We start from the raw sequence: 47,038 nt of genomic DNA on the forward strand, positions 1-47,038 counted from the left end.
TTGCGAGGAGCTCAATGCTACTGAAACCTTCTTTCCTCGATCTGGACTTCGTCTGATCTTTAAATTGGGGTCATCTTAAAATCGTCGGGATCAGGTGGTCTGAGCCTATGTGCATCCGCAGGAATACAAGACAGAGACAATGCGGCTCTGACGCTCGACAAAGTCACGGCGCGTATGCCGGACCCATCGCCAAAGCAGCAGCCCAAGACCCGTCGAAATCGTCAAACGTTCCGATGCAGCCGAAGGTTTTGTTGTTCTGCCCAAACGATGGGGCGTTGAGCGCACATTCGCATGGCTTGGCATCAACGAAGACTCACAAAGGATTGTGAGCGACATGCCAAAACCGCTCTCACCTCTATCTATACCGCTATGATAAAACTTAGGTCTCGCACGCTCGCCCGCTCCGCTATGTCGAGTTTTGAAACGGACCTAATTACTTTAACGTTACTTATGTACTAATTTATTGCTATAAATTTAATTTAGTAGCTAAAACTTTATCTGACTAGATCAATAATGCGACTGTTGTTATAAAGCAACATGTGATTAATATAGCCTTGACAGGGAAATCGCGCTTGCTATAAGCTCCTTCGTCAATGAATATGAGACAGTTGTATTTAATAAGCAACGAAAAATAAAGACGTATGGATAATAATCTAACGCATTGATAAAAAATGTCTTTGGGGATTATTGCGTTAAAATGGTCTTAGAATAAGATGACCAGCACCATTACTTCGAGGGGAAGATCTTGAGTTCGACAATAATTACGCTGGAGGATCCGCTAATGCAAGAATCTGATACTCAGCCTTCAAGCAAATTGTCAATGGCAGCGACACCTACAGCTAGCACGCTGGTTCAGCGACTGGCAGATTTTGATACGCTGATTGATGCACTGGAGTATGCAGCAGGCGGGGCGACAGGATATAATTTTTATGATGCAAAGGGAGAGTTGCGATCAGTACTTTCCTATAGTGCACTTAAACAAAATGCGCATATAGCTGCTCGCCGTTTATCTGGTTTAGGTTTGGCGCGTGGTGATCGTGTGGCGCTAATTGCTGACACAACGCCTGAGTTTATTGAGTTGTTTTTTGCATGCCGATATGCAGGGTTTGTTCCTTTTGCGATGCCAATACCCGTTAATCTTGGCAGTCATGCAATATATGTTCGACAGCTGCGTGGCATGCTTGAAAGTAGCCAAGCAAGTGTTGCAATAGCTAATCTTGATTTTGTTGGGTTTCTTGAAGAAGCTGTTGAAGGTTTAAGCACTGATCATTTGCAATGGGTCGGAACGCCAAATCAGCTTGATATGTTGCCAGAAGTAGAAGTGGTTTTGCAACCCAACTCTCCGGAAGAAGTTGCTTATTTACAGTTTACTTCAGGGAGTACACGGATGCCTCGCGGAGTAGTTATTACAGAGCGAGCCTTGATGTGTAATCTCCGTGGAATAGTGCGTAATGGACTAGAAGTGCATGCTAGTGATCGTTGTGCTTCGTGGCTTCCGTTTTATCATGATATGGGTTTGGTGGGTCTTGTATTGTCACCAATGGCCGCCCAGCTCTCGGTGGATTATTTGGCAACACGGGATTTTGCAATTAGGCCACTGCAATGGTTGAAATTAATTAGCCGTAATCGCTGTACGGTTGCTTTTAGTCAACCGTTTGGTCTTAAGCTTTGTGCGTTAAGAGTTCGAGAGTCGGATTTAAAGGAACTTGATTTAAGCTGTTGGCGTGCAGCAGGTATCGGAGCCGAAATGATCCGACCAGATATTTTAAGAAACTTCGCAGATAAATTTTCTGCGGCAGGCTTTGATGAGCGTGCTTTTTTACCTTGCTATGGCTTGGCAGAATCTACTCTTGCTGTTTCTTTCTCGAAGATTAATCAAGGCGTGATGAGTTTACAGGTTGATACTAAAACGTTGGTTGAAAAGAAAATGGCAGTGAGAGTGCAAGCGGAAGGCAGGAAATTTAATGAGTTTGTCAATTGTGGCCGTCCACTTCCCGAGCATACTGTTAAAATTGTTGGTGATAATGGAGAAGAGCTGTCCCAGATGATGGTTGGTAGTGTTTTGGTTCAAGGAAAGAGCATTATGACCGGATACTATAATAATCACGAAGAAACCAATAAGGCATTAAAGCCGGGAGGCTGGCTTGATACAGGTGATATTGGATTCATTCTGGAAGGTGATTTGTATATTACTGGACGCCGTACTGATGTCATTATTGTTAACGGTCGAAATATTCGTGCGCAAGATATAGAGGAGCTTGCCGAGCAGCAACCAGAAGTTAGATCCCGTGAAGCATCAGCTTTTGGAATTAATGGGGCAGATGATACGACAATCGTCGTGTTAGTTGTTGAGTGTCGTTTATCCTCGGTGGAGGAAAGGCAGTCCCTTACAAGTCGGCTACAGCAAATGGTCTATATGGCTTTTGGTGTTAACTGTTTAGTTGAATTAGTACCACCTCACACGTTACCGAGAACATCATCTGGTAAACTGTCACGTTTTGCAGCACGACAAGGTTTTCTTCAACGCGCAAATATAGCTGATCAGATATCTATAGTTCAGTCTGGAGACAGATAATATTAAATGTCACAAGTGGTGGCAGTAACGGGTGCCACTGGGTTTATCGGTCAGGCATTGCTTGATAGTCTGCTGGGAAATGGATGGAACGTTCGCGCATTGACTCGACGGGTCTCATCTGCTGAACGAGAAAACTTAGAGTGGATATATGGGGATTTAGATAATCACGGGTCGCTACAAAGACTTGTTAAGGGAGTATCTGCTGTAATACATTGCGCAGGCGCGGTAAGAGGCAATTCCCTAGGAAGCTTTTTACATAATAACGTAGTGGGTACAGATAATCTATTGCACGCAATTATTGAGCAGAAATCTGGGCCTCGTTTCCTTTTTATATCTTCTCTGGCAGCAAGAGAACCTAAACTTTCATGGTATGCGATCAGTAAATTCAAAGCTGAACAACTGATTAATGATTGTTCGGACAATATGCCATGTACTATCTTTCGTCCCGCGGCTGTGTATGGTCCCGGCGATAAAGAGCTTCAACCACTTTTTAAAGCAGCTTGTTATGGCGTACTACCCTCTGTCGGTCATTTGGCTAATCGCTTCGGATTGCTTCATGTTAATGATTTAGTAGCAGCGATTCATTGTTGGTTGCGTAGCGATAAACCCATTACAGGGACTTTTGAGATTGATGATGGCACGCCGGGTGGTTATACTTATCGACTAGTAGCAGCTATTGCGCAAGACATTTTAGGAAAACCTGTTAGATGCATTAGATTACCTGGCCCAATGCTTCAATTAATCGCCTGCGTTAATTTGTGGGTATCCCGATTAATAGGCTATTCACCCATGTTGACTCCTGGAAAAGTATGCGAATTACAACACCCAGATTGGGTGTGTGATATAGCGCCTTTGAAGCGAGATTTAGCGTGCTGGTACCCTAAACTTCATCTCTGTGATACATTGCCACAATTGATCAAACTCTGAATTTTTTAATTAACGAATGGCAGAAATTAACCAAGAAGACATTTTGCATTTATTAAGCCAACGCCTAGCAAGTTTCGCAAATCCGGAACTGGAAATTACACCAGAAACAAATCTCATTACTCAACTAGCGATTGATTCCATAAAATTATTGAATCTCATTATGGAATTAGAAGATCACTTTGATATTTCAATACCATTGAATGCTCTCACAGACGTGCTCACTGTCCGTGATCTTGCTAATTTGATTTACAGAATCATGTCCGATTCAAAATGAATTTACTAGAAAAACTTGATGCAGCCGCTGCAGCTAGAAAGGCACAATTACCAACTGGATTAAGCGCTTTTGGTATACCTATAGAAGAAATTTATTCTCCAACAGAAGCAAGAATTGGTGAACGTCGGATTTTGCTTCTTGGTACCAATAACTACCTTGGACTTAGCTTCTCGCCAGAATGTAGGAAAGCAGCACATGAAGCGATAGATAAGGAAGGCACAGGTACTACAGGTTCCCGAATGGCAAATGGAAATTATTCGGGGCATCGTGCGCTCGAGATGGAATTTGCTGATTTTTACCATTGCCGATCATGTATCGTTTTTACAACAGGCTATCAAGCTAATCTCGGAACGATCTCCGGATTAATAGGCGCGGGTGATGTAGCACTTATTGACGGCGACTCTCATGCAAGTATATATGATGGATGTATTCTAAGTGGAGCGGATATCATCCGCTTCCGGCACAATGATATGGCGGACTTAGAAAAACGTCTTCGACGGCTGGGTGATCGTAGTAAGAATACCCTCATTATTGCTGAGGGTATCTATAGTATGTTGGGTGACCAAGCACCTTTAGCTGAAATTGTAAGCTTAAAAAATGCTTATAACAGTATTTTACTGCTTGATGAAGCACATTCGCTTGGTGTTTTGGGTGAAACTGGGCAAGGCCTGGCTGAAAAGACTGGACTCATCAACCAAGTTGATTTTATTACTGGAACTTTTAGTAAAAGTTTATGTGGGATAGGCGGTTATTGTGTGAGTAATCATCTGCAACTTGACCAGTTACGTTATGTGAGTCACCCTTATATTTTTACAGCTTCACCTTCGCCATCTACCATTGCAGCAACGCGCGTGGCTTTAAGATTACTCCGAGATGGCAGTAAATTACGTGAGCAGCTATGGAGAAATGCACGGCAACTCTATTCGCATCTTAAGATGATCGGATTTCAAGTTGGTCCAGAACCTGGACCTGTCGTAGCAACTATATTAGATAATCCCCAGCAAGCATTAGCTTTGTGGAACGGCTTGCTTGAGAATGGCATTTACGTCAACTTAATTCTTCCCCCGGCAGCACCTGAAGGTAAATCATTGGTACGATGCAGCGTAAATGCAGCACATACTTCTGAGCAAATCGAACATGTCTGCCAAGCTTTTTCTAAGCTACATTCATCAATTATTCAGTGAAAGATTTTTTATAGATCTAATTAGAATGCTGGCAGAACAATATGCTATTTTCCGATTAGCTATAAAATGAATTCTTCTTACATTATGCATCACTGGATTACCCCAAGCTGGCCATCGCCACCAAATGTAAAAGCAATTTTCACTACCCGAAAGGGCGGGGTGAGTAAAAACAGAGGCGGTGCTTACGCAGAACTAAACTTAGGTGATCATGTACACGATGATTCATTATTGGTACAACAGAATCGCGCATTGCTACGTACATATTTGCCGAGTAATCCATACTGGTTGAAACAAGTTCATGGAGCGAGACCAGTCTGGGTGGAAGAGAATGAAGTAAAGCCTGAAGGTGACGCAGCATTGAGTCGTTGTGGCGGGAGAGTGTGTGCAATATTGGTGGCAGACTGTTTACCGATATTTCTATGCGATACAGCAGGCAGTGTTGTGGGTGTTGTCCATGCTGGCTGGCGAGGATTAGCCAGAGGAGTAATTGAGAACTCTATTACGGAGATGGCTTGTAAGAGCTCTGAAATTATTGCCTGGCTTGGTCCTGCAATTGGTCCCAAGCATTTTGAGATCGGGGAAGAAGTGCGGGAAGTGTTCTTGGAGCAAGATAGCAAATCTGGCGCTGCCTTTACTCCTGGCCATAGTGATAAGAAATGGTTTGCTGATCTATTTATATTGGCACGGCAACGACTGACAGATGTTGGAGTCACTAAAGTTTATGGTGGTTATGAGTGTACATTTAGTGACCCATCAAGATTCTATTCTTATCGCCGAGATGGTAAAACAGGCAGAATGGCCGCACTGATTTGGTTAGCAGATACGACTTAAATGAGAAGAAGTCGTTGGGGCGCAAATGTGGAAGAAAGTAGCACAAATACCGTGTATAAATTTATCATGGAGAATAAATATATTTTGGGGTGCTAGCAACAAACCACTAAATCATTCTGGTGCTTTCCTTTAAGGAGGAAAGCATTTTGTTTCTTAGGTTGGCAAGTGCTATAACACATGATACAAGGCGTTTATCTTCCATGATTTTCTGCAAAAAATAAATTTTATGTCAACTCTCACCTGGATCATTCTGGCTGGCCTGCTTGGTGGCTTACTGAGTATACTGTTTGCGGCCATATTGACTTTTAATACTCGTAGCTCATGGGTATCTATGTTGGTTTCATACGCAATCGGTGCACTGCTAGGGGCGGCATTCTTAAACACCCTGCCTGAGGCTCTCGAGCTTTCTGAGAATCCAAAACAAATAACGATCATAGTTCTGCTAGGTATTCTCATTTTTTTTATCCTAGAGAAACTCGTGCTGTGGCGGCACTGCCATATGGATGAATGTGAGGTACATGATCCTGAGCATGGTCGTTCTATTTACAAGATCCAGAGCGATCATGGCCGTAGCGGTATGATGATTATCTTAGGAGACACATTTCATAATTTTGTCGATGGCATACTCATTGCAGCAGCTTTTATGGTTGATATCCAGCTCGGCATTGTTACCGCTATTGCAATTATTGCTCATGAAGTTCCCCAAGAGGCTGGTGATTTTATTATTCTGCTCAATTCTGGTTACAGCCGCACTCATGCGCTTTTACTTAATTTGCTATCAAGTGTTGCAACTTTAGTAGGAGGGGTACTTGCTTATTTTATGCTGCATCAACTTAATCATCTCGTCTTGCCAATGCTTGCAATTGCAACAGCGTGTATGATTTATGTGGCAATGGCAGATCTCATTCCAGGTTTGCATAAACGACCTGAGTTGACTGCCACAGTTCAGCAAGTGGTGCTAATTAGTTTTGGAATTGGTTCTATTTGGCTGGTTGAGACTATGCTCAAGCATAGCCACTAAAGAGTCGTCATAAGTAGGGCAGGCACAGTTCGAGGGTTTGATTTATACTGCGCAGTTGTATTCACTGTCTTTTAGTGAGCTTTGAGATAGCGCTGCCATGGTATCCTTGTGCGGTGCGATAGTATAAGTGACGCAAGGGTGTACCATTTCGTGTCACTATTCTATATTGTACAGTACTAGGTTGGTCAAGCATGTGATCAATTTCGTCTCCTTCTCGATCACGCTCAAGCGTATGGCGTTCCATTCCTACTAAGATAATAGGACGGTTACTAGGTGGATGCGATGGAAACCAGAAATCATACATGGCACTATTGTCTCCAAACATATTTCGCGAGCGGATATCCATTTTATTACTATCTTTATTGTAAAAAGATAATGCACTTGCAATTGACCATTTACTCATGCCTACTACAATCGGCACTTGTCCAGTCTGGGATCGCATCTCTTCAGCTATCTTTTCGACTTCAAGAGTGGCTTCCTTCCAGAAATAATGTTCAGTAAGAAATTGATAGGGTATTCCTGGAATACCTAGTACGACATAATGTAGTACAAATGTATAGGCAAGTAACGAGACGATAATGGTTGGTTGCCATATTGCACGCAGACGACTGGAGATAGTATATAGGGTCCTACTCTGCCCCATCATCCATGCGATAGTGGGTAAAATGGCAAGCCAGACAGGGCTGGTCCAATGAAATCGTGGTGTATCAAACGTACTGATGCCCAAGAAAATTACCAGTGGAATTCCAGTAAATATAAGCACAAATAAATTGCGCCTACGCTCACATTTATCATAGTTATTATTCTTAGAGCAAATATATCGAAGCGCATGCAAAGCAGCATATAAGCCCACTGGGGTTAAAATGATTGCGATATAAAGGAGCAGGTAATGGACGGAGAAAGTATGCCCTCCACCACCAAGTCTTTCAGTTTGAAATAAAAATGAAACCCAGTTATTTTCATAATTCCAGATGATAACGGGTGAGAATAGCAATAGTGCGAGGATTGCCGAGAGATAGGGTTGAGGCCGACGCATCCAACGACGCGCAGCAGGATCCAAAATAACAAAGGCTAAAGCGGCAATACCCAATAAACCGAGTGTATATTTGGACAATAGGCCCAAACCAAAAGCAACTCCCATCCCTAGCCAAGCTATGTTTCGACCAGCTACAAGAGCACGCTCCATATAATATAAAGTGGCAGCCCAAGTGGCAATCAATGGTGCATCGGGTGTCATCACTAGACCAGAAGCAAAGCCAAATGGCAGGATAGATAGCAGCATGATTGCACGCATACCTGTTGATTTGTCATATAGGTTGCGCGCAAATGCATAGAGGTAGCCCATAGCTATCAAGCCACAGATAAAGGCGCCGATTCTGACACCTAACTCATTTTGGCCTGCAATTGTGGTACCTAGCCAGATTAACCAAGCCACCATTGGAGGATGATCGAAGAAACTCAAATCCATGTGCTGAGTATATTGCCAATAATAAGCCTCATCAGGAATGAGTTGAGCCAGACCAAGATAAACAAGGCGCAGTAGAATAACAAAAAGCACAATTCCAACTGCAGCCACTCGCCAGCGTATATCTAATGATGGGCGATTTCTATTTTCTGGGAAAACATAAAAGGCTGAGCCAAGATAATTAACAGCTGCTGTTGCTGCAATTGCTGGGAATATCGCTAACTCGGCTGGCAAATGCCAAGTATAGACAAGGAGCGCAAGTACGCCACCACGTAAGAGTAGTGCAAATAATCCGACAGTTAAGAAGCGACCAAATTGATACCAATCTAGGTTGCCCTCATGATACGATCGAAACGACCATTTAGAGTTAAGTGTATAATTTATAGTAACCGCTGCTAAAAAACTCGTAATATGAGCCAATGCGAGTCCAGAGTTCCAACTTATCATCCATTGGAATGTCAAAGCATCGACAAAAATACCCATAAACCCAACAATTGCAAAACGGCTAGCTGTGCCGATAGATACTGTGCCTCCGGCTAGTGTGATCAACCGCTGTAGATAAATCAGATGATGTGAAAGGGATAATTTCGAGGTGCCTTGTGCTCGGTCATGAAATGTGATGGGTATCTCTATGACGCTAAGATTTCCTTGACCTGACATTAACAACTCAAGAAGTATTTTGTATCCGCGAGCCTTTTCTGGGATATTGGTTATAAGCTTGCGATGAAATGCGAAAAAACCAGAAGTAGCATCGCTTACATCGCAAATAGGGCGTGCAAGTAGGCCACCCGCCCGTGACAGCCATTGCCGATATAGAGGCCAACCTTGAGTACTTCCGCCGGGAATGTATCGGCTACCTACTGCAACGTCATAATTACCATCCAGTACTGGCGAAACGACAGCGGGTAACTGCTCAGGTAAATGGCTCAAATCTGCGTCCATTACAACGATGATATCGCTTTTGGCGATAGCTGTACCTGCCAGAATTGATGCCGTTAGATCTGGTTTTTCCTGTCTCTCAACAAGATGAATATTTTTCTTGTGTGCTTCCCATCTACGTATTTTTTCTGGTGTTCCATCCGTTGACCCGTCATCAACAAAAATAACTTCAAAACTTTCTGGTACCAAATCAAGAGCAAGCAAACGTGTTAACAGTAAGTCCACATTTTCTGATTCGTTGAGAGTGGGAATGACGATGGAAAACTGCATTATTTAATTTTGTAAAAGAGCGTGGATTTAGAGGTGTGGGGCATGAGTACTACCGTTTCTGGTATTCATGCACAGCACGGTTATGGTCTTTCAGATTGGTTGAAAAATGCGATTCACCATTACCCTTCGCAACAAAATAGAGCGCATCGGTCTCTGCTGGATTAAAAGCTGCTTGAATTGAAGCTAGTCCTGGCATAGCAATAGGCGAGGGAGGAAGTCCGGAACGGGTATAAGTATTGTATTCTTGATCGCTAAGCAAGTCTTGCTTACGTAAATTGCCATCAAATTTATGGCCTATTCCATATATAACAGCTGGATCAACTTGTAGTTTCATACCCAAGTGCAGCCGATTGACTAATACGCCTGCAATAATACCGCGGTCACTTTCCTTGCCAGTCTCTTTTTCAATGATCGAAGCTAGAATCAATCCTTCATATTCTGATTCTAAGGGAAGAGATTCTTTTCGAGAAGACCAGGCTGCTTTTAGATGATTTTGCATTGTTCGGTGAGCGCGTTTTAGAATGCTAGTATCGCTACTATCTGTTAGAAAAAAATAGGTATCCGGGAAAAATAAGCCTTCTGCTTTTAATTCACTGGCACCAATCAGCTGTAGAATTTCTTGCTCGCTAAGATTAAGTGTATCGTGTCGAATTGCTGGATGTTCGTCTAACGCTTTCCTGAGCTGAGAAAATGTCCACCCTTCAATGAACCGAATTTCATTTTGTTTCGCATCACCTTTAACAAGATATTCCAGTAACTGCCGGGGGGAAGTATCTTCAACAAGTACATATTCACCTGCCTTTATAGATGATTCATAGCCGAGCACTTTCGATAATAAGATGAAAGACCAAGCATTGGGGATCAAATGATCAGAAGTTAGTCGGTTGGAAATACTTTTTAGGTTGTTTCCTGATGTAATCGACAATTCGTAAGGGGTAAATGGTAACTTAGTTGCAGTATTAACAAGATAATAAAACCAACCGACAAAGAGGGCAATTCCAATGAGAGTAAATAAAAAAAGTAATCCTGGTTTTTGGAAGAGGCGCTTTAATGCCCACATACGCCAAATCTATAGCTAAATCTTACGAAATGCCAACGTGCCGTTAGTTCCCCCAAACCCGAAGGAGTTTGATATTGCTAAATTGATTTTCATATCTCTGGCAGTATTGGGAACATAATCCAAATCACACTCTGGATCAGGTTCAAAAAGATTAATAGTAGGTGGTACGATTTGATGGTACAGAGTCAGTACAGAAAATATGGCCTCTATTCCACCAGCAGCCCCCAATAAGTGACCAGTCATTGATTTGGTAGAATTGATAACAAGTTTTCTTGCATGATCGCCAAAACACCGTTTGATTGCAATCGTTTCGGCTATATCGCCTAAAGGAGTCGAGGTGCCATGAGCATTGATATAATTAACTTCATTGGTGTTAACACCTGCGGTCTTAAGGGCGTTTGACATACATCGGGCTGCTCCTTCGCCATCTTCGCACGGGGCAGTCATGTGATGTGCATCCGCGCTCATACCGAATCCAACGAGTTCTGCATATATTTTTGCACCACGTTGCTTTGCATGTTCCAGCTCTTCTAAAACTAAAATACCGGCACCTTCACTTAAAATAAAGCCATCTCTATCTCTATCCCAGGGACGGCTGGCTGAAGCGGGGTCATCATTCCGAACTGATAGAGCTCTGGCTGAAGAAAATCCCCCAATCGCAAGCGGACTTACACATGATTCTGCACCACCGCAAACCATAATATCTGCATCCCCATATTCAATCATGCGTGCGGAGCTGCCAATAGTATGGGTAGAAGTAGTGCATGCAGTCACAATAGCTAAATTGGGACCTTTATATCCGAACATGATAGATAGATTACCGGATATCATGTTGATGATAGTGCTGGGTATGAAAAACGGAGAAATTTTACGTGGCCCGCCAGCATGATAAGCAGTATCAGTATCTTCAATCATTGGCAGGCCACCGATACCAGAGCCAATATTAACGCCTATACGTTCTGGATCAAGCCCTGCCAGATCTTCAACACCCGCATCTTCTATTGCTTGGATTGCTGCTGCCATGCCGTAATGAATAAAAATATCCATTCGGCGCGCATCCTTTGCTGATAGATACTGCGTAATTTCGAAATTCTTAACTTCGCCAGCAATTTGTGAAGAAAAAGATGAAGCATCAAAGCGAGTGATCTTGGTAATACCAGATTTTCCAGCAACAATGTTCTGCCAGGCATCAGAAACATTATTTCCTACAGGTGAAACAATACCTAGTCCTGTAACGACTATCCTACGTTTGGACAAAAATAACTCCGGTAGATAAAGATAGAAGAAAAATTAATGAGAGGTATGCTGATTAACGTAGTCAATCGCTTCTTGAACAGTATTGATTTTTTCAGCTTGTTCGTCAGGAATCTCGCACTCAAATTCCTCTTCCAATGCCATAACAAGCTCTACGGTATCAAGCGAATCAGCACCTAAGTCATTTACAAAAGAGGATTCATTTTTGACGTCTGCTTCATTTACACCTAATTGTTCGGCTACAATTTTTTTAATGCGTTGTTCTATATCTGTATTTTCCATCTATACACCCTTCCTGTCTACGTGAGAAAATCTAAACAATTTTAACAAATTTCTTATACTAACAAAACTAACACCTTTACTACATTCAGACTATTTCTAACAAAGCTTTTTATTAATAGAATCATTTGACATAAAGATTAATGCCGTAATTTGGAAGGTTTTCTCCAAATTACTAAATTCAATTAATCCATATACATTCCACCATTCACGTGTAAAGTCGTGCCTGTAATGTAACTTGCTGCTGGAGAAGCTAGAAAGACTGCTGCTGACGCTATATCTGCTGGGCGCCCCAATCTTCCTAATGGAATATGCTGGATTAGATTTTGCTGCTGCTCAGCAGTAAGAGATCGCGTCATATCAGTATCGATAAACCCAGGGGCAATGCAATTAATGGTAATATTTCGGCTTCCTACCTCACGCGCTAGTGATTTACTGAAACCGATCATACCAGCTTTGGCTGCAGCATAATTTGTTTGTCCGGGGTTGCCGGTTATCCCGACAACAGATGAAATATTAATAATCCGTCCTGAGCGAGCTTTCATCATGGAGCGCAGTACAGCACGACTTAAGAGGAATACCGATTTTAGGTTGGTTTCGATGATTTCATCCCATTCTTCATCTTTCATTCTGGCCAGTAAATTGTCGCGAGTGATTCCAGCATTATTGACCAATATACTAATCTCACCAAATATTTCACGGATAGTTTCAATGGCGCTATTAATTTGTGCAATGCTGTTGACATTCATTGCTAGGCCCATTCCTTTTATTTGGGCTTCTTTTAGATACTGATTGATAATTTCTGCGCCATCCTGAGTTGTCGACGTACCTATTACAATAGCGCCACGCTTGCCTAACTCAGAGGCTATAGCTTGTCCAATTCCTCGGCTGGCACCTGTAACTAAAGCTACTTGGGTGTCTAACATTATTTCTCCGTTTGATAATATATTGGCTGCAATTTATTTCAATATATCGATTGTCTGTTTGAGGGTATTACTATCCGTCAGTGATAAGCTTTTTAATTTTCCATCGATACGCTTTGTCAAACTGGTTAATACCTTGCCTGGTCCACATTCGACGACATGATCTACACCCGCTGATACAAAAGCGCGAATGGTTTCTGTCCATCGTACTGGACTATATAGCTGCTTTGCCAATATTTCTCTGATAGACGCGGCATCATAATGCTGTTGTACATCTACATTATGCAAAATGGGGATCGTGGGTGATTCAAACGATATTTTCTCAAGTAATTGACGCATTTTTTCTGCGGCTGGTTTCATGAGTGAGCAATGTGATGGAATACTCATTGGCAACAACACTGTTAGCTTCGCGCCTTTTGCTTTGGATAGCTCCATTGCATGCTGTACCGCATTTTTATGGCCGGCGATGACTACTTGACCGGGTGAGTTGAAATTAGCGGGTTCTAATAACATTCCTTCGTAATTACTCATAACCTCAGTACAAACTGCTCGTACTTCATCATCATCTAGTCCTACTATTGCCGCCATGCCACCCACACCTTCCGGGACACACTCTTGCATAATTTTTGCGCGATAACTTACCAGCCTTAGTGCATCAGAGAAAGTTAAAACTCCCGATACAACGAGTGTCGTATACTCTGCCAAGCTGTGTCCTGCTAAGTAATCTGGTTTTTTTCCTCCCAAGCTTTCCCATGCGCGATAAACTGAGACCCCAGCCGTCAACATAATGGGCTGTGTATTGATTGTTGAGTTAATATCTTCAGCTGAACCTTGATTAACCAATATCCATAAATCCTGCTTAAGAATATCAGCAGCCTCAGAGAATGTTTCGTGCATCAATGGGAGATCTGCGTAACCTTTCATCATGCCGATTGATTGCGATCCCTGTCCAGGAAAAACAAATGCAGTTTTCATGTATCACCAGCGCAGTAGTACTGACCCCCAAGTAAAACCGCCGCCAACACCTTCTAATAAGACATACTGGCCAGTTTTAATACGTCCGTCACGTGCGGCAATGTCCAAAGCTAGCGGTACAGAAGCGGCGGAAGTGTTACCATGCTGATCGACAGTCGTGACCACTTTTTTCATTGGAATTCCAAGTTTCTTGGCAGTAGATTTTATGATACGGATGTTTGCTTGATGGGGAATCAACCAATCAATATCGGATGCTTGTAAATTATTAGCTGTGATGGCCTCAGACACTGCCTCTTCTAAAACTTTAACTGCAAATTTGAATACAGTGTTTCCTTCCATGGTAATAAAAGGTGAGCCTTGTATTTTACCGCCACAGATATTACCCGGTGCTGCAAGTACTTTGTTGTAGCTTCCGTTGGCATGCAAATGACTTGAAAGTATTCCAGGTTGATTGCTTTGCGTCAATACTACAGCCCCAGCGCCATCGCCAAATAAAACACAAGTGCTACGGTCAGTCCAATCAAGAATGCGTGAATATACTTCGGTTCCTACAACCAGTGCATTTCGACACTTGCCAGAACTGACAAACATATCAGCCGTAGCCAGAGCATAAATAAAACCGCTACATACCGCTTGCACATCAAATGCTGGACCATCACTAATGCCAAGTTTATCCTGCAGAATACAAGCCGTGCTCGGAAAAATCATGTCCGGGGTTGTCGTAGCCAGAATGATCAGATCAATCTCTTGAGCTTGAATACCGGCCGCATCTATAGCTCTGCGACTTGCTTCCAGCGCAAGATCACTTGCCATCTGATTCTCAGCCGCAATATGGCGTTGGATAATGCCAGTGCGAGCGCGTATCCATTCATCACTGGTATCCACCATACGCTCGAGATCATGATTAGTCAGAATTTTTTCAGGCAAATAACTGCCTGTTCCAATGATTCTTGAGTACATTTTTATTGTTTCATTCCACAGTAGCTGAATTGAATTTATTTTTTTTGATATTGTGCTGTAATTCTGCTATGTGTTCACTGATATGACGCAACATCCCCCCGCGTACTTCCTCAGTGGCCCGTTTGATGGCGGCACAAAATGCATGCTTATCAGCAGATCCATGGCTTTTTATAACAATGCCACGTAACCCAAGCAGGCTGGCACCATTGTACTGGCGATGATCAACTCGCCGTTTGAAAGCGTTGATAACAGGCAAAGCTACGAGTCCTGCAGCTCGCGAAAATATATTGCGCCTGAATTCTTGGCGTAAAAAAGTAGCGAGCATTTGCGCTACGCCTTCTGAAGTTTTTAAGGCAACATTGCCAACAAAACCATCACAAACCACGACGTCTGTTGTTCCCTTATAAATATCATCACCTTCGATGTTTCCGTAGAAATTTAATCCGCTATCACGTAGTAGTTCTGCTGCCTGCTTGACCACTTCATTGCCTTTGATATCTTCTTCGCCTATATTTAGCAAACCAATGCTCGGGGATTTCTTCTTTTCAATGGAAGATACCAGCGTTGCGCCCATCATACCAAATTGTAGTAAGTGTTCAGCAGTGCAATTGACGTTTGCACCTAAATCCAATATGTAGGTGTGTCCTGTAATGGTAGGCAAAACAACTGCAAGCGCTGGTCTATCAATACCTTGTATGGTTTTTAGAACAAATCGAGAGGTTGCTAATAACGCTCCTGTATTACCAGCACTGATGCACGCCTGTGCTTCACCACTTTTAACCAAATTAATCGCAACACGCATGGAGGAGTCTTTTTTGTTTCGCAAAGCTAATGCCGGAGGCTCATCCATGCTTACCACCTCGCTGGCAGCATATAGTCTTATTCGTGAACTAAGAGGCATATTAACGGCGCGTAATTCGGCTTTAATCGCATCAGGAATTCCGACCAAAATAATATCTACCTCAGGGTCGCGAAGTAAGTACTCCACTGCTGAAGGAACTGTAACATGTGGGCCATGATCACCGCCCATACAATCAATCGCCACAGTGATGTTCACTTTAGATTACTCTTGATAGTACGCTATGACAGATGCGGGATAGTATTTGATGAAATCAAAGGCGAGATATATACGGAATCTATTCGTCGTTTTTGGTTTTAATGACTTTCTTGCCGCGGTAGTATCCATTCGGGCTAATATGGTGACGTAAGTGTACCTCCCCAGTAGTAGGCTCTATGGCTAAAGGTGGGTTAGTCAGAAAATCATGAGAACGATGCATGCCACGCTTGGAAGGGGATTTTTTATTTTGCTGAACAGCCATAATATGTTGACTCCAAATTAAACTTTAGTATGTTTACTTCTTTAACGACTTCAATGAAATAAAGGGGTGTTTCTTAACAGCTCCTGTTATTTCTGAAGTGCTGATAGTAATGTTATTTATTGAGCACTCATTCTCCTGGTGACGAGGAGAAATGGGTAAACTCAGAATGATCTCATCCTCAATAAGTGTTAATGCATCAATATCAGGAGATGCTAGAATGGCATCAACTGAATTATCTTCATCATAATATGAGTACTCATCTTGATTTCTTGCTATTAGCAAACTAGTTTTCACGTCCAATGTATGTTCTAGCTTACTGAGGCAACGCTGACAACAAAGAGTAACCATTCCTGCGATCATTATTTTGAGTGTCGGCCTACCTTTTTCGTCAAAAACACCACTTATCGAGTAAACAATCTCTCCTGAATGATCCAGTAAATATTCGCGTAAACGTTCCAATTCAGCGGGCAAGATTCTACCATGATGTACCTCGGAATTGCGGACAAAATTGAGAGAATCTATGATAAAGCGTTTATGCGTAAACATTGCATGCTATATTTTTTATAATTAGGTGTCAAAATTCTATTGTAACTATTATAACATTTTGAAAAAACAGTATGTTCACCCAAGACTTATTTTGGGATCCAGCTCATTATATCGCCGCGAACTACTCCAGCGCCTAAAACTTCCTTTTGAATCGGTAAGTCCGGCAATTGATGAAACACCTTTGCAAGATGAAATGCCTGAAGCTACTGCCCTTAGATTGGCTGAAGATAAAGCACATGCTATAGCTGCAATTTATAGCGATGCTCTTATCATAGCTGCGGATCAGGTCGCTGTGCTGGGAAGTGCTCAATTAGGTAAGCCCATGAATCATGCTAATGCGGTCAAGCAATTACATTTTATGCAGGGTAAAGAGGTTGTTTTTCATACAGCGCTATGTTTATTGAATAGTCGCACTAACCGACTGCAAAAAAGGATTGTTCCGTATTTTGTTAAATTTCGCGAGTTAAGCGATCAACAAATTGAGCGTTATCTGTTCAAAGAGCAGCCTTATCATTGTGCGGGAAGCGCTAAATCTGAAGGTCTCGGGATTGCATTGATCGAGCGAATGAGGGGAGATGATCCAAATGCTCTGATTGGGCTGCCGCTTATTGCATTAGTGGAAATGTTGATGCAAGAAGGAGTAGAAATTATTTAAATTTTTTCTTTACAGTCATCAAAGGATCAATTAGCCTAATAATTTTGAATGCTTCAAACAAAGATCTGTAAGCAATATGATTAGCAGTAATAGATTTCCAATATGCGTAAGCGATTAACTATTAATTCTGTCATCTTGATTTTTTTCGTGAGCATGCTCACGAATACATTAGGTTGGTCGTTTAATGACAAGGTCTTCGCTCATGAACTGGATCATCACTATCATGCTGCTTTGTTTACTGCTGATCCACAAAAGCATCTTGATCTGCACCATGCTCTTGGTGATAACGGTGAGCTGGATGCGGCTACGCATTTATGTCTTCATGCAGCCGGACAATATCAGCCTTTTTTTGTGAATTCACCGTTTCTGATAATGGCCTCAGTTGCTGAGGCGGAAGTTTTGACGGTATTTGTTTCTGAAATCATTCCTGAATCTATTCCAGATTCTCTTTTTCGTCCTCCTCGAAAGAATCCTGCCACTCTATAGTTGAATCCCTAGATCATGCGAGTGGTTTGAGTGTCGTATGATTGGGGTGTGATGCCCTCATCATTATTCAAATAAGCCGTATTCGCGGTGCAGAGATGGCGTGATTCAACAGCGCTACCAATCTACTCGTCATTGCGAGCACAAGCTAAAAGTATTAACGCTTTTGCAGAGGATGCTATGAAATTTAGATTACGGCACAAGGTGTTACAGGTTTGCCTGCCGCATAAAGTACAAATCTTAATCCTGTTTCTGGTAATTTTTTGCTACCCATTCCGGGTGATGGCAAGTTCTGATTCAATAGGTTTAAATACTGATAAGCCTTTGAATCCTCTTGCACAGTCGCTGCCCGCTGAAGAAGTCGATTTAACCTTGCGTGATGTATTGGAGCTCATGTTGCAAAATAATCCTGAGCTTGCATCTTTTTCTAAGGAGATACTTGCTTTTGAAGGAACAAAACTTCAGGCAAGTAAGTTTAGGAATCCTGATTTCACTGTCGAGGCAGAAGATGTTAATTCCTCCAACTCAGCGCTTCAACGATTTACCACTTTCCGGATCAGTCAGTTAATCGAATTGGGGGGGAAACGGAGTGCCAGGATGAATGTGGCATCGCTGGGGCAGGAATTAGCGGATAAAAGTTATGAAGCCAAAAAGCTGGAGCTGATTGCAAGAACAGCTAATATGTTTATCGATGTATTGGCAGGACAAGAGCGGTTGCGGGTGGCAGAGGAAACTTTACAGCTGACACAGAAAGTAGTCGATTCAGCTTCTAAACGGGTCGAGTCAGGTAAGGCGCCCCCAATCGAGGAAACACGATCCAAGGTTGCGCTTTCAACAGCGAATATCGAGCGTGAGCAAGCGAGACGAGATCTCGCTTCAACGCGTACACAATTGGCGCTCTTGTGGGGCAGTGCCATGCCGCAATTTGGCAAAGTGCTGGGAGATCTTGAGTCGACTGTCGTGATCCCAGTTTTTGAAGTGCTAGAACGGCGTATTCTAAATAATCCTTTGGCGTTACGCAGTGTTAAAAATATCGAACATCGTAAAGCGATTATCGAACTTGAGAAGTCGAGGCGCATTCCTGATGTAACGCTGGGAGGCGGGATAAGGCGCTACTTGGTAACTGAAGATACCACTGCAGTTGTCAACTTATCCATACCGATTCCGGTATTTGACCGGAATCAGGGCAATTTGCAGGAAGCTTATCAGCGTTTGAACAAGGCGAAGGATGAACAGACTGCGGCCGAGTTGTTACTAAGAACAGAGCTGTCGCGGGCGTATCAGGCATTACTGGCGGCGCAGAATGAGATTAAGCTGCTGCATGATGAGGTGTTGCCAGGCGCCAGAAGTGCATTTGAGGTGGCGAATAGAGGTTATGAGCTGGGGAGGTTTAGCTTCCTGGAAATGCTTGATGCGCAGCGTGCTTTGTTTCAGAACCGGGTTTTGTATGTGCGTGCACTTGCTAATTATCAGCGATTGATCAATGAAATCGAGCGTTTAATCGCGGCGCCGATTGATGATTTTCTCAGTATGACCGCTACACGCCAATCTGAAGACAATCTGGAATACAAGGAATAAGTAATGGATAAAACACGATGGATGCCTATTGTGATCGTGATCATCATCGGTATTGTTCTAAGTGGACTCATTCTAACCCTAGGTAAATCCACTGCACCTCGTTCGATAGATGCAACAACGAGTGAGGGGAAGGGGGTGTCTGCTATTGATTCTGCATCTGGGGAGAGGGATAGTCAGTATCAACCGGCTCAAGGTCCCAGAGGAGGAAAGCTTTTTACGACAGATGATTTTAGTGTGGAAGTAACTATTTTTGAAAAAGGGGTGCCCCCCCAATTTCGGCTTTATCTTTACCGTGAAGGCAGGTTGATTCCGCCTGCTGAGGCGAATGTCAGTATTACATTGACACGCCTGGGTGCACCCGCCCAATTATTCCGCTTTACACCCGAAGGCGATTATCTGATCGGTGATCAAGAGGTAGAAGAGCCGCACTCTTTTGATGTGGTGATTGTAGCAGAATGGAACGGCAAGACTTTTCGTTGGGGGTATAGCCAGGTCGAGGCCCGGGTAGAAATGTCGAACGAGACATTGAAAAGTACTGGCGTTCAAATTGCTACAGCGATCCCTGCAATTATTAAACCAACGCTCAGATTGCCTGGAGAAATCATTTTTAATGAACATACCATCCTGCAAGTTGTTCCGCGTATACCAGGCATGGTGATTTCGGTCGAACGCCATCATGGCCAGCAGGTACAAAAAGGAGAGATGCTGGCAGTTATTGAAAGTCCCATGCTGGCTGATTTGCGCAGTCAATATCTCATTGCGCGCAAACGACTGGCATTAGCACAAACCACCTATGAACGTGAAAAACAATTATGGGAAGAAAAGATCACTGCCAAGCAGGAGTATCTAACGGCCCAGCAGCAATGGGATGAAGCCAAAATCGCGCTGGAACTTGCATCTGAAAGGCTGCACGCCCTTGGGGTAAGTCCTGAATCTGCTCATTCGGGAAAGAATCTTTCCCGCTATGAAATTCGTGCGCCGATTCCGGGCGTTATTACCGAAAAAGCGATCGTCTTGGGGGAAGCGGTTAAAGAGGATAAAGCGATTTTTACGATTGCCGATGTCTCGACAATATGGGCAGCGATCACGGTTTATCCAAAAGATTTGAGTGTAGTTAAAGTCGGACAGCAAGCAATGATTAAGGCGACAGCATTTGATGTGGAAGGGGAAGGGACTGTCACCTATGTAACGACGTTGATCGGTGGACCAACACGTGCAGCTACAGCGCGTGTCGAACTGGATAACCATGATGAGAGATGGCGGCCCGGCATGTTTGTCAATGCCGAGCTGGTAGCGGAAGAAATACAGGTGCCTGTAGCGGTATTGGTAGAAGCGATTCAAACATTACGTGATTGGTCGGTCGTATTTGCTCGTTACGGAAACTATTTCGAAGCACGACCACTGGAGCTTGGTCGGAGTGATGGCACGATGGTTGAAGTGCTCAAGGGGCTATCTGCCGGGGAACAATATGCGGCAGGTAACAGCTTTGCCATTAAAGCTGAACTGGGTAAAACTGGTGCGAGTCACGATCACTAATTCATCCAGTCACCTCAGCGGAGTCAGTCATCATGCTTGAACGAATTTTACATCTATCCATTCATCATCGCGGACTGATACTCGCAGCAGTGCTGATGATGGCTGTGGTTGGTATTTATAGTTACCAAAAGCTGCCCATTGATGCCGTGCCAGATATTACTAATGTTCAGGTACAGATTAATACGGTAGCGGCGGGCTATTCGCCAGTCGAAGTGGAGCAGCGCATTACTTTTCCGGTTGAGACCATCATGGCGGGCCTGCCTAATCTTGATTATACCCGCTCTCTTTCTCGCTATGGCTTGTCTCAGGTAACGGTGATATTCGAGGATGGAACGGATATCTATTTCGCGCGCCAGTTGGTCAGTCAGCGTATCCAGGAAGCTAAAGGCAGGCTGCCTGTCGGAATCGAACCTACGATGGGGCCAATTTCCACGGGATTGGGAGAGATTTTCATGTGGACGGTCGGGACTGAGAAAGGCGCCCGCAAACCCGATGGTACCGCTTATACAGCCACTGATCTGCGGGAAATTCAGGATTGGATTATTCGACCTCAGCTACGCATGGTTCAAGGTGTGACTGAAGTGAATTCAATAGGGGGATTCGTCAAACAGTTTCATGTTACACCTTATCCAGAAAAACTGATTGCTTACGGTTTGACGATTCAGGATGTGGTAACCGCTTTGGAGCGTAACAATCTCAATGTCGGCGCTGGATATATCGAAAAAAGCGGTGAACAGTATTTGGTTCGCCTGCCTGGTCAGGTTACCAACCTTGATGAAATTGGCAATATCACACTTGGCTCTCGGCAGGGTATCCCGATACGCGTTAAAGATGTGGCGGATATTTTGATCGGTAAGGAATTGCGCACAGGGGCTGCCACCCAAAACGGTCAAGAAGTCGTGTTAGGTACGGTGCATATGCTGATCGGGGAGAATAGCCGGATCGTTTCTCAGGCAGCTGCCAAGAAGCTGGCTGAAATCAATCGCAGCTTGCCTGAAGGCATCGTGGCTAAACCAGTTTATGACCGTACGACACTGGTGGACAAAACCATCCATACCGTGGCCACTAATCTATTGGAAGGCGCAGCGCTGATCATCGTGGTGCTGCTTCTGTTCTTGGGGAATCTGCGCGCTGCATTGATTGCTGCGTTGGTTATTCCGTTATCAATGCTGTTTACGTTTAGTGGAATGGTGGCTAATCATGTCAGCGCTAACCTGATGAGTCTGGGCGCGCTCGATTTTGGTATTATCGTGGATGGGGCAATTGTTATTGTCGAGAATAGTATTCGTCGCTTAGCACATGAGCAAGGAAGATTGGGGCGGACGTTAACGCTTTCCGAGCGCCTTGAGTTGGTATTCGATGCCACCAAAGAAGCGCGCCGGGTACTGATTTATGGTGAATTGATCATCATCATCGTTTATCTTCCTATTTTTGCGTTAACAGGTGTGGAAGGTAAAATGTTCCATCCCATGGCTTCTACAGTTGTGACAGCGCTAGTTGGGGCAATGATTCTTTCCATTACTTTTGTTCCGGCGGCCGTAGCGCTTTTTCTTTCCGGAAAAGTCACAGAAAAAGAGAGTCTGGTCGTAACCTGGGCAAAGCGTATTTATAAGCCTATGCTGATCGCAGCGATGCGTAATCATGGACTTACGGTCACTATCGCTGTGGTCATTGTGGTGCTTTCAGGCTTGCTGACAACCCGCATAGGAAGTGAATTTGTTCCGAGTCTGAACGAAGGGGATATTGCGCTGCATGCCCTCCGTATCCCTGGTACCAGTCTGACGACGGCGGTTGAAATGCAGAACGAGCTAGAGGAAACCATCAAGTCATTTCCTGAAGTAGATGGGGTATTTTCCAAGATTGGAACTGCTGAAATTGCCACTGATCCCATGCCGCCCAGCGTGGCAGATATCTTCATCATGCTTAAGCCGCAATCAGAATGGACCGGATCTTATCGTACTAAAGCAGAATTAATTGCCGCAATGGAAGAGATGGTGCTGAAAGTACCCGGTAACAATTATGAATTTACCCAACCCATACAAATGCGTTTTAACGAGCTGATATCGGGCGTACGTGCAGATGTTGCAGTAAAAGTGTTTGGCGACGATATGGATACGTTGTTTGAAGTAGGTGAGCAGATTGAAAAGCTGCTGAGCACTGTTTCAGGCGCATCAGATGTCAGGGTTGAGCAAGTCACCGGCCTGCCTGTACTTTCCATCCAAATGGATCGGGCAAAGATGGCGCGGTTTGGATTGAATGTGACCGATGTGCAGGATGTCGTTGCGATTGCGATGGGCGGGCGAAGCGCTGGGCTTATTTTTGAGGGTGATCGCCGTTTTGATCTGCAAGTGCGGTTGCCTGAACATTTACGGGGTGATATTGAAACACTCAAGCGCCTGCCAATTGGTGTGCCGGCTTTAAACATAGCAGGGATTGGAAATATGTCTCAAGCGGCTGTTACACCGGCATATGTGACGCTGGGTGAAGTGGCTAACTTTCAAATTGTCCAGGGCCCCAATCAGGTCAGTCGTGAAAATGGCAAGCGGAGGGTGGTCGTGACCGCAAATGTGCGCGGCCGAGACCTGGGTTCTTTCGTCAGTGAAGCTGAAGCACTGATTGCTGAAAAAATACGAATCCCCACCGGATACTGGGTGACATGGGGGGGGCAGTTTGAACAAATGATTTCCGCTGCGCAACGACTTCAGATCGTGATTCCAGTCGCACTTGGGCTGATCCTGATTCTGTTATATACAATGTTTGGCAATTTCCGTGATGGACTGTTAATGTTTACAGGCGTCCCATTTGCGCTGACGGGTGGTGTGATGGCGCTATGGTTACGTGATATTCCCTTGTCCATTTCTGCAGGAGTAGGTTTTATTGCACTTTCTGGTGTGGCTGTATTGAATGGTCTGGTGATGCTGGCCTTTATTCGTAATTTGCGAGAACAGGGGCTGGCCTTGGATGATGCGGTTCAGCAAGGCGCACTTACCCGGCTGCGCCCTGTGTTGATGACAGCGCTGGTGGCTGCAATTGGTTTTGTTCCGATGGCGCTGGCTACGGGTACGGGTGCAGAAGTGCAGCGACCATTGGCCACCGTGGTGATTGGGGGTATCTTGTCTTCCACGGCGCTGACGTTACTGGTCTTGCCGGTGCTCTATCAATGGATTTACCGGCAAGCAGGGATTCGGTCTGAGCGCCACTATGATTAATTCTAATTGGCATGATCCTATGGTAGCGATGGGATAACGTTATGAGCAACGATGTTTTGCTGGGGACAAGGGTTTTATAGCGTTTTGTTTTATTGTTTTATAGTGCAAGGAGGTCTTGTCGATTTTTTTTACAGATGCAATATTTGCAACTGTATTTGGGAAAAACTATGAAGTTGCATACTATTGTTTTTATTTGTTTAGTTGCATAATGCGCAGTGATGGTATGTATCTTGCTTCATATAAATTGAGAGAAAGGGTGCGATCATAATTATTTCTTGTTAAGTGGAAGTACCCGAATAAAATGGGCTGGTGATATACTGCATAAGCAGGCATCGTTGGTAACGATCAGGAAGCTGGGATAACAATAGATCCCTGCTCATCGTGAAGGAGTATTAGAAATGTCAAAAGATAAATTTCAGAAGCAATCGGATTCGATCAAGGATTCATCAACCGTTTCACCGGAGCATGATCGTAGGCGGCTGCTCAAAAATACCGTTGCTATTCCAATTATCATGACGCTGAGTAGCAGTGTTGCGGCTCAAGTAGCGCGCACGAGTAATCTAGTCACTCCGATTGAGAATTTGGATGTTGCAGCGAAGAATACGAACGGGGATTTACTGTGTGTCCATCCCGGTCCTGATGGGAGTGTGGATGTTGTAAATGAAAGACCCGTTGATCTAGGTACCCTCCCATCGGTGACGGTTGATAGTGCGGATAGTGCTGATCTGCAAGCTAGCGCATGTCAAAGGGAAGGAGGAATCTTGATTTCAGCTACTGCCTATGCCTCTCTGAGTGGTAAAGGAGTCTTGCCAGATTCTAGTATATTGTAAGAGCTTTTATATATATTATATTGATTAAGTAGTTTTCGAATAAGAGCGTGTCCTCCAAAACATCTTGGCGGTCGGTTAATTTTTCATCTTTACATATAGAAGAATGGAATGGTGAGTATACTGTTTTTCATCCTGAATCTGGGAAAACTCATTTCTTGAATCAGATGGGATTTCAGATTCTTGTGGATCTCCATAGTCGTCCTTTGTCTGCTATTTCCGTAGATGAGATTTGTCAAAACTTGATGAACCAGTTTCAATTGCAGTCTGATACGACTTTTTCTGATCAGGTGAGTAAAACTCTTCATCGTTTTGATGAGCTGGGTTTAATAGAACAAGTAAAATAGGATCATTCATGTGATCGTTGAACAGGTTCCCGTTGAGAGATTTGTTTCTCTGCTTTCTGAGCAGGGGCTTAGAGTTAAGTTGGGGCCTTTCAATGTTCAAATACGCACCAAGCTGCTACAACTAGCAAGTCAGCTTTACCCTCTTTATGCTAACTATGAGTTAGTTGAAGATGAAATTGCCGAATTTCATGTGCAAGTTCTGCCGAAACACTCCGTTAGGCGACCGTTTGCTTCATTTGTTCGCTTTTTGATCGATGGGCAATCTCCCTTTCCTTCTTTTCCATCAGATCAAGCATTAGCAGTTTTGGAATGGGGGATTAATCTGGCGGTGGCTGTCCGAACTAATCATTTATTATTGTTTCATTCTGCTGTGGTAGAGAGAAATGATGGTGCAATGTTACTGCCAGCCTGGCCCGGTAGTGGTAAGACTACCTTGTGTACAGCACTGGTACATCGCGGATATCGCTTGTTCTCAGATGAATTTGGATTGATGGATCCCCAATTGGGTGATTTTCTTCCTGTACCAAGATTAATGCCACTTAAGAATCAATCTATTGGTGTGATCAGAAATTATTTGCCTGAAGCAGTGCTGGGAGATGAAATATTCAATACCCAGAAAGGCACGGTTGCACATGTTCGACCACCTAAGGAAAGTATTCAGCGAGCAGGCGAGACCGCAAAAGCCAAATGGATCGTTTTTCCCAAATGGGTTGCAAATGCCCCCCTAAAACTTGAGCCATTACCTCAATCCGAAGCATTCTTATTGCTGGCCAGCAATTCATTTAATTATGGGATGCTCGGTGAGACAAGTTTTAAAGCGGTTACACAGCTGGTGAGAACTTGTCGTTGTTACAAACTCGTCTATTCTGATTTTGATCGTGTGATCGCCGCCTTGAATGAGCTGACTGATGACACGTAACTTGCCTGACCATCACAGATTACTACTTAATGCGCTGAACAACCCTGCCTCTGTAGTCGAGTATAAAATACCAGATTGGGAATTGTTATTGCGGTTGGTAAGAAGAGTGAAACTGCTTGGTTTTCTGGCGGCTGAGCTTGAGAGAAGAGATCTCCTGGATAAAATTCCTGTTCGTGCAGCCAATCAATTACGGTCTGGATTGATTCGAGCTAAAAAACTTCAGCAACTCGCTCATTGGGAATTAAATAGAATCGCTTCGGCATTAAAAGACACTCCAGTCCCGATGATTGTTCTGAAAGGCGCTGCTTATGCGCTGGCTAAGCTACCCTCAGCAGAGGGGCGGTATTTTGTGGATCTGGATATTATGGTGCCGAAAGAGAGCCTGGATCAGGTCGAGGCCTTGCTATTGAAAAAAGGGTGGAGGCATCGGGATATTTCTGCTTATGATGAGCGCTACTACCGGGCATGGAGTCATGAAATTCCTGCGCTCATCCATAGGGAGCGAGAAACGGAAATTGATATTCACCATACTATTGCGCCTGTTACGAGTAGAGTGAAAATTGATACCTGCCACTTGTTTGATGATGCTATGACACCCAGTCATACAAATTATAAGATTCTTTGTCCTGTCGACATGGTGCTTCACTGCGCAGTTAATCTATTTCAGAATAATGAGCTGGCTGACGATCTGCGTGATTTGCTAGATCTCCATGGTTCACTGGCAGTTTTCGGTAATGAGGATCCAGGGTTTTGGAGAAAATTGATTGAACGTGCCAATCAGCTTTGTTTAGGAAAGCCACTTTTTTATGGCATCCAATTTTCTCGTCTGGTTTTTCAGACACCTGTGCCTGGAAACGTGGAAAATGAATTAAATGAGAAACCATCTATCTTTTCGCGATCGATCATGCATTTTCTGGTTCCCCCCGCTCTGTTCCCGCTGCATCCAGATAAACCATCGAAATATGCCAGATTAGCGCGTTTTCTCCTGTATCTTCGCAGTCATTGGATAAGAATGCCCCTTCATCTGCTATTACCTCATCTTGCTTATAAATGTTATTTGATGGTGGTTCCAGGAAAAACGGTTGCTAAAGAATTAGGAAGATAGCTATGTTAGCTTGGAATCGGATTGAGCAATAATGGCATTCGCTCATAACAAAAAGAGTGTGGCAAGTCCTAGAAAAATAAAAAAACCTCCACTATCTGTTACAGCGGTGATCATAACACTGGATCCAATGGCTGGATCGCGACCCAATTTTTTACGAGTCAATGGAATGAGCACACCGACTAATGCAGCTAGTAGAAGGTTCAGAACCATAGCGAAAGCCATGACCAGGCCAAGCGGAATATTCTGATAAATGATATACGTAAATAATCCAACGATGCTTCCCCATACTAAGCCATTTACCAGACCGACACCAATCTCTTTGCCAATGAGTTTAACTGTGCTGTCAGCGCTGACCTGGCCCAGTGCAATAGCGCGAACGATCATGGTAATCGTTTGATTGCCAGAATTTCCACCCACCCCTGCTACGATCGGCATGAGCGCAGCGAGTGCAACCAGTTTTTCGATGGAATCCTCAAACAGGCCAATGACGCGTGACGCAATAAAAGCTGTTACCAAATTGATGGCAAGCCACACCCAGCGGTTCTTGACACTTTTCCAGATCGGCGCAAACAAGTCCTCTTCTTCGCTCAGACCAGCCTGGCTGAGCGCTTCACTTTCGGCTTTTTCCCGGATGAAATCTATGACTGAGTTAACGGTTATTCGCCCTAATAACTTGCCATCTACATCAACCACTGAGGCGGAAACAAGATCGTAGCGTTCAAAAGCCTGGGTTGCTTGTTGTGCTTTGTCATGAGGGTGAAATTTAGCAATTTCTTTGGTCATCGCATCGCTGACCATGACCTCGGGATCGGTGACTAATAGCTGATTCAGCAGCAACACGCCCTTAAGATATTCATTACGATCAACGACAAACAGCTGATCAGTATGGTCTGGTAATTCACCTAAGCGCCGTAAATAACGCAATACCACCTCAAGTCTGACATCTTCGCGTATCGTAATGACGTCGAAATCCATGAGTGCCCCTACAGAGTCTTCCGGGTAGGACATGGCAGCGCGCAGCTGCTCTCGCTCTGCCAGAGGCAGTGCGCGGAATACGTCCTCGATAACTTCGCTGGGTAAATCCGGTGCAAGATCGGCAATTTCATCCGCATCAAGCTGTTCAGCTGCTGCCACCAATTCGCTGCTGCCCATATCAGCAATGAGCGTTTCGCGCACAGCATCAGATACTTCGAGCAGCACCTCCCCATCATTTTCTGCCTTGACCAGACCCCATATGAAGAGGCGATCTTCCAGTGGTAGTGTTTCCAGAATATGTGCAATATCCGCCGGGTGAAGCTTCTCGAGCATATTCTGAATGCTCGCCAGATTTTGTTTCTGGATAACGGATTCGACCAGTTCTTGCCGTGGCGAATCTTGTAGGCGCACCAACCCTTCCACCAGCCTGTACTTGCGGAGCAAATAAATTATTTGTTCCAGTTTACTTTGCAAGTCTTCATTTTCATGGTGATTATTATCTTCACTCATGGCAGATCATCCAGTAGAAAAAAGTTGTCATAATAAACAAACAGGAAATCAACTCCAGTCAACCGCCAGACAGAGTGATTCAAATATTGTTTTTTTTGTTATATCACAGGAATGAGTGCCTGTTTTTACAGATTTGTTGCTCATGAACCAAAAGTAAAAGAAAAGGGAGGGATGTTAACCCAGTCCGGCCTCTTAAGCCAACTAGCAGAAATAGAAGAACGTGAATAGAAGAGCGTTGACAGTGGCGAGGTTGCTACGTGCCAAGTCCGATAAACTTCCAGGAAATCGATTGCTGGATAAGATCTATCTCATGGGATCTGGGTTAAAGGCATGCGGTTGAGTATGATATTACTTTTCTTCAGCAACTTCTGTGTCTTACGGTGTCGATCATAATAGCGCGGGTTAGGGATCATTGAGGCAAGAAACGCTGCCTGCCCGGCAGACAAGGCTGAGGCCGATACGCCGAAGTAATGAAGAGCCGCTGCTTCTGCGCCAAATACATCATGACCCCATTCGATCATGTTGAGATAAATTTCCAGTATTCGGCGTTTGGACATCATCTGCTCGAGCATGATGGTGATGATCATTTCCTCAAGCTTGCGCCAAACTGTTTTTTGCTCTGACAGGAACAAATTTTTTGCAAGCTGTTGACTGATAGTTGAGCCACCGACTACCCATTCACCTTGTTTGATATTTTTCTCAAGCGCATGTTGAATCGCTTGAAAATCGAAACCGTTATGCTTCATGAACTGGCTGTCTTCTGAAGCGATGATTGCTCGTTTTAGGTAGGGAGAAATATGTTCATAAGCCACCCATTGATGGCGTACTGTAGCGCCAGGATAATGTTGCTTTAAGATTTCCAGCCGACTCTGGATGAACGCACTCGTGTGTGGGTTATAAGTATTCCAGTAAACAATGTGGAGAAGTATCCATACCAGGTAGAGCAGGGCAACGCTGAAAGATAACAACAAGAGCCGCCATCGCCAGCGGTTGAAAAGTTTTGCCATATATCTCTTGTGAGATTAGACCATTTGAGGAATTCAAATTGAATGATCAACATCCTTGTACAATGCGCGGCTTTGGTGCTTTCTAGTTTACTGTCCTTTCTTTCTTAACATTTCAATCACTTTTCTTGTTTCAGGTCTTACTCCGCGCCACAAGAAAAAAGATTCTGCCGCTTGTTCAACCAACATGCCAATGCCATCAACCAGATTACTTACGCCTTGCTGCTTGGCGAATCTCAAGAATGGCGTGAGTTCTTTGCCATACATTATGTCATAGGCAGTTGATTTTTCTGCGAAGATACCTGTCGGTAAGGGAGGTAATTCATCATGGAGACTTGCTGATGTCGCATTGATGATAATGTCGAAACGTTCTCCAGAGAAGTCCTGATAATGACCAGTTAAGATATTGCCATGAGAAGAGAATTGTTCCTGCAGCACTTGTGCTTTCTCTTTAGTACGATTGGCGATAGCAAGTATGCGTGGTCTCTGCTCCAGCAGGGGCAAAATAACGCCACGTGCAGCCCCGCCTGCGCCCATTAATAGAACGCTTTTGTCAGCAATAACAACACTCTGGTTCACCTCGATATCCCGAATCAAGCCGGCTCCGTCAGTGTTATCGCCAAGAATGCCATGATTTTCATCAAATTTAAGTGTATTGACTGCTTGCGCAGCATTTGCCCGATCTGTTAAGCGAGTTGATATCACATAAGCTTCCAGCTTGAATGGAAGGGTGACATTCATACCCTTGCCTCCCCGTTGCTGAAATCGCTTAACTGCCGTTTCGAAGCCATCCAAAGGCGCTAGAATAGCCTCGTACTGCATATTCTGATGAGTTTGTCGTGCAAATTCCTTGTGGATGATCGGTGATTTGCTATGGTGTATGGGGTTGCCAATCACAGCGTAAAAGTCAGGCATAACGTAAGATTGTTTGTAAAATGGAGTGATGAATGAAGTTTTGTATAGATATCAAGTGGACTGAGATTGCGGGGCTTTATTTTGCAGATTATTCGCTGAGCAATTTATCTGAGCGTGCAAATACCCAGGTACGGGTAATGTGCAAGATATCCGTGTCACGACTTATGTCCGGTGGGAAGGGCGCAAAACCGTTTTGTGCCGCCAGCCTGACAATGTGGATAGCCGCATCATCAAGAATCTTTGTTCCGGATGAGCGGTCAATGCCAATCGACTCAAGACTGCCATCTGATCGAATACCCACCGTCAGTTGCAGATTACCATAAAGCTTCTGCTTTCTAGCAGCCTCCGGATAATTCAGATTGCCGATGCGCTCGATCTTGAGCCGCCAGTCTTCCACATAGCGAGCAAAACGATATTCTTTCGTACGTGCACCGATAAACCTGCGTTTAGGTCGCTTCTGATATTCTTCGTATTCTTTAGCAATTTGAGACTCTAGGCGAGCGATTTCAAGGCTACGCTGTAGCAGGTCTGTGCTATCAAATGTGGGTGCCGGCTTGTTTTGAGATTGCTCTGGCTGGGGATCGTTCTGGCTGACGCGAGGTTTGCTTTCAGCGGCAGTCATGAGTTTCTTGACTTCATTTTCCAGCTGTTTTGTTTTTTGGGTTGCTTGGGCAAGATTAACTAATGGTTTGGTTTTTGGCAATACTGGAAAAGGTGATTTAGCACGCCGATCATCGTCAACATTACCGCCTCCTTCCAAATTGGCTTGTGCCAATATATTCGTCTCATTGGGTTTTTGCTCTGATTTACTGTTGACCAGAATAACTTCTAGCGATTTTGCGACATTATTGGAAGCAGGTGCTGGCGCCTTAAAAGTGACTCCTAATACGATAATTCCATGTAGAAGCAGCGAAATCAGTATTGCGATATAGAAGCGTTTGGGTTGATAAAATGACCAAGGATGAGGCATCGAAAGGCTGTAATCTAGCATTTTGAAACGAGTAACGGATAGGTAAACTTAATCAGCTTAAAAACGAGAAGTATATTCTCGAGCTTATTCCTTATGTAGAAATCGTGCATGCAAGGTACATTCAATTAAATCAATTTGGGATATTTCTAACTTGACAAGTGTGCCCGGTAAGAGATCGGGCAATGGAGATACTCGTACGATCAAAGGAATGCGATCGAGCTTTACCAAGTTTTCCTTGATTACCTGTGCACCAGTGATTTTAATATTTTCCTGTAGTAACCAACGCAAACACCAGTAACGTTCCATGGCGCGTTGGAAATCGCTATATACACTATAAACTTCTTCAAAATCCCGTATTGATACCAGCAATTCATCGTTCTCTTTAGAATAGGGCGGGGCTGCATCCGTCAGTAATGCGATGAGCTGCCGCTGGTTGATTAAGTCCACGTACCGGCGCATCGGTGAACTGCTCCACGCATACTGTGCGACACCCAGACCCTGATGAGGCGCTGGGGAAAGGCTCATTCTTACTTTTCCTCCATTTTGGCTGCGGTAAATACCGGCAATCCCAGCATCAGCAAGTTGCTTGCCCCATTCAGTATTCGCATAAATCATTAATTCAGATACGACTCTGTCAATTGGTGAGCCACGTCGACGTTCCTGAATGGTAATGCGATCCTGTTCAACAAAGAAACTATAATCAATTTTTTCATTATTGAGGTCATTTTCCTTGCCACGCAGTATTTCCATCTTGCGGGAAAAATGCCAGAGTAAACTTAATTCATGAGCAAAAGGGTAACTCGCAAGATTTTTTCTCAGCGTGTCCTCATTAAACTGTTGTTCCAACGTATCGTGACGCAGATTGGCGATGACCTTGATTTTTTCTATCCGGCTTTGAGTGGAGATGACAGTAAAATCGTCCGCTACATCCAAATAGAGCGAGAGTGCTGGACATAATCGTGTTTCGCTGAGAGTGCAGAGATCAATCGTTTTCTCAGGAAGCATAGTAATCTTCTGGCCAGGCAGATAGACAGTCGAAAGGCGTTTCGCAGCAGCTTTATCCAAAAGCGAGCCACGAGTAATCCCTAAAGCCGGTGCAGCTATATGGATACCAATGCGGAAGCTTCCCAGAGGGAGCGGTGTGACTGAAAAAGCATCGTCAATTTCAGTAGTGGTCGTATCGTCAATACTGAAAGCGGCCACGTTTGCTATGGGCAACTTTTCAAGATCATTGAAAACACAATCTATTTCGGATAAATTGAAAGCGGTTCCCTCAGGAAAATGCTCTCGAAGAAATTGATTAAAGTGATAATCGTGTGTAGAGGATATGGCGCCACATTTTTCTAATAATTTGGGAACGCTGAGCTTGGTTGCAGTACAGACAGACTCAAGTGCTTTCCATTCAATAGTATTTTTATTGGGTTTATAAAGTAGGTCATCCAATTTTGACCTGAATTCCTCAGGAAGCGTGAAGGTACTCAGCTGTTGCTTATAACGGGCTTGCTGTTCTGCTTCCAGCCGCTTCTTTTCTTGACTGGCAAGTGCCGCCCGTAAAGCTTCCGGCGGAGCGGCTTTATAACGTCCTTGTCCTTTTCTGTAAAAATAGATAGGAGCGCTATTCAGAAGAATCATGATTGCAGCTACTTCTACTGGGCTAGGTGAGTACCCGAAGTAATCGGTGGCTAAAGTATGGCTCGAAAACTCTTCGCTATTCGCACAACATTCCCAGAGGAAATCAGGATCCAGGTCAGCAGCAACCTGCTGCGCCTGATACATAAATTCGTATAAAGGTGGCGCCTCAAATCGTAATAATACCGATGAAGCTTTGATTTTAGAACGCTTGCCGTGCGATGCTTCTACCTGTAAAGAAGTCATATTGTCAGCAAGAACGGCGCCGACCTTGAAAATACCAGATTCTTCGTAAAAAACGTTCACGGAATGATCCTTTCAGACGAAATAGAGGGATTTGACAAGAATCCTTGAAGCAAAGATCGCCAGAATTTCATTCATTAATCGGGTTAAGTTAATACTGAATGTTATTATATTCAACAATATGATTATTAAGTGTAATTTTTTGCAAGCTTGAACAGCTTGTTTGGTTGATACGCGATGTGATAGCAATACAAAACAGCAAAAAGACTAAATGCAGTAAGGCAAGTATAAAGATTGAGATATTTAAAAAGGTGCGAATAATTAGCGGCGCAGCTATTTTACTGTGCTGCATGGTACTCAACCCTCGCCTTTTAGTATGATATGCTCAGATTCGGCGCTTGAGGTGCGTTGAATGATATTTTTTTTGCTCATTTTTTAACCTCCTTTAATACTTGGTTTTTCTGCTTGCAGCATGAAAGTACACAGGCATCGATAGATACCGTTTTTTATTATTGCTCCATGAAGACAAATACTTTGCTATAAAGTTTAGATTCAGGCTATTTTTTTGTGCTATTTTTATAATGAACTGCTTAATTCAGATTGCTTGGTTCATTGGTGAGTTAGGGTAAGCTTAACCGCTTTTTCAAAGCGTAATAAAGAAGTCATGGTTTGCATAATGTTGGGATAATTAATCCAATTTACATCATAAAACACTTTTATCGTTAGGAGATGCACGTTAAAAATCCTGTCCATTTATAAGATACCTATTTCTCAACTTGCAGATTGACACAGAGGCAAGCGTAGTGGTGCTTTAACCCGAATATTTCACAAATTGACACGTGCCCTCACTTGTCTTTTGATTAATAAGAAAGATTTTGCTCAGTCGGGTGTATGAATTACTACACTCCTCCTTCTCAAAACTTCCCTATTAATCAAAATCCTGCGTGATCATCACGCGAATTTATGAAATATTCGGGTTAAGTTGGTGGTGTGGCCTTGTGCAAGTGTCAATAGGTGTAGCTAAACATTTATTGCTTTATGCCATCTAATGGTTAAAGCGTGATCAGAAGATGAGTTGGGTATTGATTGAAACATGATGAAAGAGAGGAGCCGTGCCATGATTGATCTCTTAAATATTGCAAAGCAAATCAGATTTTCTATATTTACCTTAATATTGTTGGTTGCTTCACCTTTAGCGGCTGAGCAGATTGGCAGTGTATCCACCAAATTCAAGATACTGGGCGCTAATGATAAAATTGTCATTGAGGCGTTTGATGATCCAGAGATTGCGGGGGCTACTTGCTATCTCAGCCGGGCAAAAACAGGTGGCATTAGTGGTACGGTGGGAGTAGCTGAGGACACTGCTGATGCTTCAATAGCTTGTCGTCAGATAGGTCCGATCGAGCTGCCAGAGAATGTGAAAAATGGTCAGAAAGATGGTAAGGAAGTATTTAAAAAAAGCACTTCGCTGCTATTTAAAACATTGCAGGTAGTGCGTTTTTACGACCCCAAACGTAATGTGCTAATTTACTTGACCTATAGCGATAGAATCATTGAGGGTTCTCCTAAAAATAGCATCTCCACCATCCCAATTATGGCATGGCGTTAGTCTAATCATTCAAAGCTTATGAGAGTAGTAAGGAGGAGTGTAAAGTGTATTCGTTTCATTGATGGTGCTTAAACTTTCGCTATAATTACACTTTTTCGATTTGTAGCCATTTAAAGATCACCTTTCATGCAGCTATTTGCTTTTGGTATCAATCATAATACAGCACCGTTAGATATACGTGAGCAGGTTACATTTCCAGAAGATTCAATGGAACATGCCTTGCATGATTTGGTGGGGCATCATGCAGTTAAAGAAGCGGCCATTGTTTCAACCTGTAATCGTACCGAAATTTACTGTAGTACCGATAAGCCCGACGCAGCTGTTCACTGGCTTACGGATTTTCATCATTTAACCGTACGCGAATTAGATCCTTATCTGTATCGACTGCCACGAGAGCAGGCAGTCAAACATGCTTTCCGGGTTGCCAGTGGATTGGATTCCATGGTGCTGGGTGAGCCCCAGATACTCGGTCAGATGAAAAATGCAATCAAATCAGCGGAGAGCGCTGGAACGCTGGGTTTGTTGCTGCATAAGTTGTTTCAACGTACTTTTTTTGTAGCTAAGGAAGTACGGACATCTACTGAGATCGGCGCCTGTTCCGTATCAATGGCTGCTGCCGCTGCTCGTTTAGCAGAGCGCATCTTTGGCGATATCAGTGAGCAGAATGTCCTGTTTATTGGTGCGGGTGAGATGATCGAGCTTTGTGCTAGCCATTTTGCTGCTAGGCGTCCTAAACGGATTACGGTGGCTAATCGCACTGCTGAACGGGCCGAAGTATTATCGCGGCGCTTCAACGCGCGGCCAATTCCGCTCAGCGAATTACCAGAGCAACTAGCATTACACGATATTGTGGTTACCTGCACCGCGAGCCCGCTGCCGATCCTGGGTAAGGGAATGATGGAGCGCGCAATCAAGATTCGCAAACACCGACCCATTTTTATTGTTGATCTGGCCGTGCCTCGGGATGTCGAGCTGGAAGTTGCAGAACTGGATGATGTTTTTCTTTATTACGTGGACGATCTGGCTGATATTGTCAAAGAGGGGCTAGATTCACGTCTCAGTGCAGTGGCGCAAGCTGAAACCATTATTGAGTCCAATGTGATCGATTTTATGCGTTGGCTGGCAACGCGTGAATTGGTTCCGACCATCAGAGCCTTACGCGATCAGGCCGAGCGGTTTCGCAGGCACGAGCTTACACGCGCTCAGAAGCTGTTGGCAAAAGGCGAGGATCCGGAGAAGATACTCGAATCGCTCAGTAATGGGTTGACCAATAAATTTTTACACCTTCCTTCCAGCATGCTGAATCATGCCGCCGATGATGAGCGAGATAAGCTGGTTGAGCTGATCAATCGGTTATATCAACTACATTACCCACAATGAATAAGAGTATTGCAGACCGGCTCACTCGTCTGAGTGTACGGCTGGAAGAATTGAACCAGCTATTAAGCAGTGAGAAGATTACAGCCGATTTGGATAATTATCGAAAACTCACGCGCGAGCGAGCGGAGATTGTTCCAGTGGTTGAGCTATATCAGGCTCATCAGCAAACCGAGCTGGATATTCAAACCGCTAGAGAGATGGGTGCTGATCCTCAGATGCGTGATTTTGCTGATGCTGAGATGGTAGCTGGGAAAGAAAAACTCCAGAAAATCGAAACTGAGCTGCTTAAGCAGTTATTACCCAAAGATCCCAGTGATGAGCGCAATATTTTTCTGGAAATTCGTGCGGGCACAGGTGGAGATGAATCTGCGCTGTTTGCGGGAAATCTGTTTCGTATGTATGCACGCTTTGCTGAGCGTCAGCGCTGGCAAGTCGAGATCATTTCGCAAAATCCTTCCGATGTGGGTGGATACAAGGAGATTATCGCCAGGATTATCGGTTATGGCGCTTACTCCCGGCTCAAGTTTGAATCAGGTGCCCATCGGGTGCAGCGTGTGCCCGCGACAGAAACGCAGGGCAGAGTACACACTTCTACCTGTACGGTAGCGGTTATTCCAGAGGTGGATGAAATTACTGGAGTTGAGCTGAATCCATCTGATTTAAGGATTGATACCTTCCGGGCATCTGGTGCAGGCGGTCAGCATATCAATAAAACTGATTCAGCCGTGCGTATCACTCATTTACCGACAGGTATCGTCGTCGAATGTCAGGAAGGGCGCTCTCAACACAAAAACAAAGCGCAGGCGATGAGTGTGCTAGCTGCTCGAATTCTGGATAAGCAAATGCGTGAGCAGCAGGCAGAGCAGGCGGCAACACGTAAATCACTGGTGGGGAGTGGAGAGCGCTCTGAGCGGATTCGCACCTATAATTTTCCGCAAGGACGGGTAACAGATCATCGGATTAATCTCACACTTTACAAGATGGATCAAATCATGGATGGAGATATCGATGAGCTATGCTCAGCATTGATGGCTGAACACCAGGCAGAGCAGCTGGCATCCATGATGGAAAGATGATGAATAGAAGGGGGTGTCGGTCCCTGTCTGACAGTCGTTGTGCAAATCTCCAGGTTACCATTACACAGGCGCTGCAAGACGCGCGCCGTCATATAGATGGCATGGAGGCACGCTTACTGCTTCAATATGTGCTAAAGGTAAACACGGTTTTTCTTGCTGCTTACTCAAACTATGTACTGAGTCCCGAGCAAGTTGACTCTTTCCAATCGCTGATCACAAGGCGAATTGCAGGTGAGCCGGTTGCTTATCTTGTCGGTGAACGTGAATTCTATGATTTGACTTTTAAAGTCACGCCGGCCGTACTGATTCCACGTCCGGAAACAGAGTTATTGGTAGAACTTGCCTTATCACGTATTCCAGTTAATCAAGCGTGTCATATTCTTGATCTAGGTACCGGGAGTGGTGCAATCGCGCTTACTATTGCCAAGCATCGACCGCTTGCACAGGTTACTGCAGTCGATTTGTCGTGTGATGCATTATCAGTTGCTCAGTTAAATGCAGAAAAACTGGACGTGGATAATGTGCAGCTACTGGCGGGAAACTGGTTTGCTGGGCTTGATCAGGAGCGATTTGATCTGATCGTTTCGAATCCACCTTATGTTGCTGAGGGAGATCCGCATCTGGATCAGGGTGATCTTCGTTTTGAGCCCCGTCTGGCGCTGACAGCAGTGGATGAGGGTATCGCTTGTATTCGCCAGATCATTGCCAATGCGCCTGATTTTCTGGCCGCAGGCGGCGAACTGCTGCTGGAGCATGGTTATGATCAGGCCGTTATTTGCCGGCAATTTCTGGCAGAATCCAATTTCATTAACATATTCTCTTGCCCGGATTTGGCGGGGATACCTCGCGTGAGCGGTGGGCAACAATATGATCGTACGCTAGCGACAAGCTAACTGCTAGAATATGGGAAAGGGTATTTCTTCTGCATCTCTCTGGATCGATCAAGAGATATCGCAATGATTCCTGAAAAGAAATAGAACCATAAGGTTACGTGACCATCCAATAATAAAACCAGCTTTAAAGATCATTAATTAAGGAGGATATCAAGACGTGAACGTGAATGAGTTGATTGAGCAGCAAGTTAATTCCAATTCGGTAGTGTTATATATGAAAGGCACCGCTGAGCAACCACTGTGTGGGTTTTCTGCGAATGCCGTTAAGATACTTAACGCATGTGGTGTTCAAAGCTTTCTTTCGGTTGATGTGCTGGCTGATTCGGAAATTCGCCAGGGAATTAAAGAGTATTCTAACTGGCCAACCATTCCTCAGCTTTATATTAACGGTGAATTTGTCGGTGGCTCAGATATCATGACCGAGATGTATCAAAGTGGAGAACTGCAGAAATTACTTGAGAAATAAAGAATTAGGTAATAACCAGTTAACCCTCAGAGATTGGGAGTGGGGTTAACTGATTGCAGTCGCAATCACCCAGTAGCGTGCAAACTTTCCTGCAGCGATAAATATAACAGCCCAAAGCCAGTGGATACGTAGCCAGCCTGCAGCAACACACAATACATCGCCGATTAGAGGTAACCAAGAAAAAAAGAGTATCGGTGCGCCATGACGGCGTGTCCACTCCACTCCACGCGTTTTACTGCCGATTTTGCTGAGCATGGCTTTCTCATCCGGCAATAAACGGCCTATCACATAGGAACTCATTCCACCCAGCGTATTGCCGAGTGTTGCGATTCCCAAGGCTGATTCATAAAGTTCAGGGTAAGCCATGAGCACGCCCACTAATACGGCCTCTGAGCCACCTGGAAGAAGCGTGGCAGCCAGAAAACTGCTGGTAAACAGCGCCAGCAGACTTGATTGTTCATCCATGATAATGCTGAAAATTGAGCGATGATTTGCTGATGAGGTTTGCTCCCGGATTTGCCAGGGAGCAAAACAGAGTAATTTATAGATTGATCTGCACGCTTCTGAGCGTTGATCTAATCAATGGAAATTATAATGCCTAAAGTAAACAAATAGTTCAAACTTTTCCGATACATCAATCGGGCGAGTGAAAATGATTTGGTACGGGCTCTCCCGCTGGTGGCATCAAACAGCGAGCCTATCGCGCAGGATGCGTGCAGCATTGATCATTTTCTCCAGTGCAGCTTGAGTTTCCGGCCAGCCTCGCGTTTTCAGTCCGCAGTCTGGATTGACCCATAATTGCTGGGGTCCGATGTGTCGCAGCGCTTTTTCCAGTAATGCCAGCATTTCGCCAGTATCCGGGATGCGTGGGGAATGAATGTCATACACACCTGGGCCGATTTCATTGGGATAAGCAAATTGTACGAAGGCATCCAGCAATTCCATGCGTGAACGTGACGTCTCAATGGTAATCACGTCTGCATCCATTTCCGAGATGGCTGGCAAAATATCGTTGAATTCCGAATAGCACATATGAGTATGAATCTGTGTTTCATCCTTTACGTTTGAACTCGCGGCACGAAACGCTTTGACTGCCCACTGCAGATATTCAGACCAGTCAGCTTTTTTCAGAGGGAGTCCCTCGCGAAAGGCAGGTTCATCGATCTGAATCATGCCAATTCCTGCCTGTTCCAAATCTTTTACTTCATCGCGAATGGCCAGTGCAAGCTGCAATGCAGTTTCTGAATAGGGCTGATCGTCGCGTACGAACGACCACATCAGCATGGTCACCGGGCCAGTCAGCATTCCTTTGACCGGCTTGCTGGTTAGACTCTGGGCATAGCTGATCCAGTTGACCGTCATGGCTTCCGGACGGTAAATATCGCCATAGAGAATAGGGGGTTTGACACAACGGGAGCCGTAGCTTTGTACCCAGCCATTTTCAGTAAAAGCATATCCCCACAACTGTTCTCCAAAATATTCAACCATATCGTTGCGTTCGGCTTCGCCGTGCACGAGCACATCAAGCCCTATTTCTTCCTGTTTCTTGATGACATCCTGGATTTTAGTGCGCATAACCTCAAGGTATTCGACATGAGTAAACTCACCTTTCTTGAAAGCTGCGCGCGCCTTACGAATCTCAGCTGTCTGAGGAAACGAGCCAATAGTGGTTGTGGGCAGCAACGGTAACTGAAAATGCTGGCGTTGTAGCGACTGCCGTTGGGCAAAGGGATGGTGACGCTGGCAGTCATGAGATGTCAGCTTTTTCAGTCGTTCTTGTACGACTGGATTATGTATCCGGTTAGATTGCTGTCTTGCTTGTTTTGCCTGAGAGGAGGCTTCTAGGAATGATCCGATCGATGCTTCTCCCTTATTCAGGCCATGACCGAGAATCGCGATTTCACCGAGTTTTTGCACCGAGAAAGCGAGCCAGTTCTTGATTTCACCATCCAGTCGGGTCTCCAGATCGAGATCCACTGGAGAATGCAATAGCGAGCAACTGGGTGCAATCCATAATCGCTCACCTAAAATCGATTGCGTCTGCGACAAGGTTGCCAGCGCTTGGGATAGATCGGCACGCCATACATTGCGTCCATCGATTATTCCGAGTGACAGGATTTTATTGGTGGGGTAATCGCTAAGAAATGTAGTAAGCTGATGCGGCGCGCGGCATAAATCGATATGTAAGCCATCCACTGGTAAGGCTTTGAGTTTTTCCGCATGGTTATCAACCGCGCCAAAATAAGTCGTCAACAGCAATTGTGTGCCGCTTCCTTGCAGCGCTGTATAGGCTTCATTCAGTTTTGTTAACCAGATTTCCTCCAGATCAAATGTCAAAAATGGCTCATCCATCTGGACCCACTGTACGCCTGACGAGGCAATTCTAGTCAAAATATCGCGATAAGCTGGCAGCAGGCGGGGTAGCAAATCCAGGCGGTTAAAATCTGGTTCTGTCTCCTTGCCCAGAAATAAATAGGTTAGTGGTCCGATCAATACCACTTTGGGAGAAATCCCCAGGGTTTTGGCCTCAGTGATTTCATTAAACAGTTGTTCCGAGGCAATATGAAATTGAGTGTGCCTGTTAAATTCTGGAACGATATAGTGATAGTTGGTATTAAACCACTTGGTCATTTCCATCGCTGACTGATGAGATGCGCCGCGCGCCATGGCGAAATACACGTCGAGCGGCGTTTCATGTTGACTTGAATTGAAACGCTCCGGCACTGCTCCAAGCAATGCGGTCATATTGAGCATATGATCATAGAGTGCAAAATCACCTACAGGAATCAGATCGATACCCTTTTCCTTTTGTACCAGCCAGTTTCTTTCGCGTATCGCCTGCGCTTGCTTTTGTAATTGCCCGGCATCGATATCCTGGCGCCAGTATGCTTCAAGAGCGCGTTTCAATTCCCGGTGTGCGCCTATCCGTGGGAATCCCAGATTATGTGTCAAAGCCATGATTATTTTTTCTATTGAATTGAAGAGAATAATGATTGTGTGGCATGCTAAACTATGAATCAAATGAAAATTTCTATTATAAAAATGAATAATATTCATATATGCTTGAATTACGCCATCTTCGTACTTTGACAGCGCTGCGGGAAACCGGCAGCGTATCACTCGCTGCTAAGCGCGTACATCTCACTCAATCGGCACTTTCTCATCAAATCAAGGCATTACAGGATTATTATCAGTTGCCGCTGATTCAGCGACAGGGACATGCCATCCAATTGACTGATGCAGGGAAGCGCCTTGTTCGGTTAGCAGAAAAAGTTATCATGGAGGTGCAGGCGGCAGAGCGGGATCTCGCTAGGCTTTCGCAGCGAACCACAGGGAATTTACGCATCGCGCTGGAATGTCATACCTGTTTTGACTGGTTGATGCCGATCATGGACACATTTCGCGAGCATTGGCCGGAGGTAGAGTTGGATCTGGTGTCCGGATTTCACGCTGACCCTATCAAGCTGCTCAAACAGGGAGAGGCGGATATTGTCATTGGCTCAGAAAATAAACTTCAGCGAGGTCTCGTTCATCATCCATTGTTTCGCTTCGAGATTCTGGCAGTACTTGCGCCAGGTCATGAGCTAGGAAAAAAACGCGTTCTGGATGTGGTGGATTTTACCAATATAACCCTCATTACCTACCCAGTACCGGAAGAACGTATCGATCTGATCAGCAAGGTGCTGATGCCCGCCGGTATACCATGGCAACGGCGGACAGCGGAGTTGACTGTGGCTATCTTGCAGTTGGTAGCCAGCCGCCGCGGTATCGCGGCATTACCCAATTGGGGGATCAAGAGCTATGTCGACCATGATTATATTATCGCCAGACGCATCGGTGTTAACGGGCTATGGAGCGACTTATTCGTGACGGCGCGCAAAGAAATCGCTTCCCTTCCGTATTTCCAGGATTTTTTAACCACCAGCCGGAATCAATGCTTTGCGACTTTAGAAGGGATCATTCCATTGGAATGAAGGCGGCAGAAATGGGATTTTGAGAACACTGGGTGGATAACAGGATGTTATCCACCCAGTGTGTTTAATTAATGCAGAGTGACAGCAGTTTCTTTATCGCAGCTCAGATTGGCGCAATAGGTTTCATGAATACCATCCAGGAACTTCCATAGCGCATCGCATGCACGCTGGGTAGCAGCGAGCACTTCAGCCTGCTTTGCGGGGGTATCAGCAAATCGCTCGATAATCGCCCATTCGGCTTGTGAATGATAAATATCTGCTTTCTGGTGAACCGAAAAGAATTCATAATCCTCCGGATTGTCCATACCGTAGAACCGAGCCAGTCCATCAATTTTTACTGCAGCGATATCGGGAACTTGCGACTCAAATGCGTGCAGTGCTGCGAGACCTGCATAGAAAGGCTGATTCAAGCAAATGTCACGGAAGGTCGACACCAGATTTTCTGTCTCAGGCAGTGCGGCTGCATTGGCCAGGCTTTTATCGTCCGCGCCCAGGGCAAATGCGAACGCTTTCCATAAAGCCGGGTGATTACCATCACCATGTTCTTCGTCGATCAGGTTTTTGAGTATTTCCTGGCGCACACTGATATCACCGCTATTGGTTTCGGCATGAATGTGCGGTGTGTTGAAATGCACGGCGCTCAAATAGGTAGGCTCAGCCAGCACATTATAAAAATATTGTTCTGCATAATGCCGTAATTGTTCTTTGGTCAGTTTGCCTTCGGTCCAGGCAATGTAAAAAGGATGTTTCAATAAATGTTTGTTACTGATAATGGTATTAACTTTATGCTTGAAAATTGTATTAGTTGTCATGATCATTCCTTTTTTAAACAGAGGTAAGTGAAGAAGCATCAACAGCAATCATCGCTAAATAACCTGGTTAAGTCAATCCAAACGAAAAAACTTACCTTGAGCGAGGCTTCTCCAAGGCGCTGAGTATACCGCGCAAGATGTTCACTTCTTCTTTTTCCAATTGAGCGCGTGCGAACATACGACGTATTCGCTGCATGAGTCGTTTAGGTTGCTTGGGATCGAGAAATTTACTATCGATCATGGCTTGTTCCAGATGGCGATAAAACAACTCGATCTCGTGGAAGCTGGCGAGCTGTCTGGTTGTCTGTAGCGTTGACTGCACGGGAGGTTGAGCGAATGATTGCTTAGTAATTGTTTCGGTAGACGCCATGCGCAGTTCATAGGCCATGATTTGCACCGCAGCAGCCAGATTGAGAGAAGAATAATCAGGGTTAGTCGGAATATGCACCGTGAGCTGACACTTGCTGATTTCAGTTGTAGTCAGCCCGGAGCTTTCCCTGCCAAAAACCAATGCAACCGGAGATTGTGCTGCATGCCCAAGCAGTTCCTTCGCAGCCAGCCTGGCGTCAAGAGTCCGGCTGGATAGATCACGCGGACGGGCGGTCATTGCTACGGCCAGCACAGTATCATGCAGCGCTTCTTCAAGGCTGCCTAACACATGCGTTCGTTCGAGGATGTCCCGCGCATTGCTGGCACGGACATTCGCTTCATTGTCCGGAAAGGATTTGGGATTGACCAGGTACAGTGCGCCTAATCCCATCGTTTTCATCGCTCTTGCGGCCGCCCCAATATTGCCGGGGTGGCTGGTATGGCTTAACACAATCCGGACATTATCGAGCGGGCAGAGGCGATTCATATTAAAATTACGCTTTTCAATTAATTCTTTATATTTCTTGGTCTTATAAAATGCATCCAATGCTTACCATCGCGGTCAAAGCCGCGCGCCGTGCAGGCAGTATTATCAATCAAGCTTCACGAAACCTCGACATTCTGAATGTTTCGCGCAAATCGCACAGTGATTTTGTCAGTGAAGTAGATGGTGCGGCTGAAGAAGCCATCATCAAAGTATTGCTGGATGCTTATCCTACGCATTCGATTCTAGCAGAAGAAAGCGGTAATCGCGGAGACCCCAGAAAGTCAGATTATCAGTGGATTATCGATCCGCTGGATGGTACCACCAATTTTCTGCATGGTTTCCCTAAATATGCGGTATCAATTGCGTTATTACATCGAGGCATTCTGTCGCAGGCGGTGGTATACGATCCAGTCAGCAATGAATTGTTCACCGCGAGCCGTGGACGTGGCGCCTATCTCAATGATCAACGCATACGCGTCAGTAAGCGCGCCCAACTGGCGGACTCACTGATCGGTACCGGTATTCCGTTCCGTGATCTTTCCTTTCTGGAAGCTTATCTCGGCATGTTCAAGGATATCATCCCCAAAACGGCTGGCATTCGCCGCCCTGGCTCTGCTGCATTGGATTTGGCGTATGTTGCAGCTGGGCGCTACGACGGTTTCTGGGAAATCGGCTTGTCTCCATGGGATATTGCCGCAGGCTGTCTGCTGATTCTCGAGGCAGGGGGCATGGTCAGCGATCTGGAGGGAAATGAAAACTACATGAAGAGCGGACAGGTTGTCGCAGGCAATCCCAAGATCTTTGTCCAGCTACTGCAAATTATCGCCCCTCATTTAACGCCACAGCTCATCGCGGCCAATAAGCAGTCTGCATCGTAGCTGGGAAAGGAGGCAAGACAGTTGAACAATGAATAAAAAGCAACTCTCTGAACGTGATATCTGCACCCAATTTATTACCTCTTCCTTGGCCGGCAAAGTGGGATATCGCGCGGTATTCCCACCTGTGCGGGAATGACGAAACAGCCTCCAGCAAGTACCTGAGTGCAACATATGCACAGCCGTCGCTTCTGCTCGGTTCGGCGCGCAATTTCTCCAGTTCATCGCAATGGACCATGAGCGGGCCGATTGTGGCAACGATGCGGCGTTGTTCGGAGAGTGTGGAAGCGGAAATATATGCTGAAAGAGATCATCATTAATTGTAGGTTAGGCTACTCCCTTTTATTTTCGTATCCGTATCTACAGGACGCACAAATACTGGCGATCTTAAATAGTGGTAAATAGTGGTAAATAAACCGATTGCTGATACCAGAGCATGGTATCTTTCTAAACAAACTTGCGAGCACGCGATAGTGCTTCTGAATTATTGAGCAGTTGTACTGACTCGCTAATGGCCATTCTCGCTGTCGATTGATCCAACATTCATATAAGTAAATCATCGACCAGGTGTTTTCTGCTCCCAATCGTGGCAAATATCTTTTACCCACATTTATTCTCTTCTCGACCTTTCCGGGTACTTTTACCAAAAGTATTTGATCTAATCCAATCAGCTGGATACCGTTCCGCTTGCGCGGTGATATAGCCTATATTTCTGAATATACTTTAACAGAGTTGGGACGAGAGGATAGGTAACCCGAAACCGCGAATTCACAACTTATGCTGAGTATAAGGAGGTATGAATGAGCAAGCCTGCCAATAGCTATCCCATGTGCGTTAAATTTTCCTGGCTTTTTCTAGGGTCTGTTGACGTTTTGAGGTAAGTATTTCATAAATCGAAGTAAACTCGTAATATTGAGAGATTTTTACACCCCCCCACAAAACGAGTTTACGATGCCCCGACTGATGCTCACTGATGAGTTCTGGCTGAAGCTGGAGAAGATTCTGCTTCAAGAAGCGATTTATAACAAGCGCAATCTGTGCATGACGGTGGAGGGTGTGCTATACCGAATGCGGGTTGGTTGTCCGTGGCGGGACTTACCCGAGGTTTTTGGATGCTGGAATTCCATCTATAAGAGATTCAATGCTTGGTCATCCACTAACAAGTGGAGCAGAGTTTTCAAGGCGCTGATTATTGATCCGGATTGGGAATGGGAATTTATTGATGGCAGCTACGTTAAAGCGCATCAGCATAGTGCGGGAGCTGCCGGCAAGAAGCCGCAGGCCATCGGAAAAAGCCGTGCTGGCAACACTACGAAGATCCACCTTGCTGTTGATGGTTGTGGTTTGCCGGTTGAATTTGAAATTACCGGTGGAGATGTGAATGATTGCT

The 47,038-nt window shown here is 44.7% G+C and carries 43 protein-coding genes and 1 pseudogene; 25 read left to right on the top strand and 19 right to left on the bottom strand.

Features of this window, described 5'->3' with window-relative positions:
* Positions 1-211 precede the first annotated feature (211 nt).
* The 7 genes and pseudogenes from BLP80_RS16290 to BLP80_RS08715 all read left to right on the top strand — a co-directional run.
* Positions 212-459, top strand: a pseudogene (locus BLP80_RS16290) (transposase); the annotation flags it as partial.
* 322 nt (positions 460-781) lie between these two features.
* Entirely contained in the window at positions 782-2,575 is a 1,794-nt protein-coding gene (locus BLP80_RS08690; protein WP_256325023.1) for a fatty acyl-AMP ligase, read from the top strand.
* Between the two features lie 6 nt (positions 2,576-2,581).
* On the top strand, positions 2,582-3,502 hold the full coding sequence (locus BLP80_RS08695; protein ID WP_090542340.1) for an NAD-dependent epimerase/dehydratase family protein: 921 nt from the start codon (positions 2,582-2,584) through the stop codon (positions 3,500-3,502).
* Between the two features lie 16 nt (positions 3,503-3,518).
* A complete protein-coding gene (locus BLP80_RS08700; protein WP_090542342.1) occupies positions 3,519-3,776 on the top strand; it encodes an acyl carrier protein in 258 nt (85 codons plus the stop codon).
* The gene (locus tag BLP80_RS08705) at positions 3,773-4,960 is read left to right on the top strand and encodes a serine palmitoyltransferase (protein WP_090542344.1); all 1,188 of its coding nucleotides are present in this window, start codon (positions 3,773-3,775) and stop codon (positions 4,958-4,960) included. The genes BLP80_RS08700 and BLP80_RS08705 overlap by 4 nt, the downstream gene beginning before the upstream one ends.
* A gap of 84 nt (positions 4,961-5,044) precedes the next feature.
* On the top strand, positions 5,045-5,791 hold the full coding sequence (gene pgeF, locus BLP80_RS08710) for a peptidoglycan editing factor PgeF (RefSeq protein WP_090542346.1): 747 nt from the start codon (positions 5,045-5,047) through the stop codon (positions 5,789-5,791).
* Between the two features lie 226 nt (positions 5,792-6,017).
* The gene (locus BLP80_RS08715; RefSeq protein ID WP_090542348.1) at positions 6,018-6,812 is read left to right on the top strand and encodes a ZIP family metal transporter; all 795 of its coding nucleotides are present in this window, start codon (positions 6,018-6,020) and stop codon (positions 6,810-6,812) included.
* Positions 6,813-6,873: 61 nt separating this feature from the next.
* Here the strand turns inward: BLP80_RS08715 and BLP80_RS08720 are convergent, their stop codons facing one another.
* From BLP80_RS08720 to BLP80_RS08765, 10 genes are all read right to left on the bottom strand, one after another.
* The gene (locus tag BLP80_RS08720; RefSeq protein WP_090542350.1) at positions 6,874-9,486 is read right to left on the bottom strand and encodes a glycosyltransferase family 39 protein; all 2,613 of its coding nucleotides are present in this window, start codon (positions 9,484-9,486) and stop codon (positions 6,874-6,876) included.
* Positions 9,487-9,535: 49 nt separating this feature from the next.
* On the bottom strand, positions 9,536-10,546 hold the full coding sequence (mltG, locus tag BLP80_RS08725) for an endolytic transglycosylase MltG (protein ID WP_090542352.1): 1,011 nt from the start codon (positions 10,544-10,546) through the stop codon (positions 9,536-9,538).
* Between the two features lie 15 nt (positions 10,547-10,561).
* On the bottom strand, positions 10,562-11,803 hold the full coding sequence (gene fabF, locus BLP80_RS08730; RefSeq protein WP_090542354.1) for a beta-ketoacyl-ACP synthase II: 1,242 nt from the start codon (positions 11,801-11,803) through the stop codon (positions 10,562-10,564).
* Positions 11,804-11,836: 33 nt separating this feature from the next.
* The gene (gene acpP / locus BLP80_RS08735; protein ID WP_046849580.1) at positions 11,837-12,082 is read right to left on the bottom strand and encodes an acyl carrier protein; all 246 of its coding nucleotides are present in this window, start codon (positions 12,080-12,082) and stop codon (positions 11,837-11,839) included.
* 182 nt (positions 12,083-12,264) lie between these two features.
* The gene (gene fabG / locus BLP80_RS08740) at positions 12,265-13,005 is read right to left on the bottom strand and encodes a 3-oxoacyl-ACP reductase FabG (protein WP_176754321.1); all 741 of its coding nucleotides are present in this window, start codon (positions 13,003-13,005) and stop codon (positions 12,265-12,267) included.
* Positions 13,006-13,038: 33 nt separating this feature from the next.
* A complete protein-coding gene (gene fabD / locus BLP80_RS08745; protein WP_090542358.1) occupies positions 13,039-13,977 on the bottom strand; it encodes an ACP S-malonyltransferase in 939 nt (312 codons plus the stop codon).
* A 3-nt stretch (positions 13,978-13,980) separates the two neighbouring features.
* Complete coding sequence (locus BLP80_RS08750) at positions 13,981-14,937, bottom strand: beta-ketoacyl-ACP synthase III (protein ID WP_090542360.1); 957 nt, start codon at positions 14,935-14,937, stop codon at positions 13,981-13,983.
* Between the two features lie 10 nt (positions 14,938-14,947).
* Entirely contained in the window at positions 14,948-15,994 is a 1,047-nt protein-coding gene (gene plsX / locus BLP80_RS08755) for a phosphate acyltransferase PlsX (protein WP_090542362.1), read from the bottom strand.
* Between the two features lie 79 nt (positions 15,995-16,073).
* A complete protein-coding gene (gene rpmF, locus BLP80_RS08760) occupies positions 16,074-16,256 on the bottom strand; it encodes a 50S ribosomal protein L32 (RefSeq protein WP_090542364.1) in 183 nt (60 codons plus the stop codon).
* Between the two features lie 33 nt (positions 16,257-16,289).
* A complete protein-coding gene (locus tag BLP80_RS08765; RefSeq protein ID WP_090542366.1) occupies positions 16,290-16,802 on the bottom strand; it encodes a YceD family protein in 513 nt (170 codons plus the stop codon).
* Positions 16,803-16,860: 58 nt separating this feature from the next.
* Between BLP80_RS08765 and BLP80_RS08770 the strand changes: the two genes are divergently transcribed.
* The 9 genes from BLP80_RS08770 (at position 16,861) to BLP80_RS08810 (ending at position 27,461) form a co-directional block, all read left to right on the top strand.
* Entirely contained in the window at positions 16,861-17,457 is a 597-nt protein-coding gene (locus tag BLP80_RS08770) for a Maf family nucleotide pyrophosphatase (RefSeq protein WP_090542413.1), read from the top strand.
* Between the two features lie 153 nt (positions 17,458-17,610).
* Positions 17,611-17,943, top strand: a complete 333-nt coding sequence (locus BLP80_RS08775; RefSeq protein ID WP_256325026.1) for a hypothetical protein — start codon at positions 17,611-17,613, stop codon at positions 17,941-17,943.
* A 177-nt stretch (positions 17,944-18,120) separates the two neighbouring features.
* Complete coding sequence (locus BLP80_RS08780; protein WP_090542369.1) at positions 18,121-19,518, top strand: TolC family protein; 1,398 nt, start codon at positions 18,121-18,123, stop codon at positions 19,516-19,518.
* Positions 19,519-19,521: 3 nt separating this feature from the next.
* The gene (locus BLP80_RS08785; protein WP_090542371.1) at positions 19,522-21,054 is read left to right on the top strand and encodes an efflux RND transporter periplasmic adaptor subunit; all 1,533 of its coding nucleotides are present in this window, start codon (positions 19,522-19,524) and stop codon (positions 21,052-21,054) included.
* A 32-nt stretch (positions 21,055-21,086) separates the two neighbouring features.
* The gene (locus tag BLP80_RS08790; protein WP_090542373.1) at positions 21,087-24,263 is read left to right on the top strand and encodes an efflux RND transporter permease subunit; all 3,177 of its coding nucleotides are present in this window, start codon (positions 21,087-21,089) and stop codon (positions 24,261-24,263) included.
* A 398-nt stretch (positions 24,264-24,661) separates the two neighbouring features.
* Positions 24,662-25,093 carry a hypothetical protein gene (locus tag BLP80_RS08795; RefSeq protein ID WP_090542375.1) on the top strand — a complete coding sequence of 144 codons (432 nt, stop codon included), beginning with the start codon at positions 24,662-24,664 and terminating at the stop codon, positions 25,091-25,093.
* 47 nt (positions 25,094-25,140) lie between these two features.
* The gene (locus BLP80_RS08800; protein ID WP_090542377.1) at positions 25,141-25,437 is read left to right on the top strand and encodes an HPr-rel-A system PqqD family peptide chaperone; all 297 of its coding nucleotides are present in this window, start codon (positions 25,141-25,143) and stop codon (positions 25,435-25,437) included.
* A gap of 10 nt (positions 25,438-25,447) precedes the next feature.
* Positions 25,448-26,356: an HprK-related kinase A gene (locus BLP80_RS08805; protein ID WP_090542379.1), complete on the top strand. Its 909-nt coding sequence runs from the start codon at positions 25,448-25,450 to the stop codon at positions 26,354-26,356.
* A complete protein-coding gene (locus BLP80_RS08810) occupies positions 26,346-27,461 on the top strand; it encodes a nucleotidyltransferase domain-containing protein (protein ID WP_090542381.1) in 1,116 nt (371 codons plus the stop codon). Before BLP80_RS08805 ends, BLP80_RS08810 begins: the two co-directional genes overlap by 11 nt.
* 42 nt (positions 27,462-27,503) lie before the next feature.
* Here BLP80_RS08810 and mgtE read toward each other — a convergent pair whose 3' ends face one another.
* The 5 genes from mgtE to BLP80_RS08835 form a co-directional block, all read right to left on the bottom strand.
* Complete coding sequence (gene mgtE, locus BLP80_RS08815) at positions 27,504-28,946, bottom strand: magnesium transporter (protein WP_090542383.1); 1,443 nt, start codon at positions 28,944-28,946, stop codon at positions 27,504-27,506.
* A gap of 308 nt (positions 28,947-29,254) precedes the next feature.
* On the bottom strand, positions 29,255-29,953 hold the full coding sequence (gene mtgA / locus BLP80_RS08820; protein ID WP_090542384.1) for a monofunctional biosynthetic peptidoglycan transglycosylase: 699 nt from the start codon (positions 29,951-29,953) through the stop codon (positions 29,255-29,257).
* Between the two features lie 87 nt (positions 29,954-30,040).
* Complete coding sequence (gene aroE, locus BLP80_RS08825; RefSeq protein ID WP_090542386.1) at positions 30,041-30,865, bottom strand: shikimate dehydrogenase; 825 nt, start codon at positions 30,863-30,865, stop codon at positions 30,041-30,043.
* A gap of 88 nt (positions 30,866-30,953) precedes the next feature.
* Positions 30,954-31,856, bottom strand: a complete 903-nt coding sequence (locus BLP80_RS08830; RefSeq protein WP_256325024.1) for an energy transducer TonB — start codon at positions 31,854-31,856, stop codon at positions 30,954-30,956.
* Positions 31,857-31,919: 63 nt separating this feature from the next.
* A complete protein-coding gene (locus tag BLP80_RS08835) occupies positions 31,920-33,770 on the bottom strand; it encodes a ribonuclease catalytic domain-containing protein (protein ID WP_090542390.1) in 1,851 nt (616 codons plus the stop codon).
* Positions 33,771-34,824: 1,054 nt separating this feature from the next.
* On the opposite strand from BLP80_RS08835, the gene BLP80_RS08845 reads away from it, so the two are divergent.
* The 5 genes from BLP80_RS08845 (at position 34,825) to grxD (ending at position 39,131) form a co-directional block, all read left to right on the top strand.
* Positions 34,825-35,316 (top strand): CreA family protein, encoded by a 492-nt coding sequence (locus tag BLP80_RS08845; RefSeq protein ID WP_090542394.1) that lies wholly within the window; start codon positions 34,825-34,827, stop codon positions 35,314-35,316.
* A gap of 126 nt (positions 35,317-35,442) precedes the next feature.
* Positions 35,443-36,696, top strand: coding sequence for a glutamyl-tRNA reductase (hemA, locus tag BLP80_RS08850; RefSeq protein ID WP_090542396.1), 1,254 nt, complete (start codon positions 35,443-35,445; stop codon positions 36,694-36,696).
* Complete coding sequence (gene prfA / locus BLP80_RS08855; RefSeq protein WP_090542398.1) at positions 36,693-37,772, top strand: peptide chain release factor 1; 1,080 nt, start codon at positions 36,693-36,695, stop codon at positions 37,770-37,772. Before hemA ends, prfA begins: the two co-directional genes overlap by 4 nt.
* Positions 37,769-38,665 (top strand): peptide chain release factor N(5)-glutamine methyltransferase, encoded by an 897-nt coding sequence (gene prmC / locus BLP80_RS08860; protein WP_256325025.1) that lies wholly within the window; start codon positions 37,769-37,771, stop codon positions 38,663-38,665. The genes prfA and prmC overlap by 4 nt, the downstream gene beginning before the upstream one ends.
* A gap of 157 nt (positions 38,666-38,822) precedes the next feature.
* On the top strand, positions 38,823-39,131 hold the full coding sequence (grxD, locus tag BLP80_RS08865; protein ID WP_090542402.1) for a Grx4 family monothiol glutaredoxin: 309 nt from the start codon (positions 38,823-38,825) through the stop codon (positions 39,129-39,131).
* Positions 39,132-39,176: 45 nt separating this feature from the next.
* On the opposite strand, the gene BLP80_RS08870 is transcribed toward grxD, so the two are convergent.
* Both BLP80_RS08870 and metE read right to left on the bottom strand, forming a co-directional pair.
* Positions 39,177-39,596 (bottom strand): YqaA family protein, encoded by a 420-nt coding sequence (locus tag BLP80_RS08870; RefSeq protein ID WP_090542404.1) that lies wholly within the window; start codon positions 39,594-39,596, stop codon positions 39,177-39,179.
* A 219-nt stretch (positions 39,597-39,815) separates the two neighbouring features.
* On the bottom strand, positions 39,816-42,089 hold the full coding sequence (gene metE, locus BLP80_RS08875; RefSeq protein ID WP_090542416.1) for a 5-methyltetrahydropteroyltriglutamate--homocysteine S-methyltransferase: 2,274 nt from the start codon (positions 42,087-42,089) through the stop codon (positions 39,816-39,818).
* Positions 42,090-42,190: 101 nt separating this feature from the next.
* Between metE and BLP80_RS08880 the strand changes: the two genes are divergently transcribed.
* On the top strand, positions 42,191-43,105 hold the full coding sequence (locus BLP80_RS08880; protein ID WP_090542406.1) for a LysR family transcriptional regulator: 915 nt from the start codon (positions 42,191-42,193) through the stop codon (positions 43,103-43,105).
* A 68-nt stretch (positions 43,106-43,173) separates the two neighbouring features.
* Here the strand turns inward: BLP80_RS08880 and BLP80_RS08885 are convergent, their stop codons facing one another.
* Together BLP80_RS08885 and BLP80_RS08890 are read right to left on the bottom strand one after the other, a co-directional pair.
* Entirely contained in the window at positions 43,174-43,917 is a 744-nt protein-coding gene (locus BLP80_RS08885) for a 4-aminobenzoate synthase (RefSeq protein ID WP_090542410.1), read from the bottom strand.
* Between the two features lie 91 nt (positions 43,918-44,008).
* Positions 44,009-44,773, bottom strand: coding sequence for an RNA methyltransferase (locus BLP80_RS08890; protein WP_090542418.1), 765 nt, complete (start codon positions 44,771-44,773; stop codon positions 44,009-44,011).
* A 50-nt stretch (positions 44,774-44,823) separates the two neighbouring features.
* Between BLP80_RS08890 and BLP80_RS08895 the strand changes: the two genes are divergently transcribed.
* From BLP80_RS08895 to BLP80_RS08900, 3 genes are all read left to right on the top strand, one after another.
* On the top strand, positions 44,824-45,651 hold the full coding sequence (locus BLP80_RS08895) for an inositol monophosphatase family protein (RefSeq protein WP_090542412.1): 828 nt from the start codon (positions 44,824-44,826) through the stop codon (positions 45,649-45,651).
* 53 nt (positions 45,652-45,704) lie between these two features.
* Positions 45,705-45,968, top strand: coding sequence for a hypothetical protein (locus BLP80_RS15175; protein WP_143002261.1), 264 nt, complete (start codon positions 45,705-45,707; stop codon positions 45,966-45,968).
* 631 nt (positions 45,969-46,599) lie between these two features.
* Positions 46,600-47,038, top strand: a 439-nt coding sequence (locus tag BLP80_RS08900; RefSeq protein ID WP_143002262.1) for an IS5 family transposase, incomplete at its 3' end; no start/stop codon positions are given.

The organism is Nitrosomonas sp. Nm132, from assembly GCF_900100485.1.
In the GTDB taxonomy this organism is placed as follows: Bacteria; Pseudomonadota; Gammaproteobacteria; order Burkholderiales; family Nitrosomonadaceae; genus Nitrosomonas.

Coding starts and splice junctions, on each gene's coding strand:
- BLP80_RS08705 (WP_090542344.1), top strand. CDS start 3,773: ATGAATTTACTAGAAAAACTTGATGCAGCCGCTGCAGCTAGAAAGGCA.
- BLP80_RS08720 (WP_090542350.1), bottom strand. CDS start 9,486: ATGCAGTTTTCCATCGTCATTCCCACTCTCAACGAATCAGAAAATGTG.
- fabD (WP_090542358.1), bottom strand. CDS start 13,977: ATGAAAACTGCATTTGTTTTTCCTGGACAGGGATCGCAATCAATCGGC.
- prmC (WP_256325025.1), top strand. CDS start 37,769: ATGATGAATAGAAGGGGGTGTCGGTCCCTGTCTGACAGTCGTTGTGCA.
- BLP80_RS08695 (WP_090542340.1), top strand. CDS start 2,582: ATGTCACAAGTGGTGGCAGTAACGGGTGCCACTGGGTTTATCGGTCAG.
- BLP80_RS08885 (WP_090542410.1), bottom strand. CDS start 43,917: ATGACAACTAATACAATTTTCAAGCATAAAGTTAATACCATTATCAGT.
- BLP80_RS08700 (WP_090542342.1), top strand. CDS start 3,519: ATGGCAGAAATTAACCAAGAAGACATTTTGCATTTATTAAGCCAACGC.
- BLP80_RS08895 (WP_090542412.1), top strand. CDS start 44,824: ATGCATCCAATGCTTACCATCGCGGTCAAAGCCGCGCGCCGTGCAGGC.
- prfA (WP_090542398.1), top strand. CDS start 36,693: ATGAATAAGAGTATTGCAGACCGGCTCACTCGTCTGAGTGTACGGCTG.
- BLP80_RS08810 (WP_090542381.1), top strand. CDS start 26,346: ATGACACGTAACTTGCCTGACCATCACAGATTACTACTTAATGCGCTG.
- BLP80_RS08790 (WP_090542373.1), top strand. CDS start 21,087: ATGCTTGAACGAATTTTACATCTATCCATTCATCATCGCGGACTGATA.
- BLP80_RS08880 (WP_090542406.1), top strand. CDS start 42,191: ATGCTTGAATTACGCCATCTTCGTACTTTGACAGCGCTGCGGGAAACC.
- rpmF (WP_090542364.1), bottom strand. CDS start 16,256: ATGGCTGTTCAGCAAAATAAAAAATCCCCTTCCAAGCGTGGCATGCAT.
- BLP80_RS08795 (WP_090542375.1), top strand. CDS start 24,662: ATGTCAAAAGATAAATTTCAGAAGCAATCGGATTCGATCAAGGATTCA.
- acpP (WP_046849580.1), bottom strand. CDS start 12,082: ATGGAAAATACAGATATAGAACAACGCATTAAAAAAATTGTAGCCGAA.
- fabG (WP_176754321.1), bottom strand. CDS start 13,005: ATGTTAGACACCCAAGTAGCTTTAGTTACAGGTGCCAGCCGAGGAATT.
- BLP80_RS08830 (WP_256325024.1), bottom strand. CDS start 31,856: ATGCTAGATTACAGCCTTTCGATGCCTCATCCTTGGTCATTTTATCAA.
- BLP80_RS08765 (WP_090542366.1), bottom strand. CDS start 16,802: ATGTTTACGCATAAACGCTTTATCATAGATTCTCTCAATTTTGTCCGC.
- BLP80_RS08785 (WP_090542371.1), top strand. CDS start 19,522: ATGGATAAAACACGATGGATGCCTATTGTGATCGTGATCATCATCGGT.
- metE (WP_090542416.1), bottom strand. CDS start 42,089: ATGGCTTTGACACATAATCTGGGATTCCCACGGATAGGCGCACACCGG.
- BLP80_RS08775 (WP_256325026.1), top strand. CDS start 17,611: ATGCTCACGAATACATTAGGTTGGTCGTTTAATGACAAGGTCTTCGCT.
- BLP80_RS08845 (WP_090542394.1), top strand. CDS start 34,825: ATGATTGATCTCTTAAATATTGCAAAGCAAATCAGATTTTCTATATTT.
- pgeF (WP_090542346.1), top strand. CDS start 5,045: ATGCATCACTGGATTACCCCAAGCTGGCCATCGCCACCAAATGTAAAA.
- mgtE (WP_090542383.1), bottom strand. CDS start 28,946: ATGAGTGAAGATAATAATCACCATGAAAATGAAGACTTGCAAAGTAAA.
- hemA (WP_090542396.1), top strand. CDS start 35,443: ATGCAGCTATTTGCTTTTGGTATCAATCATAATACAGCACCGTTAGAT.
- mltG (WP_090542352.1), bottom strand. CDS start 10,546: ATGTGGGCATTAAAGCGCCTCTTCCAAAAACCAGGATTACTTTTTTTA.
- aroE (WP_090542386.1), bottom strand. CDS start 30,865: ATGCCTGACTTTTACGCTGTGATTGGCAACCCCATACACCATAGCAAA.
- BLP80_RS08715 (WP_090542348.1), top strand. CDS start 6,018: ATGTCAACTCTCACCTGGATCATTCTGGCTGGCCTGCTTGGTGGCTTA.
- BLP80_RS08870 (WP_090542404.1), bottom strand. CDS start 39,596: ATGGATGAACAATCAAGTCTGCTGGCGCTGTTTACCAGCAGTTTTCTG.
- BLP80_RS08750 (WP_090542360.1), bottom strand. CDS start 14,937: ATGTACTCAAGAATCATTGGAACAGGCAGTTATTTGCCTGAAAAAATT.
- mtgA (WP_090542384.1), bottom strand. CDS start 29,953: ATGGCAAAACTTTTCAACCGCTGGCGATGGCGGCTCTTGTTGTTATCT.
- BLP80_RS08890 (WP_090542418.1), bottom strand. CDS start 44,773: ATGAATCGCCTCTGCCCGCTCGATAATGTCCGGATTGTGTTAAGCCAT.
- BLP80_RS08780 (WP_090542369.1), top strand. CDS start 18,121: ATGAAATTTAGATTACGGCACAAGGTGTTACAGGTTTGCCTGCCGCAT.
- BLP80_RS08690 (WP_256325023.1), top strand. CDS start 782: ATGCAAGAATCTGATACTCAGCCTTCAAGCAAATTGTCAATGGCAGCG.